The sequence below is a fragment of the Actinomadura rudentiformis genome, from assembly GCF_008923185.1.
Lineage (GTDB): Bacteria > Actinomycetota > Actinomycetes > Streptosporangiales > Streptosporangiaceae > Spirillospora > Spirillospora rudentiformis.
Map to the genome: position 1 here is coordinate 230687 of NZ_WBMT01000007.1, position 57671 is coordinate 288357.

The 57671-nt window shown below is 68.2% G+C and carries 52 protein-coding genes and 1 tRNA gene (2 of these 53 running past the window's edge); 28 read left to right on the forward strand and 25 right to left on the reverse strand.

Going from position 1 to position 57671, the window contains the following annotated elements:
• The 5 genes from F8566_RS16715 to F8566_RS16735 form a co-directional block, all read right to left on the reverse strand.
• On the reverse strand, nt 1-214 hold the start of the coding sequence (locus F8566_RS16715) for a sensor histidine kinase (protein ID WP_151561156.1). It extends 1244 nt beyond the left edge of the window; the window shows 214 of its 1458 coding nt (coding positions 1-214); the start codon lies at nt 212-214; its stop codon lies beyond the left edge, outside the window.
• Nucleotides 211-915 carry a response regulator transcription factor gene (locus tag F8566_RS16720; protein WP_151561157.1) on the reverse strand — a complete coding sequence of 235 codons (705 nt, stop codon included), beginning with the start codon at nt 913-915 and terminating at the stop codon, nt 211-213. The genes F8566_RS16715 and F8566_RS16720 overlap by 4 nt, the downstream gene beginning before the upstream one ends.
• A gap of 129 nt (nt 916-1044) precedes the next feature.
• Complete coding sequence (locus tag F8566_RS16725; protein ID WP_151561158.1) at nt 1045-1533, reverse strand: DUF5666 domain-containing protein; 489 nt, start codon at nt 1531-1533, stop codon at nt 1045-1047.
• A 107-nt stretch (nt 1534-1640) separates the two neighbouring features.
• The gene (locus F8566_RS16730; RefSeq protein WP_151561159.1) at nt 1641-2150 is read right to left on the reverse strand and encodes a protein-tyrosine phosphatase family protein; all 510 of its coding nucleotides are present in this window, start codon (nt 2148-2150) and stop codon (nt 1641-1643) included.
• 189 nt (nt 2151-2339) lie between these two features.
• A complete protein-coding gene (locus F8566_RS16735; RefSeq protein WP_151561160.1) occupies nt 2340-3278 on the reverse strand; it encodes an EamA family transporter in 939 nt (312 codons plus the stop codon).
• Between the two features lie 107 nt (nt 3279-3385).
• Here F8566_RS16735 and F8566_RS16740 point away from each other — a divergent pair, with 107 nt between their 5' ends.
• Nucleotides 3386-3886, forward strand: coding sequence for a MarR family winged helix-turn-helix transcriptional regulator (locus tag F8566_RS16740; protein ID WP_151561161.1), 501 nt, complete (start codon nt 3386-3388; stop codon nt 3884-3886).
• A gap of 117 nt (nt 3887-4003) precedes the next feature.
• Here the strand turns inward: F8566_RS16740 and F8566_RS16745 are convergent, their stop codons facing one another.
• Nucleotides 4004-4882 carry a DUF3455 domain-containing protein gene (locus tag F8566_RS16745; RefSeq protein WP_151561162.1) on the reverse strand — a complete coding sequence of 293 codons (879 nt, stop codon included), beginning with the start codon at nt 4880-4882 and terminating at the stop codon, nt 4004-4006.
• Between the two features lie 250 nt (nt 4883-5132).
• Here F8566_RS16745 and F8566_RS16750 point away from each other — a divergent pair, with 250 nt between their 5' ends.
• The 4 genes from F8566_RS16750 to F8566_RS16765 all read left to right on the forward strand — a co-directional run bounded on the left by F8566_RS16750 (nt 5133) and on the right by F8566_RS16765 (nt 9890).
• Complete coding sequence (locus F8566_RS16750; protein ID WP_151561163.1) at nt 5133-5537, forward strand: DUF4259 domain-containing protein; 405 nt, start codon at nt 5133-5135, stop codon at nt 5535-5537.
• Between the two features lie 157 nt (nt 5538-5694).
• Nucleotides 5695-6051: a hypothetical protein gene (locus F8566_RS16755; protein ID WP_225993250.1), complete on the forward strand. Its 357-nt coding sequence runs from the start codon at nt 5695-5697 to the stop codon at nt 6049-6051.
• A 564-nt stretch (nt 6052-6615) separates the two neighbouring features.
• Complete coding sequence (locus F8566_RS16760; RefSeq protein WP_225993251.1) at nt 6616-7995, forward strand: DUF2201 family putative metallopeptidase; 1380 nt, start codon at nt 6616-6618, stop codon at nt 7993-7995.
• 17 nt (nt 7996-8012) lie between these two features.
• Nucleotides 8013-9890, forward strand: a complete 1878-nt coding sequence (locus F8566_RS16765; RefSeq protein WP_225993252.1) for an ATP-binding protein — start codon at nt 8013-8015, stop codon at nt 9888-9890.
• Here the strand turns inward: F8566_RS16765 and F8566_RS16770 are convergent.
• The 3 genes from F8566_RS16770 to F8566_RS16780 form a co-directional block, all read right to left on the reverse strand.
• Nucleotides 9887-11878 (reverse strand): hypothetical protein, encoded by a 1992-nt coding sequence (locus tag F8566_RS16770; protein WP_151561165.1) that lies wholly within the window; start codon nt 11876-11878, stop codon nt 9887-9889. The genes F8566_RS16765 and F8566_RS16770 overlap by 4 nt on opposite strands.
• Complete coding sequence (locus tag F8566_RS16775) at nt 11875-12837, reverse strand: hypothetical protein (protein WP_192809701.1); 963 nt, start codon at nt 12835-12837, stop codon at nt 11875-11877. Before F8566_RS16775 ends, F8566_RS16770 begins: the two co-directional genes overlap by 4 nt.
• A gap of 162 nt (nt 12838-12999) precedes the next feature.
• Nucleotides 13000-13980, reverse strand: coding sequence for a LacI family DNA-binding transcriptional regulator (locus tag F8566_RS16780; protein WP_151561167.1), 981 nt, complete (start codon nt 13978-13980; stop codon nt 13000-13002).
• 274 nt (nt 13981-14254) lie between these two features.
• Here F8566_RS16780 and F8566_RS16785 point away from each other — a divergent pair, with 274 nt between their 5' ends.
• Nucleotides 14255-15622 carry a glycoside hydrolase family 16 protein gene (locus F8566_RS16785; protein ID WP_151561168.1) on the forward strand — a complete coding sequence of 456 codons (1368 nt, stop codon included), beginning with the start codon at nt 14255-14257 and terminating at the stop codon, nt 15620-15622.
• A gap of 73 nt (nt 15623-15695) precedes the next feature.
• On the opposite strand, the gene F8566_RS16790 is transcribed toward F8566_RS16785, so the two are convergent.
• From F8566_RS16790 to F8566_RS16805, 4 genes are all read right to left on the reverse strand, one after another.
• Nucleotides 15696-17303, reverse strand: coding sequence for a HEAT repeat domain-containing protein (locus F8566_RS16790; RefSeq protein WP_151561169.1), 1608 nt, complete (start codon nt 17301-17303; stop codon nt 15696-15698).
• 83 nt (nt 17304-17386) lie between these two features.
• Nucleotides 17387-18598 carry a hypothetical protein gene (locus tag F8566_RS16795; RefSeq protein ID WP_151561170.1) on the reverse strand — a complete coding sequence of 404 codons (1212 nt, stop codon included), beginning with the start codon at nt 18596-18598 and terminating at the stop codon, nt 17387-17389.
• 827 nt (nt 18599-19425) lie between these two features.
• Nucleotides 19426-19641, reverse strand: coding sequence for a DUF7660 family protein (locus F8566_RS16800; protein WP_151561171.1), 216 nt, complete (start codon nt 19639-19641; stop codon nt 19426-19428).
• A 63-nt stretch (nt 19642-19704) separates the two neighbouring features.
• Entirely contained in the window at nt 19705-20025 is a 321-nt protein-coding gene (locus tag F8566_RS16805) for a DUF695 domain-containing protein (protein WP_151561172.1), read from the reverse strand.
• A gap of 222 nt (nt 20026-20247) precedes the next feature.
• Here F8566_RS16805 and F8566_RS16810 point away from each other — a divergent pair, with 222 nt between their 5' ends.
• Entirely contained in the window at nt 20248-20727 is a 480-nt protein-coding gene (locus F8566_RS16810) for a hypothetical protein (protein ID WP_151561173.1), read from the forward strand.
• A gap of 325 nt (nt 20728-21052) precedes the next feature.
• Here the strand turns inward: F8566_RS16810 and F8566_RS16815 are convergent, their stop codons facing one another.
• Nucleotides 21053-22282: a cytochrome P450 gene (locus F8566_RS16815; protein WP_151561174.1), complete on the reverse strand. Its 1230-nt coding sequence runs from the start codon at nt 22280-22282 to the stop codon at nt 21053-21055.
• A 190-nt stretch (nt 22283-22472) separates the two neighbouring features.
• A complete protein-coding gene (locus tag F8566_RS16820; protein WP_151561175.1) occupies nt 22473-22691 on the reverse strand; it encodes a hypothetical protein in 219 nt (72 codons plus the stop codon).
• Nucleotides 22692-22838: 147 nt separating this feature from the next.
• Here F8566_RS16820 and F8566_RS16825 point away from each other — a divergent pair, with 147 nt between their 5' ends.
• The 5 genes from F8566_RS16825 to F8566_RS16845 all read left to right on the forward strand — a co-directional run bounded on the left by F8566_RS16825 (nt 22839) and on the right by F8566_RS16845 (nt 27752).
• Nucleotides 22839-23492, forward strand: a complete 654-nt coding sequence (locus tag F8566_RS16825; RefSeq protein ID WP_151561176.1) for a DUF1326 domain-containing protein — start codon at nt 22839-22841, stop codon at nt 23490-23492.
• Between the two features lie 404 nt (nt 23493-23896).
• The gene (locus F8566_RS16830) at nt 23897-24448 is read left to right on the forward strand and encodes an alpha/beta fold hydrolase (protein ID WP_151561177.1); all 552 of its coding nucleotides are present in this window, start codon (nt 23897-23899) and stop codon (nt 24446-24448) included.
• A gap of 936 nt (nt 24449-25384) precedes the next feature.
• Nucleotides 25385-26194 (forward strand): alpha/beta fold hydrolase, encoded by an 810-nt coding sequence (locus tag F8566_RS16835; protein ID WP_151561178.1) that lies wholly within the window; start codon nt 25385-25387, stop codon nt 26192-26194.
• A gap of 33 nt (nt 26195-26227) precedes the next feature.
• Nucleotides 26228-27112 carry a helix-turn-helix domain-containing protein gene (locus tag F8566_RS16840; protein WP_225993253.1) on the forward strand — a complete coding sequence of 295 codons (885 nt, stop codon included), beginning with the start codon at nt 26228-26230 and terminating at the stop codon, nt 27110-27112.
• Nucleotides 27113-27452: 340 nt separating this feature from the next.
• A complete protein-coding gene (locus tag F8566_RS16845) occupies nt 27453-27752 on the forward strand; it encodes a DUF2637 domain-containing protein (RefSeq protein ID WP_192809719.1) in 300 nt (99 codons plus the stop codon).
• Here F8566_RS16845 and F8566_RS16850 read toward each other — a convergent pair.
• From F8566_RS16850 to F8566_RS16860, 3 genes are all read right to left on the reverse strand, one after another.
• Entirely contained in the window at nt 27737-30082 is a 2346-nt protein-coding gene (locus F8566_RS16850) for a hypothetical protein (RefSeq protein ID WP_151561180.1), read from the reverse strand. The genes F8566_RS16845 and F8566_RS16850 overlap by 16 nt on opposite strands.
• Nucleotides 30083-30414: 332 nt before the next feature.
• On the reverse strand, nt 30415-30837 hold the full coding sequence (locus F8566_RS16855; protein ID WP_151561181.1) for a hypothetical protein: 423 nt from the start codon (nt 30835-30837) through the stop codon (nt 30415-30417).
• Between the two features lie 95 nt (nt 30838-30932).
• A complete protein-coding gene (locus F8566_RS16860; protein WP_192809702.1) occupies nt 30933-31478 on the reverse strand; it encodes a DNA translocase FtsK in 546 nt (181 codons plus the stop codon).
• Nucleotides 31479-31747: 269 nt separating this feature from the next.
• Between F8566_RS16860 and F8566_RS16865 the strand changes: the two genes are divergently transcribed.
• The 4 genes from F8566_RS16865 to F8566_RS16880 are packed head-to-tail and all read left to right on the forward strand — an operon-like array spanning nt 31748 to nt 36179.
• Nucleotides 31748-33262 (forward strand): FAD-dependent monooxygenase, encoded by a 1515-nt coding sequence (locus F8566_RS16865; RefSeq protein WP_151561183.1) that lies wholly within the window; start codon nt 31748-31750, stop codon nt 33260-33262.
• On the forward strand, nt 33259-34128 hold the full coding sequence (locus tag F8566_RS16870; RefSeq protein WP_151561184.1) for an SAM-dependent methyltransferase: 870 nt from the start codon (nt 33259-33261) through the stop codon (nt 34126-34128). Before F8566_RS16865 ends, F8566_RS16870 begins: the two co-directional genes overlap by 4 nt.
• Nucleotides 34125-34883, forward strand: coding sequence for a hypothetical protein (locus F8566_RS16875; RefSeq protein ID WP_151561185.1), 759 nt, complete (start codon nt 34125-34127; stop codon nt 34881-34883). Before F8566_RS16870 ends, F8566_RS16875 begins: the two co-directional genes overlap by 4 nt.
• Before the next feature lie 6 nt (nt 34884-34889).
• Entirely contained in the window at nt 34890-36179 is a 1290-nt protein-coding gene (locus F8566_RS16880) for a glycosyltransferase (protein WP_151561186.1), read from the forward strand.
• Between the two features lie 98 nt (nt 36180-36277).
• Here F8566_RS16880 and F8566_RS16885 read toward each other — a convergent pair whose 3' ends face one another.
• On the reverse strand, nt 36278-36928 hold the full coding sequence (locus F8566_RS16885; RefSeq protein ID WP_151561187.1) for a TetR/AcrR family transcriptional regulator: 651 nt from the start codon (nt 36926-36928) through the stop codon (nt 36278-36280).
• Nucleotides 36929-37259: 331 nt separating this feature from the next.
• Between F8566_RS16885 and F8566_RS16890 the strand changes: the two genes are divergently transcribed.
• A complete protein-coding gene (locus F8566_RS16890) occupies nt 37260-41615 on the forward strand; it encodes an nSTAND1 domain-containing NTPase (protein ID WP_151561188.1) in 4356 nt (1451 codons plus the stop codon).
• Nucleotides 41616-41753: 138 nt separating this feature from the next.
• Here F8566_RS16890 and F8566_RS16895 read toward each other — a convergent pair whose 3' ends face one another.
• Entirely contained in the window at nt 41754-42026 is a 273-nt protein-coding gene (locus F8566_RS16895; protein ID WP_151561189.1) for a hypothetical protein, read from the reverse strand.
• A 150-nt stretch (nt 42027-42176) separates the two neighbouring features.
• On the reverse strand, nt 42177-42326 hold the full coding sequence (locus F8566_RS49855) for a hypothetical protein (protein WP_192809703.1): 150 nt from the start codon (nt 42324-42326) through the stop codon (nt 42177-42179).
• Between the two features lie 480 nt (nt 42327-42806).
• Between F8566_RS49855 and F8566_RS16900 the strand changes: the two genes are divergently transcribed.
• From F8566_RS16900 to F8566_RS16910, 3 genes are all read left to right on the forward strand, one after another.
• Entirely contained in the window at nt 42807-42998 is a 192-nt protein-coding gene (locus tag F8566_RS16900) for a hypothetical protein (protein WP_151561190.1), read from the forward strand.
• An 11-nt stretch (nt 42999-43009) separates the two neighbouring features.
• Nucleotides 43010-43411 carry a type II toxin-antitoxin system VapC family toxin gene (locus tag F8566_RS16905; protein ID WP_151561191.1) on the forward strand — a complete coding sequence of 134 codons (402 nt, stop codon included), beginning with the start codon at nt 43010-43012 and terminating at the stop codon, nt 43409-43411.
• Nucleotides 43412-43749: 338 nt separating this feature from the next.
• A complete protein-coding gene (locus F8566_RS16910; RefSeq protein ID WP_225993254.1) occupies nt 43750-44340 on the forward strand; it encodes a tyrosine-type recombinase/integrase in 591 nt (196 codons plus the stop codon).
• Nucleotides 44341-44421: 81 nt separating this feature from the next.
• Here F8566_RS16910 and F8566_RS16915 read toward each other — a convergent pair.
• Nucleotides 44422-44495: transfer RNA gene (locus F8566_RS16915), tRNA-Gly, on the reverse strand.
• 109 nt (nt 44496-44604) lie between these two features.
• Here F8566_RS16915 and dcd point away from each other — a divergent pair.
• The 6 genes from dcd to F8566_RS16945 all read left to right on the forward strand — a co-directional run bounded on the left by dcd (nt 44605) and on the right by F8566_RS16945 (nt 51363).
• A complete protein-coding gene (gene dcd, locus F8566_RS16920) occupies nt 44605-45180 on the forward strand; it encodes a dCTP deaminase (RefSeq protein WP_151561193.1) in 576 nt (191 codons plus the stop codon).
• 53 nt (nt 45181-45233) lie between these two features.
• Complete coding sequence (locus F8566_RS16925; RefSeq protein ID WP_151561194.1) at nt 45234-45683, forward strand: hypothetical protein; 450 nt, start codon at nt 45234-45236, stop codon at nt 45681-45683.
• Between the two features lie 176 nt (nt 45684-45859).
• A complete protein-coding gene (locus F8566_RS16930) occupies nt 45860-47050 on the forward strand; it encodes a quaternary amine ABC transporter ATP-binding protein (protein WP_404800309.1) in 1191 nt (396 codons plus the stop codon).
• Nucleotides 47043-48809, forward strand: a complete 1767-nt coding sequence (locus tag F8566_RS52950) for an ABC transporter permease/substrate binding protein (protein ID WP_151561196.1) — start codon at nt 47043-47045, stop codon at nt 48807-48809. The genes F8566_RS16930 and F8566_RS52950 overlap by 8 nt, the downstream gene beginning before the upstream one ends.
• A 215-nt stretch (nt 48810-49024) precedes the next feature.
• Nucleotides 49025-50173 carry a glycoside hydrolase family 5 protein gene (locus F8566_RS16940; protein WP_151561197.1) on the forward strand — a complete coding sequence of 383 codons (1149 nt, stop codon included), beginning with the start codon at nt 49025-49027 and terminating at the stop codon, nt 50171-50173.
• A gap of 17 nt (nt 50174-50190) precedes the next feature.
• Complete coding sequence (locus tag F8566_RS16945) at nt 50191-51363, forward strand: glycoside hydrolase family 5 protein (protein ID WP_192809704.1); 1173 nt, start codon at nt 50191-50193, stop codon at nt 51361-51363.
• Between the two features lie 85 nt (nt 51364-51448).
• Here F8566_RS16945 and F8566_RS16950 read toward each other — a convergent pair whose 3' ends face one another.
• From F8566_RS16950 to F8566_RS16960, 3 genes are all read right to left on the reverse strand, one after another.
• Complete coding sequence (locus tag F8566_RS16950) at nt 51449-53599, reverse strand: (Fe-S)-binding protein (RefSeq protein ID WP_151561199.1); 2151 nt, start codon at nt 53597-53599, stop codon at nt 51449-51451.
• 349 nt (nt 53600-53948) lie between these two features.
• Entirely contained in the window at nt 53949-55151 is a 1203-nt protein-coding gene (locus F8566_RS16955) for a CU044_5270 family protein (RefSeq protein ID WP_151561200.1), read from the reverse strand.
• Complete coding sequence (locus tag F8566_RS16960; RefSeq protein ID WP_151561201.1) at nt 55148-55711, reverse strand: RNA polymerase sigma factor; 564 nt, start codon at nt 55709-55711, stop codon at nt 55148-55150. Before F8566_RS16960 ends, F8566_RS16955 begins: the two co-directional genes overlap by 4 nt.
• A 166-nt stretch (nt 55712-55877) precedes the next feature.
• Between F8566_RS16960 and F8566_RS16965 the strand changes: the two genes are divergently transcribed.
• On the forward strand, nt 55878-56606 hold the full coding sequence (locus tag F8566_RS16965) for a class II aldolase/adducin family protein (protein WP_225993255.1): 729 nt from the start codon (nt 55878-55880) through the stop codon (nt 56604-56606).
• A gap of 29 nt (nt 56607-56635) precedes the next feature.
• On the forward strand, nt 56636-57671 hold the 5' portion of the coding sequence (locus tag F8566_RS16970) for a Rieske 2Fe-2S domain-containing protein (protein ID WP_151561203.1). It continues 326 nt past the right edge of the window; 1036 of the gene's 1362 nt are visible here — the first part of the coding sequence; it begins with the start codon at nt 56636-56638; its stop codon lies off the right edge, out of view.

Below are 57671 nucleotides of genomic sequence, written 5' to 3' on the forward strand. Positions count from 1 at the left end.
ACAGCACGATGAAGGGAGCCGGCGCGACCCCCTCGCCGGGCAGCCCGGGCCGGACCAGCCGGGCCACCGTCCTGTCACGCGCGGACCGCAGCTGGTCGTCCACCCGGTCCATGAGGTAGCCGTGCAGGAAGAACGCGCTGACGAAGCACGTGATCAACAGCCCGGCCAGCGTCACCGCGAGCAGCCCGGCCGTGAGCCGCGCGTTCAACGTCATGGCCGGAGCACGTACCCCACCCCGCGCCGGGTGTGGATGAGCGGCGGGCCGAGCGGATCGAGCTTGCGCCGCAGATAGCTGACGTAGGTCTCCACGACCTGGCCGTTGCCGTGGTGCTCCCAGCCCCAGACGGCCTCCAGGAGCTGGGCGCGGGTCAGCACCCGGCCCACGTTGTGCATCAGGTGCGCGAGCAGCCGGAACTCGGTGGGCGACAGCTCCACCTCCACGCCCGCCCGCCGCACGGTCCAGCGCACCTCGTCGAGCTCCAGGTCACCGACGCGCAGCACCCCGTCCGCGACCGGCGCGCCGTCGGGGACCGGTTTGGGCGCCGCCCGGCGCAGGACGGCGCGCACCCGGGCCACCAGGGCGTCGATGGAGAACGGCTTGGTCACGTAGTCGTCGCCGCCCAGCGTGAGGCCGGTGACGGTGTCCGAGGGGGTGTCCCGCGCGGTCAGGAAGATCACCGGCACCTCGTCGCCCTCGGCCCGGAGCCTCCGGCAGACCTCGAAGCCGTCGAGGTCCGGCAACATCACGTCCAGCAGGATCAAATCCGGCGGCCGGTCACGGACCTCGCGCAGCGCGGCCGCGCCGCTGCCCGCGGTCGTCGGCTGGAAGCCGTGGAAGCGCAGCGCCACCTCGATCAGGTCGCGGATGTTGGCCTCGTCGTCCACGACGAGAACACGCTGCCGGTCCTCGCTCATGGGCTCCCCCGCCGCATCCTTCCGCTGAATCCTCCCGCCCCCGACGCCGACGTTACTGCAGCCGGCCAACGAGAAGAACCCTCCACCCGCAGGCCCCGGCACCCCCGCCAAGACCGGCAGTCCCGTCGGTCAGCTCGGGGTTGTTCGTGGCCGGTCCTTCCTGTCCGGCACCCGGATGAGCTTGGCGGTACGGGTCGTTCCGTTCTGGTCGCCCCACACCATCACCCGGTCTCCGTTGGCCAGGTCGCCGAGGGCGGCCTTGGCCCGGTTCTTGCGCACCTTGGTGTCGGCGGTGGTGTTCCACGTCCAGCTCACGCCGTCCTCGCTGCGAACGGTCAGGCTCGTTCCGGTGCGTGCCGTGACCTGGCCCCGCTGCCAGGCCATCTCCACGAACTTGCCGTCCCGGCGCACCGTCATCTCACCGTGGACGCCGCGTGCGCCGCGTGCGGCGTGCAGGCGCGGATGCTTGTGCTTGTGGCGGTCCGGGGCTGCCGAGGACGATGCCGTGGGTGAGGGCGACGGCTTTGCCGCGGCCGCTGGAACGGCGAAGTACAAGCCCAGACCGAGCAGTCCCGCTGCGCCGATCGCCGTCACGCCTGTCTTCCTGTCGATTCCCATGGCGTCAGCAAAGCGGTCGTTGCTGCAAAACCTCCTGGAGTTACCTGGGAAAACCCTGGGAAGACGGAGTCGGGGTCACCCGAGTCCGGACGGCACCGGAGTCGGGGTCACCCGTCCAACGCGCCCAGTCCGGTGAGGAGCCGCGCGACGTCGAGGCCGGAGGTGAGGTAGTCGACGAAGAGCGGATTGTTCAGCGCCCATTTGGACCGCCGGTAGCGAACGAGGAAGATCGCGTCTTCGGTCGTGTAGCCGAGGTTGATCAGGCTCTGCACGACGACGAGTCCCGAGCGGTTGTATCCCGAGTGGCAGCGCACCAGCACCCGGCGTCCGTCGCGTACGTCCGCGGCGGCGATGTCGGCCATCCCGCAGACCGCCTCGATCTGCTCTGGGACCAGTGGCCCGTCCGGGACCTCGACACAGTGGTGCTCGACCCCGGCGCCGGGTCCGTGCCCGTCCAGCCGGTAGAGGCTGAGCACGGTGTCGAACTCCACCCCGACCACGGCGCGCATCCGCACGCCGGCGGCGTCGCGGTACACGTGGCCGCCCATCCACAGACCGGGAACGATCTCATGCCATGGCGCGTCCGCGTCGGGCGTGCCCTTGCCCTTGATCCGCATGCCATCGTCCCCTGCGGCGAGAACCAACGTAGATCAACCGGGCTTCACCGTAGTCGGTGCGCGAACCTTTTGGACAATATTCGAATAAGAAGACCCCCGGACCGGGTTCACCCCGGTCCGGGGGCGTGCCGCGCAGCGCTGCGTGCCGTAGATCCGGCGCGTCAGCTCTGGCGCGTGAGCTTTCGCGCGTCAGCTCTGGCGCGTCAGGCTTGGCGCGTCGGCCTGGCGCGGCAGGCTTGGCGCGTCGGCCTGGCGGCGAGCCTGGCCGGCGACGAGGGCGCCGAGGGCGATCGCGAGGCCGAGGGTCTGCCACGGGGTGAGGGTCTGGCTGAGGAAGGCGATCCCGGCCACGGTGGCGACGAGCGGGTTGACCAGGCCGAGGAGGGAGACGGAGGTGGGGGCCAGGTTGCCGATGCCGCGGTTCCAGAAGGCGTAGGCGATGGCCGTGCCGATCACACCGAGGTAGGTGAAGCCGACGACGTTCTCGGCGGTGATCGTGCTGGGCAGCCCCTCGCTGAGAAGGGTGAACGGCGCGATCATGAGGCCGCCGAACGTGAGCTGCCAGCCGGTGACGGCCAGGAGCGGGGCGTCGGGCCGCCCCCAGTGCTTGGTGAGGACGACGGCGAGCCCCATCAGCGAGGTCGCGACGAGCATGACCCCGATGCCGAGCGGATCGATCCGGGCCTCGGAGGTCAGGGTCAGCAACGCGACGCCGCCCGTTCCGACAAGCGCCGAGATCAGGACCCTGCGCGTCGGCTGGAGACGCAGGATCGCCAGCGAGAGCAGCGCGACGATCAGAGGCTGCACCGACCCGATGGTGGCGGCGACGCCGCCGGGCAGGCGATAGGCCGCGAAGAAGAGCAGCGGGAAGAACGCACCGAAGTTGAGCAGGCCCAGGACCGCCGACTTCCACCACCAGGAGCCGAACGGGAGGCGCCGGGTCACCGCCAGCAGGATCAGCCCGGCGGGAAGGGCCCTCAGCGTCGCGGCCAGAAGCGGCCGGTCAGGAGGCAACATCGTGGTCGTGACCACATATGTGGTGCCCCAGGTCGCGGGCGCGTAGGCGGTGAGCGCGAGGTCCTTGACGTGGGGGAAGGACGCGGCGCGCGGGGCGGCGATGCTGGCCATGTGGATCACTCCTCATTGATAATCTCAACGTTGAGATAACATCACGACAGCTACCTCAACGTCAAGTAGATGAACGTTGAGATTATTTCCGTTGAGAGGAGCGCGCCATGTCCGACGCGGTGGACGAGATCCGTGCGCAGTGGGGCCGGGAGCGTCCTGACCTGGACACCTGGCCGATGGGCATCGTCGGCCGGATCAGCCGGCTGTCACGCCTGCTGGACCGCGAGCTGAAGGAGTTCTTCGCGGGTTACGGCTTGGAGTTCTGGGAGTTCGACGTGCTCGCCACCCTCCGCCGGGCCGGTGGGACGAACGGCCTCACGGCGGGCGACCTCAACAAGGCCGCGATGGTGACCTCCGGCGCCATCACCAACCGCATCGACCGCCTCGCCTCCAAGGGGCTGGTCGAACGTGTCCCCGACCCCCAGGATCGCCGGTCCATCCGTGTCCGCCTCACCGACCAGGGCCGCACCATGGTCGACGAGATCGTCGGACCCCACGTGGAGAACGAGGCGCGCCTGCTCGCGAGCCTCGGCTCTGAAGAGCGCACCCAGCTGGAGGCCACTCTCCGGAGCGTCCTTGAATCGCTGGGGGACAAGTCCCTGGAGTAGCCGTCCCGCAGAGGCCGCCAACCGGCCGTACCGCCGTATCCAATCGCCGTCCGGCTGTATCCAGACGCAGACAGGCGGTGCGCACGCAAGGACGCACCGCCTGGCCGCTCGGCATCATCAACTCGCGGCGTCGATGAAGAGATAGTCGGCGCGATACGGAACCTCTGCCTTGCTGCCCGGCTCACAGGACCCGGCTGGAGCGACCCCGCCCACTGTGTTGAGCCGCAGGATCTCGTTGATCCCGGACAGCAGTCCCTTGGGCGCGCCCACCTGGGTCGCGGCCAGGTCGAGCTCCGCGATGTTGCCGTCCCCGTTCGGCCTCCGGGAGATCACACTGCCGGTCACCGCGGACCCGTCCCTGGCCTGCCACTTCGGCGGGCCGGCCGGTCCGGGGTTGACGAAGAAGTGCGAGATCTTCCGTTGCAGCGACGCACGGACGTTGTCCTGGGTGAACGCGAACGTGCCGTTGGCCTGCTGCGTGCAGGCGTAGATCTGAACGCCCTCGCGCACCGCCGCCTTGAAGTTCTGCCGGAGTGCGCGCTTCATGTCGATGGCATTGGTCAGCTTGTGGACCTGCCCTCGAACCGCGCCACCAGCGAACTGCCTGTTGTGCAGATCGATGTAGAAGCTCCCCGGATCGTTCCGGAGCTGATCCAGGAGCTGCTGGTCGGAGACCCGCACGGAACCGCTCACCGACCCCGGTCCCCGCGGCCGCGTGAAGAACGAAATCTTCTTGTCCCCGTTGCTGCCCTTCGCGCCCTGGTGAAGCTCGCCGCTCGTCGGAACGCCGATCCCGCGGAACTCGATGGCGAACGACACCCGATCGCCCTTGACCCCCAGGTACGCGACCGCGCTCCCGTCCTTGTCACCCCCCGGCACGACATTGGCCCCGTTGAGACTGGTGGCGAAGAACGCGCCCGTGTCACCGGCGGCCGGCGTCGCCATGCAGGCCAGGCCGGCGACCGCTACTGCCGTGATGGTGATGCTGCGATTCATGGAGAACCCTCTCCTCGAAGGCCCGAAGCCCCTACGCCAGACCCTTCAGGGCGATACACGGCCGTCCCGGACACCCACGTTCAATTCCGTGGAGAGACCTGAATCACGGCCCCTGCCTTGAACGCTCCCGGCCATCCGCCCCGTACAACCTGGGTTAACCCCGAAGCGAATCGGGCGCAGATAACGGCCAGCGGGCCTTGCCACGCACCGGTATCTTGTTCGCACTCCAGGCGTGGATCGAGGGATACAGATGGGCACATGGGGCCACGGACCCTTTGAGAACGATGCCGCATACGACTATCTGGCCAGCCTCAGAGACGCCGGGACGGCAGGGATCCCTGATGCTCTGCGCCAGACCCTCACGGCGTTCTTGGCTTCTTCTCAGATGGTCAATGCCAAGAGCGCAGATCAAGCGGTCGCGGCGGCCGCCCTGATAGCGATGCGAGCAGGAGCCGGCGCCTCGGTCTCAGGCACTGTCGAAGACTTCCTGGACTCCCACCCGTTCGGTTGGGATGAAGAAATGCGAACGCTGGCGTCGAAGGCGTTCACTCATGCCCTGGAAGCCGAGAACAACGAGTGGCTCGAAGTGTGGGAAGACCAAGTCCCCAAGGTGACCGCGGCGCTGGAGCCGTTCCGCCAAGCGGTAGCCGGCTGACGTCCTGCGAGGGCGAATGCGAGTTCCGCTGAACGAGGCAGATCGGTGGCCGGTCACACCGTTCGTGAACGTGGGCCCGCTGCGGTTCGGGATGAGGCATGGCGAAGTCGTGGCAGCGCTTGGCGGCGAGTCACCGATCGTGTGGCATCCCGGTCATGTGGCTGAGTTCGATGGGGTGACGGCGTACTACGGAGACTCCGAGCAGCTGATGTGCGTAGCGGTCGACGCGCATCATGGCCCGCAGGTCACTTTGGAGGGTCTGCCGCTGGTAGGACGGGTGCCTTCTGAGCTCGGCGATCTGTTCGTCCGTTACGCCGAGTCGCGGGGAGTACAGGTCCAGTACAGCCAGGAGGGCTACGTGGGAGCCGAGGCGTTCGGCTTCGTGATGCGCACGCAGCAAGCCGACGACGCACTGCTCACCCGCCCGGTCTTCGTCGCCCGGGAGTGGGCCGACAGTGTCGCAGACGCCCAACTGGGTTTCGTGCCCCAAGCCGAGTGGATGGTCAGGCGCTGATCTCGACCAGAAGCTGACGGCGTAGCAGCCTTCGAGTGCGGCTTGTCGATGTGCCCATGGGGTGATGGGCTGGGGACAATCTACTCGGAGGTCGGCGGGATGACTGATGGGGAGCGCCTGACTGCGGGCACGTGTGTCATGTGCAAGCAGACCTTCACGTTCGATCCTCGGAGCGTTCCGACAGTTCTCATTGATCCCGAGACGGGTCTGCCGCCGGGGATGACGGTGTTGGGCTCGTTGCGTCCGGCGACGCCGGAAGCCGTTGCCAGATCGACGGACGAGCCGATCTGCCCGCGGTGTGTGAGCCGGGCGCGGCAGTTCCAGGCGGCCAGTGAGTCGACTCCCATGTGGGGCACGTGGCCGTGAGCAACGCGGCATGATCGTTTCGGCGTGCTCTGTCGTATCGAACCGATATCGTGCCTGCGGTCGGTAGGGGGCGAGTCACCGCTGGTGCTCGCGGGTTCTGGAGGCATGGGTTCGGTTGCTCCGATGAGCCTTGGTTCTATGGATCATCATCCGGTCGGGGGCGGGCACGTTCGTCCTGACAGGCGCGCCGGGGCCCCTTTGTCGGATCTGGGTCGGCTGCTGGCGGAAGAGCCGGCCGACCCGGAGGTGGTGGAGGAGGCGCGGCGGCGCAAGGAGGCCGCGCTGCTCGACTTCGGGGTCGGGCAGAGCGTGGTCGCGTCCTGGCTGTACGCCAAGTGCCACCACCACATTCCGACCACCGCGATCCCCACCGCCGCGGTGATGGCCACCGGCGACGGCAGTTGCGCCCTGCTCTACAACCCGTACTTCTTCCTGGAGTTGGACCTCGAAGGGGTCAAGTTCGTCCTGTTTCATGAGGCGCGGCATCTGATGCACCGGCACCTGTACGTGGAGGAGGAACTGCGTACCGACCCGGCGTTCACGCTGGCCGCCGAGGTGGCCATCAACCACGTCGCCCTGCAACGGCTGCGACGGTCCAGCCTGCCCACGGTTCCGGCGGGCGGCTCGCGGGAGCCGGTCGGTGTCGACCCCAGGCTGGTGCACCAGGCGTACGAGGAAGATCTGCGGCAGCAGAAGCTCACGCCGCTGCCCTATGAGGAGTTCGTCTATACCGACCTGACGGTGTACGGCGAGTTGCGCCGGATGAAGACGCTCGACCAACCCATGACGGGCTACTGCGTTCACCTGCGCGATGGGCTCGCCGAGGACGTCCCGTTGGACGCCGAGACCGTGGACCAACTGGGTGACGAGGTGCTGCGCCAAGTGATCCAGGCCGCGCTGCGGCGCAATCCGGCCGCGCGGGACGAGGTGCTCGATCTGGCCGACCGCACAGCCGACGGCGGCGAACGGCTCGACCGGCTGTGGGGCACCTTGGGTCTGGACAAGCTTCGCGGCACCACGCCGAAGACCCGCCGCGTCGACTGGTGGCAGCGCTGGCTGGTCGACGTGCTCGCCTCCAAGCTGGACGAGAGCGAACGCCTGGTCTATCCGAAGAAGCACGGCGCGATCCTGCTGGCCCTGGGCCACGACCCGATGCTGACCCGGCGCGGACCGGAGCGGAAGAAGGTGGTGCTCATCGCGTTCGACACCTCGGGATCGATGCCCGACTCCGTGGTCGACTGGCTGACCACGCTGGTCGGGCAGACCGACGGGGTGGAGAGTCACTGGCTCAGCTTCGACGGCGTCGTGATGCCGTTCGTCCCGGGAGAGCGCGTGGCGGGTGGCGGCGGCACCGACTTCCAGAACGTCGTCGACTACGCCGAGGGCCGGCTCACGGTGAACGGCAAGCGGTTCGAGGAGCACCCCGATGCGATCATCATGGTGACCGACGGCTACGCGCCCCATGTCACCCCGGCCGAGCCCGAGCGATGGATCTGGCTGATCACCGACAACGGCGATGACTGGCCCGACCGGCATCATCCCCCGATGGCCTGCCACCGCGTCACCTCCGGACGATGACCCAGGAGAGTTCACCAGTGCCCGAGACCATGCCGATGGAGCGCGGGGCCCAGCGTGCGGGACGCCGGTGGAAGGCCACCGCCACCTATCCGGACCCGCCGGAGGAGGGCCCCACCGCGAAGCTCGAGAAGTTCATCGACGCGATGATCGCCACCGGTCAGACCGGGCAGATCTTCGGCGAGCACGGCATCGGCAAGACGTCCACGTTCGTGTCGTACATCCCGAAGCGGTTTCCCGGCACGACCCTGGTGGTCGTCCCCGCCGCCAACCTCACCCCGGACGACCTGCTGGTCAACGCCCCGGTACGCGACGAGCGCAGCGGTGAGCTGGTCCTCCGCCAGCTCGTCATGCGGCAACTCGTCCCGGGCAGGCCGTTCGTCCTGCTCATCGACGACTCGTTGCAGGCCGGCAGCACGGTGCAGTCGCAGCTCATGCAGATCGCCTGCGACTGGACGCTGGGCGAGTACGACCTGCGCGAGCTGGGCTGCGTCGGAGTGTTCCTCACCGACAACGAGTCACTCGCCGAGACCAGCGTGCGCCGGTCCGACCTGGCGATCCTGGACCGGATGGTCACGATGCGGCTGACGGCGAACGACACCGCCTGGCGGCCGGCCCTCGCTGAGCGCTACCCCGATTGGAATCTGCGTGAGGTGTTCCGGCAGTGGGCCTCACTCAACCCGCAGCTGCGTCACCTGCTCTCGCCGCGCACCCTGCAGCACGTGCTCGACTGCGCCCGCGCCGGGTTCCCGTTGGCCTGGGGGCTGCCACTGCTGAACGGCAGCAGGCTGGCGCTGGTCGAGGAGAGGAAGGACGGCAAGCCGGGCCGCGACCGTACAGCCGAAGTGCTCGACGGCATCGCCGAGGCGGTCGGGGTGAGAAACCCGGCCACCGTCGCCGACCCGGTCCGCCGCATCCTCCGGGCCGCGATGACACACCGCTGGGCGATCCTGCTCCAGGGGCCGCCCGGATGCGGCAAAACGGAGATCACCAAGCAGATCGCCCGGGAGGAGACCGGCCGCGAACCCGTCTACTTCTCGCTGCCGGTGACCAACGTCGAGGACCTGTGCGTCCCCGTGCCGACCCCGGACGGGTCGCTGGAGGCCATGCTCGCCCGGTCGCTGCTCACCCCTGAGCCCAAGGTGCTGATCTGGGACGAGTACAACCGGCCCAAGGACAAGGCGACCTTCGCCAAGCTGATGGAGATCACCCAGGAGTGGACGCTCGCCGGGCGCCCGATCCCCGGTCTGCAAGCGCAGGTGGCGTTGCAGAATCCGCCGTACCACCTCGGCCGCAAGATGCTGGTCTCCAGCAACAACGTGGCCCAGGCCAGCCGGTTCACGGTCAGCTACGAGGTGCACCCCGAGGACATCCCGGCCAACGAATGGCTGATCTCGACGTACGGTGAGACGGCCGAGACGGTCCTGGAGTGGTGGAAGAACGACATCGACGACGAGGGCCGGGACTGGATCACCAAGCGCACTCTGGAACGCCTGATCAAGCTGCACCACGCGGACATACCGTTGCAGTCGGGCCTGATCTACCTCGGCGACGGCGAGTTCGCCCCGGTGCCGCTGACCGGCCTGGAGGCCCGGCTGGCCGGCCGGGACTCCATCGGACTGGGCGAAATCGCCAGAAACTGCCGTAGCTGGGAGGTCCGGCTGTCGGCCGCAGCCGAGACGGCAACGGAGGGCACTGACGACACCGACCTGGTGCACCAGGTGTTCTCCAACGCCGAGGTCTCCCAGCTGGACAAGCATCTCGACGTGGTGGCCCGGCTCCTGCCGTACCTGCCGCCGAAGTTGAGGGCCACCTACCTGGTCGGGCAGACCCCGGAACGGCAACGCTTCTGGGTGGCCGCCCTCGCCCGGATGGCCGAACTTTCCGTACGCCGCTAAGAGCCGACAACCTCGTCTTCGCGCTCGCCCTCTGCCGCCTCCTCTTCGCGCTCGTCCTCCTCCCCGTCCTCTTCATCGGCGCAGTCGCACTCGCAGTCGCAGTCGGACTCGGCGTCGCAGACGCAGTCGTCCTCCTCGCAGTCACAATCGCAGTCGCAGTAGCAACCGCAGATGCGGTCCTCCCAGTCCTCGTCGATGTCGGCGAACTCGAACTGCCGGATCTTTGGGACGGACACCGTGGACTGCTCGTGATTCACCATCCAGGTGTTCCGGAAGAAGTCGAACTTCAGGTGATAGCAGTCGGCGGTCTCGGCGAACAGGATCGGCGGGACGAGGAAGTGCGCCACGTCGACGGTGGCCGCGGTGGTGATGAGGCTCTCGGCTGAGGGGAGGGGAGGACCGCCCTGGCAGGCGGCGAAGTTCACCGGCGTCAGCGAATCCTTGCTGAGAACGTGGATACGGTTGCCCTCGACGACGAACATGTCCGGGTCAAGAAGGACATCTTCGCCAAGCATCAGAATCGGCGCCGGCATGATGCCCGCTTTCGCGGAGTCCTGGGCGCGCGTGTAGTGCTCGATGACGTCGGCGTTGCGCGTGGTGTCGAAATTGGGGTTGATCACGGACCCACTGCAGATTGCGCAAGCACAGTCGGGCAGCTCGTCGGTGTCGGCCTCCTCTGGCTCGGGAAACAGCATGGATTTGTCGAACGGCACGACGGCCGATCCGCCGCGCTTGTCCCGGAGGAAATCGGGGATCCAGCCAGTGCCTTCGGCCTCGATCACCTCCGACTCGCACAGTGAGCGGAACGCGGTGTCGCCGAGCTTGCAGTTGAAGTAGTCGAGAAGTGTGATCGCTGCGCACTCGGCGAGCGAGAGGTCGTTGTCCTTGGCGAACCAGAAGTCGTAGCCGTTCGCAACGAAATGCACACCGCGAAACTGCTTGTGGACGAACGGCTCGCGGGCGGAGCCAGGGGTGAGGCCGCTCCAATGCGCGGCGTTGACCCGGTTGTAGTAGTCGTCGGCGTGGCGGGTGAGCTCGGGAGCGAAAACGCTCTCGCCCGTCCAGTAGCAGGCCTTGCTGAACATCGCGCCGATCCCGGGATCGTGCGCGACGTCGGTGTCGGTGAAGACCAGCTCGCTGCGCAGGAAGACCTTGCGGCCATCGTTGTAGGGCGCGCCCTCGTGCTCGTACCGCTGATCGAAGATCACACAGGTGAACGGCTCGATCTCCTCAAGCGCACCGCCGTCGGTGAGGTCGAGCACGGGCGCGGCCGAGCCTCCAGTCAGGTAAAGCAGAAGCGTGTAGCGGGAGACATGATGGCGCGAAGAGTCGTAGTAGGGCGTGTCGCGGTGGCGGTGGAAGTTGGCGTCACCGGGCTCGAAACGGTTGCAGCGGAACACTGGGTTCACGTGCGAAAAGCCGTCGAGCACCGGCTGCGACATCGTCTTGGTCACCGCGCTGGTGAGCGCCTCGGCCAGCATCGCCGAATGGAAGATGAAGCGGTCGCCGCCCCGGGAGGCGGCGTTGAGCGGCGGAACGTAGAGATCCAGCGAGTCGAGCTCCTCCAAGCGGGCTCGGGCGGCCGCCGGGAGCCGAAGCGAGAACGTGTACGCGTCCTTGGCGAACTCCTCGCAGTCGGTGAGCTCAAGCTCCAGCGGAACGTCCGAGAAGAGCTGATCGAGCGGGAGGATGTTCTCGAACGTACGGAACGACAGCTCACGCGGATCGGCGAAGACGGCGGCGAGGTACGGCGCGGTCTCGATCGGCCTGGCGAACAGGTCGCGCACGTCTTCATCGATGCGTCCGGCATCGACGAAGCGCACCACCTTGAACCGCGCCGTCGGGTGCCAGGAAACCGCGAGCCCGTCGACCTCCGTGGTGGGTTCGCCGTCGGTCGCGTCGACCTCCGCGCGATACCGGTCGACCTCCTCGGCGGGGGCGTGGCCGGTCGACAAGGCGAAGAAACGATCGCGGAGTTCGGTGCTCATACACTTCTCCAGTAACTGCGCAGCGCGGGTGGGAGCTGGGGGGCACGCGCGAGCGTCCTCGCGCCGTCGTCTCCGACGTCCTCGCGGTACAGCAGCAGCCGCTTGAGCGACCCGATGAACGGTGCCGCCAGGAGAGCCTGCACCCCCTCCGCGCCGATCGCGTTGTAACGAAGGTCGAGCTCGGCCAGTCCCTCGAAACGGTGCAGCGAGGACACACCCGCCGCGGTGATCGCGTTGCTCTGCAGGCGCAGGCGGCGAATGCCGCCGAAGAACGGGGCTTCTGCGAGAGCCGCCAGCCCCGAATTGCCAATGTGGCTGTACCTCAGATCAAGCGCCTCAATTCGCTGCTGCGCGTCGCCGCTCGACCCGCCCGGAGCGCCCGACCCGGCCAGAGTCGCCAGGCTCTCGGCATCGCTGCGGAGGTACATCGACACGGCGAGGGCCTTGGCGCCGAGCGCGCCGATGCGCAGGTACGAGAGGTCGAGCTCGGTGAGCCGGGCGAGGTTGAGCGTCGCGAGGGCGCCGGCCTCGACGTTCGAGGCCGGGAGCGGTTCGCCATCGTCATCGAAGAAGCTCTCGTCCCAGTAGTCCTCCTGGGCGGGCGCCGTGACGCGCAGCGCAGTCACGAAAGGGCCCCGCAGGGCTTGTTCGATCAAGACGGGGGCACCCTCGGACCACTCGATTGCGACCTTCGTGGCGAACCCGTACCGCCGTTCCACCACGGTCGCCCCCGTCGGCAGCGCCGCGTCCCAGCCTTCCTGATGCTCCTTCACGAGTGCGGCGAACTCCCGTTCCAGAGCCTCGCGCTCCACCGCGCCAACACGCGCGCGGCGCTGTTCGAGGCGGATCAGCGCACCCCGCGCGTCTCCCCGCTCGCTGAGCCAGTCGCCATATGCACGCCACGAGGCCAGGTCACCGGGACGATCCCGCAGCCTCTGTTCAAGAGCCGCAATTTCCATCCAAGGCATCTTATGATCAAGGACCGACAGCAGCCGGGCCATCGCCCGAACCGCAGCCGGCGCCGCGATCCCGGCCTCTGGCACTCGGCCAGCGAGCGCGACGCCTCGGCCGCCACGGTTGCCCAGACCTACTGGTGGACGTTCAGGCCGGCGGTGGACGTTTCACGAGGAATCTCGGACGATCAGCTCGGCGGGCAGGACGGTCGGCTCGGCGAAGCGGTCTGGGCCCAGGAGGCGTTGAACGATCGCCTCGGCGACCGCGGCCACCGGTGTGCGCACCGAGGTCAAAGCCGGGTCGGTGTAGCGGGCCTCCTCGATGTCGTCGAAGCCGACGACCGCGACGTCGTCGGGTACGCGGCGTCCCATGCGGCGCAGGGTGTGCAGGGCGCCGATCGCCATCAGGTCGGTCGCGGCGAACACCGCGTCCAGATCCGGGCCGTCCAGCAGCAACTGGCGCATCGCGGCGGCACCCGACTCCCGGGTGAAGTCGCCCATGGCGACCAATGAACGGCGATCGGCGGCCGACAGCACGTCGCGGTAACCGGCCAGGCGATCCCGGCCGGCGGGCATGTCGGGTGGTCCTGCGATGGCGGCGATGCGCCAACGGCCCCGTTCGAGCAGATGACGTGCGGCGGCGCGAGCACCGCCGACGTTGTCACAGTCGCAGTACGGGAGGCTGACTGTGGCGACCGGACGCCCGTACGAGACCACGGGCACATGCGAGCGGGCCAGCGCGGCGGGCAGCGGGTCCGCGCCGTGCGTCGACAACAGGATCACTCCATCGACATGGCCACCCGCGACGTAGCGCTCGATCCGGGCATAGGCGGCTGATGACGACGCCAGCATGAGGACGACCTGCTTGCCGACGCGTTCCAGCTCCCGGCCCACCGCCCGTACGAGCACCGAGAAGAGCGGATCTTCGGCGGCGGGCGGCTCGGAGACCACGAGTCCGATCGAGTCGGTACGCCGGGTCACCAGGCTGCGCGCCGCCGAGTTGGGCACGTACCCGAGCTCGTCCACGGCGCGCAGCACCGCGTCGCGGATCTGGGCGTGCACCGTCTCCGAGCCGTTGACCACTCGTGACGCGGTCGCCCTGGAGACTCCGGCGCGCGCGGCCACCGCCTCCAGCGTGGGTCGTCTCATGACGGGCGCTTCCTTTGAGAGAGCGCTCTCTCCGAGACGGCCATTGTCCAGGTCGACAGCAAGAGAACGATTCTCCTGTCCGGATGTGGCCGACGCTCGATTCATCGACCGTCACTGGGCCTCGGGTTTTCGCGCTGGCCACGGTTCGCTCCGCGTCGACTGGTCTAGACAAGAGAGCGCTCTCTCACCACCTTGACACAGGGTCATCGGCGCATGACATTGACGCGCAGGCGCCTCTCGCACCACCCCTGCTCCCCTGCGGAAGGGCCCCGTCATGCCCCGTCCACCCCGTTCATGGCGGAGAGCCGCACTCGCGGTACTCGTCTCCCTCTCAATCCCGGCCGGCGGCCTGGCCGCCGCCCATGCCTCCGTTCCCCCGCCGCCTGCGGGCTGGAGCCTGGTGTGGAGCGACGACTTCGACGGCCCCGCCGGATCCCTGCCCTCCTCGTCCAACTGGCAGTTCGACACCGGTCACGGTTATCCCGGCGGCCCCGGCAACTGGGGCACCGGAGAAATCCAGCGCTACACCGCCGACCCGGCCAACCTGAGCCTCGACGGCGGCGGCAACCTGAGGATCACCCCGATCAGATCCGGATCCGGGGAATGGACCTCGGCGCGGATCGAGACCCGGCGCGCCGACTTCAAGCCGGCCGACGGACGGATCCTGCGGATCGAGGGCCGGATCCAGATGCCGAACGTCACGGGCGCGCAGGCACTCGGCTATTGGCCCGCGTTCTGGGCGCTCGGCTCCCCCTACCGCGGCAACTACTGGAACTGGCCGTCGATCGGCGAGTTCGACATCATGGAGAACGTCAACGGCATCAACTCCGTCTGGGGCGTGCTGCACTGCGGTGTCAACCCGGGCGGGCCGTGCAACGAGACTTCTGGCCTGGGCGCCAGCCGCGCCTGCCCAGGCTCCTCCTGCCAGTCGGCGATGCACACGTACCGCTTCGAATGGGACCGCAGTGTCAGTCCCAACCAGCTCCGGTGGTACGTCGACGGCCAGCAGTTCCATAGCGTCAGCCAGTCGCAGTTCGACGCCACCACGTGGAACAACATGACCGGCCACGCCGGCTACTTCCTGCTCCTCAACGTGGCCATGGGCGGCGCGTTCCCCGACGGCGTCGCGGGCCATGCGACCCCGACGGCCGCCACCGTCTCGGGTCGTCCGATGCTCGTCGACTACGTCGCGGTGTGGCAGAGCGGCAGCACCACGAATCCACCGGGCGATCGCGACGCGTACAGCACAATCCAGGCGGAGTCGTTCGACGGCCAGAGTGGACTCAACGTCGAGACCACCTCTGACAGCGGCGGCGGCCAGAACATCGGCTGGGCCGCCAACGGCGACTGGGCGCTCTACCGGGGCGTGGACTTCGGCTCGTCCGCCGCCCGGCAGTTCGTGGCGAGGGTCGCCAGCGGCGCGGGCGGCGGCGTCAGCGGGCTGGTCGAGGTACGCCTCGACTCGCGGTCGAACGCACCGGTCGGGAGCTTCGCGGTCGGCGACACTGGCGGCTGGCAAAACTGGCGCACCATACCGGCCAACATCTCCGGCGTGACCGGCGTACACGACGTCTACCTGACGTTCAGCAGCGGCCAGCCCGCCGACTTCGTGAACGTCAACTGGTTCAACTTCGGCCGCTGACGTCGCTGAACGGCCTGCACAGAAGCGTCACCAGGGTGGGCCTGCCCTGAGCAGGATCGGGGCAGGCCCGGCCCTAGCTCGCATGGCCCACGCGACCGTGGCTCGCATGACCCACGTGTGTCAGCGCCTTGGCCGTGAAGGTGCGAACGTAGTAGTCGGTGTCGTCCTGGCCGCGTTCAAGATGTGGGCGCAGTGTGTCTCGTTCGGCCGGCGTCAGCTCTCGCTTCTCGGCCACGAGCAGGAAGTTCAACGCCGCGCCCTGGCGTACGTGTGGGTGGGCGTCGTTCAGAAACCTCAGCCGGCCGGTGAAGTCCATGTCGCCGAACCGCTCGGCGAGATGGAGGGCGGTGGAACGCACCCGGCCCTCCGGATCTTCGAGCAGTGCCGGCAGCAGCGGCCGTACCTCCGGGATGTGCCAAAGAGCATTGTGGTAACTGCTTGCGTTCTCCACGTCCACGGTGAGCATGTGCGCCAATCGCTCGGCCGAACGCCGCGCCAGCTCGCGCACCGCGGGGTCGTCCGGAGGAGGTGGGACCGGCTGCCCGGGAACGCGTTCGGCCCGCCAGCGCTCCAGCCGGCCGGGCAAGTCACCGTCAAACCGCTGGAAGAACGTGCCCAGTCCGCCGACCGCACCCAAGCGCACCCGCTTGTCCGGAGCATCCAGGAGGCCGAGCAGGAGCTCAGCCTCAGCGACACCTCCAGCGGCGCCCAGCTCCCGGATGGCCGCGGCACGCATCTCGGCCCGCCGCATCCCAGCCCCACTGACGAACCGCCGCAGCAGATCAACAACCACCGAACGCGCCTCGTCCCGTCGCGGCCCGGCTCCCAATGCGAACTCCCGCAGCAGGTCAACGGCCTCGACGGTGCCGGCCCCGGCCAGCGCCGCGGCCGCGGCGGGTCCGCACTCAGGGTCGGCCAGCCAGGCGGCCGCCGGCGTCACCGCCTCGGGCACACGGTGCGCGGCCAGCGCGCGGAACAGCACGCTGCGTGCGTGGGGCTCGGTCTCGGCCTCAAGGGCGGCCAGCAGTGCCCGTACCACTCGCGGCTCGGGATCCCACAACCGGCGCCAGGCCGCCTCGCGCGCCTCGGGCGTGGCGCCGACGCCCATCCCCGGGATGCCGCCCTTCGGGCTCGCCAGCATGTCCAGGGCCCGCTGGCGCACCTCGCCCGTCGCGGTACGCACCAGATCGGCGAAGATGGCATCAGCCTCGGGCAGCAGCCGCAGCAGGGACCTTGCCCCTCCCCAGAGCCGCGGGTCAGAGTCGGCGAGCAGCGGCACCAACGACTCAGCCGGCACCGGCACCTCGTACCGCAGCAGCCAGTCGAGCACCACAGCCCGGTTGCGCAGTTCGGCGTCACCGACCCGCTGGACGAAGCTCGCGGCCACCGCTGGGCTGGTCGCACCGAGCCGGTCCAGCGCGTTGACCGCACGCCGCCGAACCTCGGCGTCGGGATCGGAGCACAACGGCACCAGCAGTTCGACCGGCACCGCCTCGCCCTGCCTGCCGAGTCCCAGGGCAGCCGCCGCACGCACCTCCGGCTCCGGATCCGCTGTCAGCCGGGCCAACTCGCTGACCTGTCCGGGAACCTTGCTCAGGCCCTTGGCGGCGGCCTCCCGGCGCGCAGGATCGGGCGAGCCGGCTTCACGCAGGAAGAAGGCGACCTGGTGATCGGCGATCATGAGCACTCCCCCCGTGATCGGTCCCTGTCCAGGAGACGATCCAGGCGAGCGCCCGGTTGACGTCTCATACGCTGATCTTTCTGTCAGGAGGTGAACGCCAGGTCGGTGATGCCGATCGAACCCTTCGGGGTGACCCCGAAGTCAAGCGACACAGCGCGTACGTCACGCAGATCCACACCCTCGAAGGCCGACAAGGGCACTCTGACCTGGTTGAGAAGGAACGGCGTTTCCTCGTCGGCGACGACCCGTGGCGGGTAGTCGAGCGCGGCCGAATGCCGCAGCGTCGCAACGGACGCGCTGCGGCCCGAGGCGTCAGTCAGCTTGATGTGCAGGTTCTGGTTGCGACGTGGATTGCGCGGGTCGGTGAAGTCCAGTGCGCCACGGAACACGACCGCCTGAAAGCGCCGGACGTCCCCGTTCCCGGCGGGTATCGCATTGGTGTACGAGCCTTTCCCCGACCATGAGACTTTCAGAATGCTCAATCCGGGGCCCCCTGCGTCCGGGGACCCCTGGTGCGGCTCGTTCGCCCGGACGCCGGTCCGGTGCAAACAGGGCAACTGCCGCGGCCCGCCGCACAACTTGACCGAGATCCCGGTCTGGGTGACTTGGCCGCCAAGGGCGTTACGCCGCAGGTGAGAAGCGTTCAACAGCCGGTTGACATCTCGCCGCTGCGGCGCCAGAGAGCTCACGAGCACCTTGGCGGGCGCAACCGATCGCGGCGTCTGCCCGCGCCACATCGGCGCCAGTACCTTCTCGCCACCGAGATAACGCCGAAAGAACCCGGCAACATACGCAATGCCGACATCACGCTGCTGCGCCGCCGTGAGCCGCGTCCGCCGGCTCGGATGGCACGCCGACTGCCGCCCTCCGCGCCAGTCGTCAGACGCCCCAGCCCACCCGCTGCCGGGCGTCCAGACACTATTGAAGTAGTTGTGGTTGGCACCCATCACCGTGACCGTGTGCTTAGCACCCCGATCTCCGCCCACCCGATACCGAGCATCGTCGTAGTACTCGACACCTGACCCATTCGCGCCGCAACGCGCCAACACAACCGCCAACGCCGTCCCAGTGGCAACCGGCCGGAAGAAGTTGCTGGGATCCAGTGGCAGAACAGCCCGCACCCCGTAACGCCCGGCATTGATCTGATAGTGCCGGACCACGCCTTCACCACCACGCGAATGGCCCATCGTGCCCACCCGTTGAAAGTCGATCGCCCCCAAGAACCTCGCGCCGAACGGCTTGCCACCCTTGGTGGCCCACGTCTTCCACAAATCAAGGTGCTTCTGAACGAGCAACCCCCGCGCAGTCATGCCCTCCGGCGAAGGCCCTCCGTGATCAGGGGCGTTAATCCCGTTAGCGCTGATGGACACCACCACGTAACCGTGACTGGCCAGCCGCCGCCCGATGTAGTCATAGCCCCGATGGCTAGGGACGGACCGGCTTCCCCGCGGACAAGGCCACCTAGTCCCAGCCGTGCGCCCCTTAGCGCAAGTGACGTGGAGCCCATGCAGAAAGACCACCATAGGAAACCGCTTGCCCCGCACCTTGCCCGGACGATGAACGACACCCGCCAGCTCGCCCCGCCGGAGACCGTCCGGCCCCTTGAACGTGAACGCCCGATCACCCAGATTGTAGGTCTCGCTCACCACCTTGTGACGCCCCCAAGCCAACGGATCCGCCGCAGCCTCCGGGACAGAAACCCCGAAACCAGACATCGAGAAGACCACAAGCAAAACAAGACGCACGACAACCCCCGGACATGACCCGCAACGCGCCCGACGCTACATCCCCGCAATCACACAACGGAAGAGCCGCACCACCGAAAAACTTCACCCTGCCATTAGCAGCGCTAATCGGGCGATGAGCTTCCTGAGCTCCGCAGCATGCCCGCAATCAGGCCGTGGCAGTAAACCGGTGATTAATGGCAACATTCCGTGGCGGCAGCCGGTGGGTAGTTGGGAGACTCCATTCGAAGCGGCCAGCATCCACACAAGGATGCCGCGCGCCATAGCTCAGACGACGACCACGCATGAGCCGCCAGCCCACGCGCATCCACACGGTCGGCCGCGACGGGACCGGCTACAAGTGCATCCAGAGCTTCTCCGGCGTGGGCTGGATTGGCTTACTCATAGATCAAGGCGGCGGACAGTGCACGGGCAACGAGCGACCACGACGGCTCAGCCTCGTCTCTGACGTCGTCCAACCAAGCCGCCAGAGCCTCCAAGAAGCGTTCTATCGTCGGGTTCTCGATCTCCTCACCCTTCGCCACGCTTTCGCAGAGACGCGTGACGTGCGTGATCAGCTCGTCACGACTGCTCACGGCAAGCGTCTCGTTCACAGTCGGGAGTGAATCCACGATTACACCTGCCCTGGCGAATCAATCGCCACCTGAGACTTCTTCTCACCGAAGAGGTATCACGTCGACGCGGCAATCCTCATCGTCGATCGAACCGAAGCGGAGTTCTGCCTGAGTCGGCGGGAAGTCGGCGGCCCGGAGCACGGGCTCAATTACGCGGAACAGTTCCTCGGCGTCAGCTCCGTAGAAAAAGATCGTCGCGCCGCCCGCGCCGAATTCGTGGCCGTCGCTCTCACCCACGTTCGCGTCCCGGAGCACCACCTCAAGCCGATCTTCGAGCGCGTAGATCGCCTCTCGCTCCTCCTCAAGCCCGAAGCCGTCGCCGCTGAGGGCGAAGTTCACGAACACTGCATGCTCGGAGGCCATAGGGGCCAGCTCCTCTGAGTCGTCGCGGGGCCCTAGAAACAATAGAGGTATCCGAGGTGGCTGCAGACCGTGCGATGGGTGGAGCTGGGCCGCCGCGCTCGCGAGGGTGGTTGAGCCCGTGCAGGACCCCTGGCGGACGGGCCGCCCCACCTTGTCGCGCTGATCAAAGCCAAAGCCCGCTTACGGCGGCCAACTGGTCGAGGGTCTGGAAGGGATGGCGGCATGACCGGCCCGCACATTGACCAAGAGCCCGCCGAGCACCGGCGTTTTGCCCGCTACCTCCAAGCCCTGGAGGCGGTCGCCGAGGCGGACGAGGCCGAGCTGGTAGCCGCCGTGCTGCGCGACCAGGACGCCACGATGGCTGACAGCGCGGTGGGCCGTCATCTGGACAGCCGGGCCGCCCACCTACTGACCAGCCAGGCATTCACCGCCTGGGCACAGACCATGGCCGAGATAATCGCCGAGCGCGACTTTCTCACGCGCCGGTTGCGCGAGTGGAGCCTGCTCAGATCGATCGTCCTGGGCGAGCCATGGGCCACCGAGGATCTCACCACGGCCACCGACTGGTTCCAGCGCACGGCCGCGACCACACAGATCGTGACCGCACCTGACGCCCTCCGGCTGCTTGCCGAACACGGACGAACCCGCCGTGTTCGCAACGCAGCGAGCCGTCGGCTGCGTCAACTCGAGCAGCCAAGCTGACTCGATCCACAGGTCTTGACGATTCTTCCGCATCGGGGCAACCAGACCGCATCATGCGAGACCGGTTTCGCACGAAGGTCTGGCTTCCTGCTCGTGAAGCCGCAAGCCCCGCCTAGGACCACGCGTCCACGTCCACGCGTCGTCACCACCGAGGAGTGCTGCACAGCCTCCCCCCACCGCCGCCGGGCTCGTCGGATGGGCCGGATCTGCCCCACCGCGCGGTGAGCTGGACAAGGTCGATGCAGCAGAACTGCCTCGTCGGTGACCAATGCCTCAAGCGCAGGCTCGTCGTGAGTGCCTCAACGTACTTCTCGCCGAGACGTGGTCATTGTCGCCCTTGCAGCCGCATCGGCAGATGGCGGATGCCGGTGTGCTTGTTGGACCTGATGTGTTCTGCCGGGCCGAGGACAACGGCGGCGTCCACCCGGTCCAGCAAAGCTTCGAACAGCACGCGCATCTCCATGCGGGCGAGCGCGGCGCCGAGGCAGAAATGTATGCCGCGCCCGAAAGCGACATGGGGGTTGGGCGTGCGATGGATGTCGAAGGTATCGGGGTCGGTGAACACCTCTGGGTCACGATTGGCCGAAGCCCACCACAGTGTCACCTTCTCGCCGCGCCGGATCTGCTGCCCGCCGAGCAGGCAGTCGGTGGTCGCGGTCCGCCGGTTGTAGGGCGTCGGTGAGGACCAGCGCAGCATCTCCTCGATGGCAGAGCCGAGGGGGCCGCGATCGGATTGCAGTTCGCGCCAGGTCTGTGGTTGCTCGGCAAGGGCGAGCATGCCGCCGGCGATCGCATTGCGCGTGGTCTCGCTGCCTGCCGCGATGAGAAGGTTGAACAACATCTGCTGCTCAAGGTCAGACAGCGGCTCACCGTCGAGTGTTCCCGTGGCCGCGATGGACATGAGGTCCTCGCCGGGAGACTCACGCTTGTGCCTGAGCAACTGGCCGCCGTAAGAGAACATCTCCACCGCGGCTTGTTCACTCAGCGCGCTGGACTGCCCCAGGTCGCGGTCGGAGTAGTCGAGGGTGGCGTTCGCCCAGCCCAAAAGCCGGTGGCGGTCTTCCTGCGGAACGCCGAGCAGTTGGGCCACCGCCTGCAATGGCAACTCCGCTGCGACGTCCACGAGGAAGTCGCACTCGGAGCGCGCGACGGCCCGCTCGACGATCGCCGCAGCCCGGTTCCGCAGGTCGGACTCGATGCGGGCCAGTGTCTGGCGTGCCACGCTGGGTTGGAGCATTTTGCGGAAGCTGGTGTGCCGTGGCTGGTCCAGCATGTTCAGCAGGATGCCGGGTGCCGCACCGTCGGGGAGATCCTCGATGAGGGTGCCGCCGCCACTGCGAACAGTTGTGCCCTGGGAGGAGAAGGTGGCCGCGTCGGTGCCCGCCGCGACGACGTCGTGATAGCGGCTCACCACCCAAAAGCCCTCACCATCAGGGGTGTTTTCGGTCGGCGGATGCCACCAGACCGGGGCCTGCCGGCGTAGCCGCTCGAACACCTCGTAGGGAAATCCGCCGGCGAATCGGTCCAGGTCGGTCAGGTCGATGTCGTGGGTCATACCGGTTCCTTGTGGACGGAGGGTGAATCCGTTGGAACGCCGCAGGAGGGATGCGGTGCCGGCAGTGCGGCCGGGTCGACGGCGGCGATGTCGGGCAGACGGCGGAACAGCTCCTGAAAGCCCACGCTGATCTCCATCCGCAGTGAGGCCCGGCCTGCTGAACCTGTGCGAGCACGGCACGGCGATCGTTTCACACGGTGTGAAGCCATCGCTCGGCAGCGCCGAGCCGGTCGGCGCTGAACGGGTCGGCGCTGAACGGGTCGAGCGTCTCGCCCGGCGCGCCGGAGCCGCGCTGGTTGGCATCGCTGCTGGTGGAGCAGCGCTCACTGCTGACGGGGCCCCAAAACAGCTGTAACAGCGAATAGATAGTGATCCACAGGGGCTTATGGCCTAACGGCTCTTCCTCCACCGGCCTGAAACCTGCACGTAGCGGTGTGCTCGCAAGGCAGGTTTACCCGCGCGGCCTGGCTGATGACCAGGCGTTTTGTGAGACTTGTGTTGCGATCATTGACATTGGGCGCCAGGAGGAATCAGGCGGGCGGCCTGAGGGGGAACCATGACCGAGACTGCGGCGACACCAGCCTGGCACGTCGCCGGCGACTGGTTCGACACGTGTAGATGCAACATTCCGTGCCCGTGCACGTTCGCGCAGGACCCTACGTACGGCGACTGCGACGGAGTGCTGGCGTGGCACATCCGCGAGGGGCGCTACGGGGATGTATCCCTGGACGACCTCAACGTACTGATGCTCGGTTCCTTTGCCGGGAACGTATGGAAGGGCACTCACTCGGAGGCATACGCCGCCGTCTTCCTGGACGACCGCGCCGACGAGGCCCAGCGCGAAGCTCTTCAAATGATCTTTGGCGGGCAGGCCGGCGGATGGCCTGGCAATTTCGTGCAGATGTTCGATCCCGAGATGAGAGGGCTCGAGTTCGCTCCCGTCAGGATCTCGATCGACGACGACCTGGCCACCTGGAGTGCGGAAGTTCCCGGCCAGGTGGAGGCGCGGGCCGAGGCCCTCACCGGCCCCACAACCCCTGAGGGTGCCCGGGTGCAGAGCACCAACCTCCCCGGCTCGGAGACCGGGCCGGGCCAGGTCGCGACGTGGGGCAGGGCGCTGTCCTACCGAGCCGACGCCTTTGGGTTCAACTTCGAGCGGGAGAATCGCTCCAGCAAGCACATCACGTTCGACTGGAGCGGCCCCGAGTAAGGCCGCGGCCGTCGGCCCAGCCACCTGCCGTGGACGGCGCTCGTCGCTGATGAGCGCCTCGGCGAAGGCTGCTCAAAGCCACTCGTTGGACGTATGCGCCCAAGATCCCATTGTGCACTGGACGCGCGGTGTCGTTGCCCTGGTTGGCATCAGACGGACGGTGTGGTCGAGTTCGGCGGGCAGAGTCGGCGTCTGACACAGCAGCATCCGGCCGCCCTTCGAATCGAGCGCGGCGGCCATCACCAAGGGGCCGATGTCGGGCGGGCCAGGGGGCGATCCCATACAGCTTCGAAAAGAGCTCCTCCGGCATGCCGTCCACCGATCGGCCCATGCACGCGAGAGAGGCAGCCACCACCGCGAGCCGGTTTCTGCGGATATCACCGTTTTGCGGGTACGGAAGCGCCGTGGACATCAATCATCCGGAGGCGCCGGACCGGTACGAGGTGACCTACCGAAATCTTCCCTGTGGCCGGATGAGGGCGCGGACGGTGGGTCGGCCGGTGCGCGGTGTGCCGGAAGTCGTCCTCGTTCAGGGGATGGCGGTATCGGACTACCTCATGCCTGCGCTGGCGCGCCTCGGTGACTGGACGCGCGCGCACCTGGTCGACCTGCCCGGGCTGGCAGGGAGCGGCGACCCCCCGCATGAACTGAACGTCCCGCAGTACGGCGAGGCGGTGGCTGCGTGGCTGGACGCCGCCGCCCTCGGTCGTGTGTTCGTGGCCGGACACAGCAGCGGAGCCCAGGTCGCGGCACACGCCACCGCGCTGCGTCCACGGGACGGCACGTTCACCGGCGTCGACGTCCGCGCGTACCCCCGGGACCTTGCGTGTTTTGTACGGATGCACCGGGACCTCGCGCGGGTGCGGCCCGTCCACCCGATGCCGGGACCGCTGGACCCCGAGACCGCCTTCGCCTTCCTCGATCGCCACCCGAACGTTCGGCTGGCTCCCCAATGATCGCCTGCCGGGACCGTGCACACTTCACGAAGCCGTCTGAACGATGACAGCCGCGATCCGCCGGCGCCCAATCCAACCACTCCTGCGCTTGTGGCGAGGCCTGCCGTATCCGAGTGCTGAATAAGCAACAAAGGATTGCTGTTGCACCTTGAGCACCGTACCTAATTGCACGTTAATTGCACGACAGCGTGCTGCTGGCCTGCGCGGCTTCCCGTCCGAGCGACGTAAGCCGACCACGCTTCCACTCCAACCCCCGATGACCGCTGTGCGCAGGCTGAGCTTCCCAAAGCCAGAGGCCCCCGCCGGTGGCGTTGTCATGTGATGCGCGGCCGATCCTGTCGGGCTTTCTCTGGCCCCTCAACTGAGCCTGGCCGCAGATTAGGTCCTTGCTCTCCGGCAAGGCCGCCCTCGTGCAGACCAGGGAGACTGGGCGCTCTACAGTGCTGGATTCCCCGAGATCGGCCGCGCGCTTGGAAGGTATTGAATGCCTCGGACATTCGGCGGGGCGGCCCTCGTAACTGCTGTTCGCCGGCGGGACTGGCTGACGCCTAGCGATGCGCGGTCCGGCGCGGCCGTCCGGCCCACGCCGCACGCTCCGGACGGCCAGCGCGGAGCCGCGCAGCGACCTGAGCGCCGCCGCCCGGGCCGCGCAGCGACATGAGCGCCGCAGCCCCTTGATCCAGCCGCATACCGGATGTGGCGCTGTCTGAGGAGGGCCCGGCGCAAATCATCGCTGCCATCGCCAAGGAGTACGCCCAGTCCCATGGAGGTTCCGCATGGCGCCCCACAGGTGATCTGGTGCAAGGCCAGCCGATCGAGCGCCACGGGCAACGACCGCGTAGAGATCGCGCCAGTTCACCACGTCGCCTGTGCGTGGTGACTCCGCGGGAACATTTGTCCAAGACTGATAGTCGACCGCCCGTGCATAGTCTCCGCATGAGTAAGCACGACATTGAGCACTCGCATGGGATGCACGTGATCCATGACGGCCCGCGGCAGGCGCCGCCGTTGTTGCTCATCCACGGATCGGGCGCCTCGGGCAGCTTCTGGAGCCCGGTGGTCCCGGCCCTGGCCGGCCACCATCACGTCATCCGGGTCGACCTCCCGGGCTGCGGCCAGTCCCTGCCCGCGCCGTCGTACGACGTGCCTGCGCAGGCGGGTCAGGTCGCGGCACTGCTGGACGACCTCGACCTTCGTCACGTCGCCGCGGTCGGGCACTCCAGCGGCGGCTACGTCGCCACCGCGCTTGCCGAACAACGCCCCGACCTCGTGGGTTCGCTTGCGCTGATCAGTAGCGGCCCGAGTCTGGATGCGCTCCTTCCGCAGCCGTTCATCCTCCGGGTCCTGTTGGCCCCGCCATTGGGCCCGCTCCTGTGGTCGAGGCGTTCGGATGCGATGATCCGCAGGGGGATCAGCACGACGACCGCTCGCCCGGTGGACCTCCCGGACGACATGGTCGCCGACATACGGGGCATCACCTACCGCGTGATGAGGACGGTGCTGCGCCGGAACACCGCGTACATCGCCGAGCAGATCGTGCCCGAGCGTCTTGCCGCCCTCGAGATCCCCGTGCTGGTCATCTTCGGCGCTGCCGACCCCCGCTGGAAGCCGTCGTCGGCGCACCAGTACGACGCGGTGCCGAACGCACGGGTCGAGCTGCTGTCCGGCGTCGGGCATCTACCCATGTTGGAAGCGCCCGAGACGACCAGCAAACTGCTGCTGGGCTTCACGGCGACAGGCCGCTGACAACCCATGATCTCTGAGGCCTAGACTCGTCATGTGTTGTCGGCCGGGACGCCCCCTGACTGGGCGTGGGTGGACGTCGCAGTCCCACGCCTGCCGGTTCGCCTGCCGGGGGTCAGCATGGCCGGGTTCCGCCATCGTGCCCCGGCCTTTGTGGACATTGCGATGGTCGCGCACCCGTCCATCACCCTGCTCGTGGATCTGAGCGAGGGAGAAGGCGTCGTCTACGAAACCCATGGCCGGCACGAGCGCGGCAGTGTCGTCGCCGGGCTCCTCCCCCGCGATCTTCGGGTAACCGGCTGGGGAGCCGGCGAGTGCCTCCAGATCCGGCTGGAGCCGGTCGCGGCGGCTGCGCTGTTCGGCGCATCGCCCGAGCTCAGCGGAACGGTGGTAGCTCTTGAGGATGTCTGGGGCCGCGACGCCGGGCGAGCCGAGGACAGGCTGCGCGCCGCCGCGTCGTGGGACGAACGGTTCTCGATCGCAGTGGACATCCTCGGCCGAAGGCTGGGCGCCCACCCACCGGTCGATCCGCAGGTCGCCTACATCTGGCGGCGGACACTCACCAGCCGGGGGCGGGTGCGGGTCGACGGCCTGGCGGGCGAGGTCGGCTGGAGCCGCAAGCGCCTGTGGTCCCGCTTCCGATCCCAGCTCGGCATCACACCCAAACGCGCCGCCCGACTGGTGCGCTTCGACCACGCCGCCCACCTTCTCGCGGCGGGTCACGCCGCCGTCCGCGTTGCCACCGAGAGCGGCTACGCCGACCAGTCCCATCTCCACCGCGAGGTCACGACGTTGGCCGGGCTCACGCCCACGGCCTTGGCCGCCGCGCCGTGGCTCGCGATCGACGACGTTGCGTGGCCGGCTTCATCGCCAACCCAGCGCCCTGCAAAGGGTGGCGAACGCATCCCCGGCCTTCGTTGAACAGCTTGCCCACGACATGCACCGCCCCCGCCGGTCTACTGGCCGTGGAGTCCACAGCCGGAGCCCACGCCCCGGGGTGCCGGGACGCTAGGGCACACATCGGCACACACGCGGCCTAACTATCTGACGGCCAATCACGACGTTGGCTCCTCTCCCTGCCGTCCCGGGCCCGGCGCTGAGCTCATGTTGACGAGCGCGGCGCCGCGACCCTCGTTCTCCGGCAGATGAGAGAGGACCACCGAAAGTCATGTCTTCTTCCCTCACCCCGGCTTAGCACAGAACCCGGTCGGCGGGCGACGTACAACGAGATCCACCCCGCATCGTCACCGCAACGCTCGCGCTGATCACGGTGTTCACCTTCGCCTTCAGCTCCACCAACCTCTGGGCACTCGGGAACCATCTCGGCGTCGCGCCCTGGGCGGCGCCGCTGGTGGCCCCGGCCGTGGACCTGTCGATCGCCGGGCTCCTGCTGGCGGTGCACCATCTCAGCGTCCACGACGCCACCGCGGCCCTCGTGCGTAGGTTGCGTACCTGCCGGTCGTCCAGGCCGAGCGCGTCCGCGGTCTCGACCCGCCTTTCACGCAGGTCGAGCGTAGGGCCCGTGCTCGACCTGCGTGTATGCGGTCAGCCGATGGTGTAGGCGCGCAAGATCGTCTGCTTGACGGTGTTGCCGTTGGCGTCCTTGGCAATGGCCTGGAGCGAGACGTGGCCCTCGGAGGGGTTGGGGACGCGGGCGATCCAGGTGCCGCCCACCTCGCGGAGCGGCACGGCCCGCCAGTGGCTGCCGTCGTCGAACGACGCTCGTACGGTCAGCTTGGTCACGGGAGCACTGCCCGCCTGGTGCTCGACGCGGACCGGAATCGAGAAGCCGCCCGCGGGCGCCTGGTTGAGGCGGTCGAGGGTCGGTGTGTAGCGGACGGCCATGAGCGGAAGCGGTGTCGCGTCCTTCGTGTGTGCGGAGCGGAATGTCCACGACACGCGGACCACCGTGGTGGCCTGCCACTCGGGCCGTCCGGCGGTCGCCTCGACGTCCAGCCGGTATGAGCCCTCTTCAACGGGAGCCGTGATGGACGCCTGAGGCTGCTCGGCTTCCCCCACGAGGTGCCCGTCCCGGTAGAGCCGGATGAAGCCGGAGTCGGTGAGGCCGTACTCGCCGGGGCCTGTGCCGCTGAAGAGGGGGACGGCCATGTCGAGCGTGTCGCCCTGCCGGTAGGCCCACGCCGGGCGGATCTTGCCCTTGATCAGTTCCGGTGGGGTGGCGAAGGAGGGGCCCAGTGCTCCCTTGAAGACCGTCTCGGTGACGTGCTCGCCGGGCCGGAAGCTACGCGCGGCGATATGCCCGAGGGGCGTGGCTTCCCCGGTGAACACGCGCCGGAAGCGCACTCCGGGTGAGGCGGTGAAGTACTCCGTACGCGTGGCGGGGAGCGGGATCTCATTCCCGACAAGGCTGAACTCGCCCCCGTCCCACACGGCCGCGGAACCCGCCGTAACGCCGGCCGGGCCACCGGGACCCCGGTAGTGCACCCTGGCCACGCCCAGATCGCGGTCGGCGACCCGGTAGGCGGGTCGGTCGGGCACCCGCCCGGCGCTCGGGTAGAAGAGGCTGTACTGGTACGGGCTGTAGCGGATGCCTCTGGTCGTCACCCGTACCCTGCCCGCCTCGGCGAGGGCGCGCAGCCGGGCTCCTTCGGGCTGGTAGGTGTACAGCACCGGGATCTTGGGGGCCTCAGCGAAGAACGGCGGCTTGTCGGTGGTTCCGACCACCAGTACGGCGGCACCTCCCTCGGACGCGACAGCGGAGATGCGACCGGCGAGTTCCTCGTCGCCCTCCGTGCGGTCGAGGATGACCAGCGTGCCCTTCGTCCCGCTGTCGTTGACGGCGTCGAGCGTGTGCGTGCCGAGGTATTCGGGTGACGGGTAGGCGTAGGTGACGTCAACCGGGAAGGGCTGGTCGCCCGCCTTGTGGAGCTGGATGCGTGGTTCGAGCCGGGTGGCGCGCAGGGCGAACAGAAAACCCGGTGAGGGGGCTGTTGTGGCGGCATAGGCGGGCACTCGATTCGGCAGGATCATCACCGAGCGATTGCGGACGAAGCCTGCGCCGGGAGGGGCCTTGGTGGACATTTCCATGACCACGGCGCCGTCCTGGGCGGTGGCCCGTTCGACGGCGACTTCGACGCGGCGGCCTTGGCGGGCGTCCAGCGTGAGCGTGACGTCCCCGTCGACCCGTATCTCGGGATTCATGATCTGGGTGTAGGAGGGGTCGGGTCTCCCAGGCACCGCCGTCTGAATGGTGGAGACAAGGGCATACCGGCCTGGGGGAACGCCCAGCTCGTCCCCCGGGCCGATCCACCACAGCCCGAACGACGGATCGTCCAGGCTCCAGAGCGATCCGAAGGCGTGGGCAGGCCGGCCGTCCCGGTCGAGGAAGACGGCCTTCAGCGTGTGCTCCGCCGGCGGCGGCGCGTCCGCGGAACGCGACCTGCCGGTGAATTTGACCGAGGCACTGGCAGGAAGCTCGTGCCAGAAACGCGCCGCGCGCGTCTTCGGCACCGCCCGCCGGTCGTCCGCGCCGGGTCCCTCGACCGTCACCGGGAGCGTGGCGGTGCGGGCGTCGCCGTATCCGGCCTCTAGCAGCCGTCCCACCTCGAACAGCCGCTCATCGACCCGGCCCTGGGCGACCGGCGACACGGCGTCCAGCGGCAGCACCCGCAGGTGCAGTCCCTCGCCGATCTGCTGGAACCCGACGTCCTCACGGCCTGGAGAGGCTTGGACCGACACGGTCCCGTCGCCGCCCACCCGCACCCGGTCACCGGTGACCAGCGTGATCGTCCCGGTGACCGGGTGGGTGGCCTGGCCGGCGGCCTGTGTGGCCGCCGACGAGAGCTTCCACTCGCCGGGGATCGCCACGGCGGTGTACGCCGCCAGCGGCACCACCGCCGCCATGGCGAGGAACTTCCAGTTGGTTCGCACGTATGTCTCCTCAGGCACAACCTGAACTTGGGGAAGTCGTACGAAACGCATATGTCCGATCACGGGCCCGGGTTCCCTGCTCGTGCTCGACCACGTGGCGGCTCGTAGCCGTCTGTGGCCGTAGTCCCGGGCTTTTTAGCCTGAGATTGAGGTCGGGTCAGTGTTCGCCCGCCGTCGTCAGGGAGGCCTTTGGTGTTCCACCAAGCCCCCAGGCCGGTGGACGCCGCACTGGGGAGGGCAGCGTTAGAACCGAGTGGCGGTGCTGGTCATGGCCGCCTCGCGCACCTGCTCAGCTGAGATGCCGCGGGCACCACGCAGGTCCGCAGCAGTCGTCAGGTCCGGGGCCAGCCAGCTTCGCGTGGGTCAGGTGATGAGGGCCCTGGTGCTGACGCGCTCATGTCGCGGGGCTGGTCATACGGCAGGTTCCAGGTGATGACCACGATGTCGCCGGGCTCACGGTGCTGTTCGGTCAGCGCGGCATGGGCCAGGGCGGCGAGCTTGTCCAGACGTGCATTCACCAGGTCGCCATGGCATCGCCGTACTGTGTCGATGGCCTCGTACGCCTTGGTGCGGCTGATGCCGAGCTGACGTGCCAGCTCGGCTGGAGTGAGCCGACCGTCCTCGGTGGCCTCGGCCATGGCTGCGCCGCGTTCGTGGGCCAGTACGCCCTTGGCCGCCTCGATCAGTCCGGGGATGCGGCGGGCCCGCTCACCGGAGGCAGGTCGTCCAGTGGGGCGAGTGAGGCGGTCGCCCAACGCGGCGAATGAGGCGGTCGCCCAGCGGGGCGAATGAGGTGATCAGCTCTGCCAGCAAGCCGGGCCGGTCCTCCCATGTGGGCTGACCGGTCGGCTCAGGCATCGTCGTGACCGCCCTCAACGACCGCGCGGAGCCGCTCCAACTCCGCATTCCGACGGTCCTTGGGCACCAGCACCTGCCGCTGCCCGGACCTGGTCGCCGGCACAGGACCGATCACGCCGTGCTCCTCCAGCAGCGTCAGAAGCCGGCCCGCCGTGGCAAACCCGACCTGGACGTGCCGTTGGATCCAGTTCTGGTCGACCCGCTGCTCATTGATGACCTGGCGGGCAGCCTCCAAAAGGAGCTGTCCATCTCCGCCGGCTTCGGCTTCCCGCGCCCGCTCCGCCCTGGACTCCATGCAGACCTCCATGTGGCGGGCCAAAGGCTTCAGTTGCCGTCGAAGCTCAGCGATCAGATCCTCCGAACGCTGCATCTCGGTGGCATGTTCGGCCCGCATCTCTGCGAGCTTGCGCTCAGCACGTTCTTCGACAGCGGCGATGCGCGCGGCGGCGATCTCGGTTGCTTTCGCCTCGATGTAGGCGTCGAGGTTCGCGGTGACGTCTGCGAGCCGAGCCGCCACATCCAGGTCGGGATCAGTCATCGGCCAGTTCCTCCTTTGTCCAAGGCAGGTGGAGACCATCGCCGGTGCGGCCGAGCACAGCATGCCAGTGCAGGTGATAGACGGTTTGTTCGGAGGCGTGGTGTTCCGTTGGGGCGTCCCCTTACACAACACCATTCTCAGCACCAACGGCTGTCCACAGGCTCCCCTCGGCCGGTGCGGTCTGCCCCTCTATTCACTTGACAGCGTGTTCGGCGAACCTTCATAGTCAATTTCACCGTACTCATTGTCTTCCGAAAAGGGTCACCGACATGACTCACCGCACTACGCGGTCGCACCACCACGAGGTCGTGGTCATCGGCGCTGGACCGGCCGGCCTGGTCGCTGCCACGCAGCTGGCCCACCACGGTCTCGATGTGCTCGTGCTCGACAAACGGGCCGAGGTGTCCGCGCTTCCCCGCGCCGTGGGGGTGACTGTCCGACAGATGGAGATCTTCCGCGGCTGGGGGCTGGAGGAGGAACTGCGGGCCGGGGCCGACGAAGTCGATCTCGCCCTTCTTCAGACCCGCACCGTCGCCGAGGCCCGCGATGGCATTCGGGTGCCGATCAACGTGCCCGACCTGGCGCAGAGTTCCGTGGTCAGCCCGACGGCCGCTGCCCGGGTGCCGCAGGACCACCTCGAGCAGGTGCTCGCCGACCACTTCGCCCGATTGACTGGCCGCCCGGTCCGCCGGGGCGCGGAGGTCGTCGGGGTCAGCCAAGACGAGGGGGGCGTGCGGCTCTCGGTCCGGGGCGCCGGCGGCCATGGCAGCAAAGCGGTCGAACAGATCAGCGCGGCGTACGTCGTCGCGGCGGACGGCGCCCACAGCCCGACCCGCGAGCACCTGGGCATCGCGTCCGCGGGGGTGGAAGGGCTGATGCGCGGGATCAGCGTCGAGTTCCGTGCGCCGCTGTGGCCGGTCCTCGGTCCGCACCGCTACGCGCTCTACTCGATCAGCCACCCGGACGGCGCGGGCGTGCTCATCCCCTCCGGCGGCGGCACCCGGTGGCAGTTCGGCGTGGTCCTCAGGCCCGACGACGACGTGGAGGCGCTCGCGCATCCCGAAGCGCTCGCGGAACGGATCCGGCTCGCTTCCGGGGTGCCCGATCTGCCCGTCCACCTGGTGCGCCAGAGCGCATTCACAGCCGACGTCAAGCTGTCGACGGCCTTTTCGTCCGGCCGGGTGTTCCTGGCCGGGGATGCCGCACACCGGGTCACGCCGCGGGGTGGCAACGGCCTGGCCATGGCCGTGCGCGGCGGGCTCGCGATCGGGTGGCGCCTTGCCTGGGTCCTGCGGGGCTGGGCGCCGGCTCACTTCCTCGACACCTACGAGGCGGAGGTGCGGCCGCTGATGGCCGACGACGTCGCCCGGGCCGCCGACCCGCAGGGTCATTGCCACGCCGTCCTCACCGAGCTCCTCCGCGACCTCGGTGGTCGCCTGCAGCACGCCTGGGTCGGGCCGGGTGCGCCCGGCCTTTCGCCGGTCTCGACGCTGGACCTGGTGGGCGACGGGCTCACCCTCTTCGTCGGCGACGACGACACCGCCTGGCGGGCGGCCGTCGCCCGCGTCGATCGCGGAGTTCCGGTGGACGTCGTGACGCTGCCCCGTGCCCCCGCTCATGCGCTCGGCCTCCACGCCGGCGGCGGGCTGCTGGTGCGGCCAGACGCGGTCCCGGTGGCTAGGTGGTATCGGGTGAGCGACGTGCCTGGGACCGTGGCCGAGCTCGAGCGCGCGGTCGACGAGGTCCTCGACCACCGGGTTACGACCATGACGGGTGCGGCATGACGCCCCATCCCGGCTCGCTCGACTCGCGCCGGTTCCCGCGCTCGTCCCGCTACCACCCTGATTGGGTGCGGTCGAGCATCAGCGGCGGAGCCCACTCGCTCTGGCTCACCGAATGGCTGTCCGAAGTCATCGACCTGCGGCCTGGAATGCGGGTGCTCGACCTCGGCTGCGGGCGAGGCGCGTCTTCGGTGTTCCTGCACCGGGAGTTCGGCGTCCAGGTGTGGTCGACCGACCTGTGGTTCAGCGTCGACGAGCGCGCCCAGCGGATCCGGGACGCCGGTGTTGAGGACGGCGTCTTCCCGATCCACGCCGACGCGCGCGCCCTGCCGTTCGCCCGCGACTTCTTCGATGTCGTCGTCAGCGTCGACTCCTACGTCTACTACGGCACGGACGACCTCTATCTCGGCTACCTGGCGCGCCTGGTGAAGCCCGGTGGGCAGATCGGGATCGCCGGCGCCGGCGTGGTGCAGGAGACCCCGGTCGACCCGCCCTCGCATCTGCGGCACTGGTGGGAGCCGAGCCTCGCCTGCCTGCACGCACCCGAGTGGTGGCACCGGCACTGGTCGCGCAGCGGCATCGTCGATGTCGAGCGGGCCGACGCCATGGACGAGGGTTGGCGGCTCTGGCTGCAGTGGCAACGCGCGGTTGCCCCCGACAACAAGCCGGAGATCCAGGCGCTCGAGGCCGACCGGGGGCGCTACCTCGGCTACGTCCGCGCCGTTGCCCGGCGGCGCCACGACGTCGAACTCGACGACCCGATCACCTCCGTCCCGGTCGCCTACCGGCAGCAGCCGTTGCTGGTAGGCGACTCCTCAACGGCCCGACGTCCCGACGCGCCCGTACCGACTCCCCAGGAGAGAGCATGAGCACCACCACCACGAGCACCACCCCGTCGCCGGGTCTCGAGCTGGACGAGGTACCTCGCCGCGGTGCCCGCAGCCAGCTGGTGACCACCGGCCTGGCCGGCGTCGCGATGCTGGCCCTGCAGTTCACCGGCCAGGCGCTGATCTCAACGGAGGCGGCCGAGCCCGCGTTCGACGCTCCGGCCAGCGAGATCCACACGTTCTTCGCGGCCAACGATCCGAGCCTCATGGCGGCCGGCAGCTACCTGTCGGCGCTCAGCGTCCTGGCCGCGCTGTTCTTCGCAGGCGGGCTGGCCTCGCTACTGCGCCGCGACTGGCGCGCGCCGCTCGTACTCGCCTGCGGACTGGGGTACGCCCTGGCTGTCGGCGTGGGCTGGGAGCTGGCCGCGACCCGCGTGGAGGAGGGGCTCAACCCCGATCTGGCGCGGCTCGCCTTCGACCTTGGCAACCTGTCGTTCGCCACGGCCTGGGTGGCCCTCGGTGGGTTCACCGTCGTGACCGGCTGCGCGCTGCGGACCCACCGGCTGGCGCCCGCCTGGGTCGCCTGGATGGGCGCCGTCGCGGGAATCTGCGCGGTCGCGGCTCGGGCCGTCTGGACCAGCCCCTTCTGGCTGGTCGGCTATTCCCTGTTCCTGGTCTGGACGCTCGCCATCTGTGCCGTCCTGCTGGCGCGGGCCTTCCGCGCCGACACATCCGATCCTGACCGTCACCACGGTTTCGAGCCCAGCGGTGCGCTCGCCCGCCGAGAAGAGAGCTGATCACCCATGAGCAACACCTACCTGTTCGCCCTCACGGACGGAGGCAGCGGCACCGTCGCGCCCGAGCTGGGCGTGGCCCGGCGCCTCGTGGAGCGCGGCCACCGTGTGACCGTCCTCGGTGAGGACTCGATGGCCGCGGCCGCGGCCGACACCGGAGCCACGTTCCTCCGCTGGGAGCACGGGCTCAACCGCCCCGACCACCGACCCGAGCACGCGCCGTACCGTGAGTGGGAGTTGACCAGTCCACCGGCCCTGGTCCGGGCGATGGTCGCCCACCTCGTCTCCGGTCCGGCGGAGGGCTACGCGCACGACGTGACGCGGGCGATCAGCGCCGACCGCCCCGACCTGGTGCTCACCTCGTTCTTCGCGTTCGGCGCCATGATCGCCGCAGAGGCCGCCGGGACGCCGTTCGACGTGTTGATGCCCAACATCTACCCGCTGCCGGTTGCGGGCCTGCCGCCGTTCGGGCCCGGGTTCGCCCCCGCGCGGGGTGCCTGGGGACGCCTGCGCGACCGCGTCGTCGCCGCCCTGTCGCAGCGGACCTGGGACCGCGCCGCCCTGCCCGGCCTCAACGCAGTGCGCAGCAGCCACGGTCTCGGGCCGATCGCGCATTACCAGGACCAGGTGCACGCGGCGCGACGTCAACTCCTGCTCACCAGTGCGGCCTTCGACTTCCCGGCCCAGTTGCCGCCGTCGGCACGCTACGTGGGCCCGGTCCTCGACGACCCGGCCTGGGCGATTGGTCCGGACACGGCACCACCCGGCGACGCACCGCTCGTACTGGTGTCGATGTCGACCACGTTCCAGAGCCAGACGGAGACCCTGCAGCGGGTCGTGAACGCCCTTGCGGAACTCCCGGTGCGGGCTCTGGTCACCACCGGGCCGGTCATCGACCCAGGCACGATCATGGCGCCGCCGAACGTCGCGGTCGTGGCGGCCGCACCACACACGCGCGTGCTCCGCGACGCCGCGCTCGCCGTGACTCACGGCGGCCACGGCACACTCGTGAAGTCGTTCGTCACGGGCGTGCCCGTCGTGGTCCTGCCACACGGCCGGGACCAGGCGGATAACGCGGCGCGCGTGGTCCACCGCGGCGCCGGACTGTCGGTGCCGCGCGCCGCGTCACCGGCGCGGATAGCCCACGCCGTCCGCACGGTCCTCGAAGACCGCTCGTTCGCCGCCGGCGCGGCCCGGCTCGGCGCCGCCCTGCGCGCCGACGCCGCCAGCGGCCGCCTCCTCGCCGAACTCGAGGCGGACCTGGCCCACCAAGCCTTGGGGACACACCCGCACGGCTGAGCGCCGACCATCAAGACGCACGCCCCGGACAGTGACAACATCCCGGCCTGCTGCTGTTCAGCCTCGTGGTGGTCTTGTGAGGCCAGCCCGACTCGACGTCAGGCGCCCCGGCTGCGTGCAGCCGGGGTGTCCGGCGTCCGGCACACGGCTCGCTCGGCCATGTCCACCAGGATGTCAATCGCCTCGTCGACCGTGTGGCTGCGGCCGGTCACCAGCAGGTCCAGGCTCTCAAAGCTCGTCAGCACCCACAGCGCGTCGACCGCCTCCTCGACAGTGAGCCCCTCACGCAGCTCACCCTCCCGTTCCAGGTGCTCAGCCAGGCTCTGCATGCCCGCCCGCCGGTCAATCTCCATATGGCGCACGGCACCGCCGGCCGACTCAGGATCCAGCCGATCCATGGCATGCAGCACGCGATAGACCGCCAACTCCTGACCCTTCATCCGGCTGGCCGCCCGGATGCCCTCACGCAGGTGATCACGCGCGTCAGCGGCGTCCACCGCCCGGCCGAGCTCACCCAGACCGGTGCGCTCCCAAAGATCGGCCACGAAAGCGTCGAACAGACCCGACCGCGAACCGAAATCAGCGTAGATCGTCGACCGCGACACCTTGGCCAGCTCAGCCACCCGACCCAGGCTCGGCTGCTCGGTCGGCACCTCGCGCAGACACCGGCCGACCGCCTCCAGAATCCGACGCCTGGTCTGCTCCGCGGCCTCAGCGCGCAGCACCTGCTGATACTTCCGGGATGCCATGCCCCCATACTGACACATTCACCCGACAGACAGTCTGCTCAACTCGCGTCTCACGTAACGGCACCCCTAGCCGTCAGACTTGCGGCAGGTACTGGGAATGCCAGACCAGCCGGCCAGATAGCCGCGCAGGCAGCACGCGACCGAACAGGGTTGTGCGCGCGAAAGGGAACGTCTTCACCTGGAGACCCCCGCGTCCACACCAACTGATTGCACTTGGCCAGGCGGCCCCGTGCGGGACCCATGTGATGACCTTCCTGTGGAGTAGTTCCGAAGGTGGCCAAGTGTTAGATGCCCCATTACGTGATGCTTCCGGCGGGGGATAGTTGCGGATGTGAGCGATGCGGATCTTGCGCGTGAGGGCGTCGCCCGATCGGTGCGCTCAGCTGGGGTGAAGGTGCGTTCGTGGACGCCGCCTGCGTTGCTGGCGGTGTTGTCGGCGGCGGCGTTCGCGCCCTTGCTTGTCTCGGGTTTGGGCGTCTCCGCGCTGGTCAGTGCTGGTGTCGGTGCCGCTACGGCGGTCGGTGGGAATGTGCTGACCGACGTGGTGAGGGGCGCTGTCGACAGCCTGCGTGGCCGTGAGCCGACGCGTGAGGAAGCTCAGGAGGAGCTCGAGCGCCGGTTCCGGGAGGTGCTGGCTGCCGGTGACGCGACCGCGGAGCGGCTGCGCGCCGAGCTTGCGGGTGTGCTCCGCGAGTTGGGGTTGGTCGGGACTGCGATCGAGGCGGCCGTCCAGAGCGGTGACCGCGAGCTCCAGGTGGCGCTGGAAGAGGGCTTGGCCGGGCTCGGTACAGAGTTCGCTGAGTTCTCCTTCGTTTTGACCGATCTGGCGAGCCAGTTGATGCGCATCCGCGAAGGCATCGACCAGCAGCGGGCCGAACTCCAGACGGCGGTCGGGCTGCAGTACCGGCAGGCGACCGACACCCGGCTCCTGCTCGACCGGCTTGCGCTGATCGAACGCCGGATCCCGGCTGGCGACGCGTCCGACGGCGCACGGTGGAGGGGCGGAAGCCCTTACAAGGGTCTGGCGACCTACAGCGAGGCCGACGCCGATGTGTTCGTCGGACGCGAGGAGATGACTGCGCAACTGGTCAGCACACTGTCGCAGCGCCTGACCCGACCGGGCCTCCTCATCGTCACCGGCGCGTCCGGAGCAGGAAAGTCGTCGCTGCTGCGCGCCGGGCTCTCCCCTGCGATCGCGCGCGGCGGCCTGTCTGAGCCCGCACGCCTGTGGCCGCGCCATGTCATGGACCAGCCCACCCGCGCGCCGTTGACCAACCTCGCCGGCCTGCTCGCGGGCCTGGCCGGACTCGATGCCAGGACCGTTCTGGACAGGTTGGAAGGCGATCCGGCCGACGCCTCCCTGCTTGTGCGGCAGGCGGTCGACCACGACGCGCGCCGACGCGAGCTTCCCGCCGGGGGCCGCCTGATCCTCGTGGTGGACCAGTTCGAAGAGGTCTTCGCAACAGGCGGCGAGGACGCGGCTGCCCAGCGCACCGCGTTCGTCGCGGCTCTGCACGCCGCCGCGACCGCGGACCCTCCCGCCGCACTCGTGATCATCGCGGTACGCGGCGACGTCATCGACCGATGCGCCGACCACCCCGAGCTGGTCGAAGCCTTGCGCCAGGGCCCGTTCATCCTCGGCCCGATGAGCGAGCCCGAGCTGCGCTCGGCCATCACAGTGCCTGCGGAGACGGCCGGGCTGGAGATCGAATCCGGCCTTGTCGACACCATTCTGGGGGAGTTGCGCACACCCACCGGTTTCGACGCGGGAGCCTTGCCACTGCTGTCCCAGACGATGCTCACCGTCTGGGAACACCGCGAAGGAAACCGCCTCACCAACCGCGGCTACGCCATCACTGGCGGCGTCACTCGCGCCGTGGCATCGAGCGCCGAGGCTGCCTACGCCGAACTCGACGACGAGCGCAAGAACCTGGCCCGCCGACTGTTCCAGCAGCTGACCGCGGTCTCACCGGACGGCAGGCTGACCCGCCGGACCATGCCGCGTACGGCTCTGGCGGAGATTGGAGAGCTGGAGGAGGTCCTGGAGGTTTTCGCCCGGCGCCGGCTGATCGTCGTCGACAGCGACGCGGTCCAGATCTCCCACGACTCCCTCCTGACCAACTGGCCCGCCCTGCGCGAATGGATGGAGCCGGACGTGACCGGCCAGGCAATCCGCAGCCGGTTGATCGACGAAGCCGAACGGTGGAACCGCGAAGAACGCGCCACGTCCTACTTGTACCGAGGCGTCGAGCTGGCCGCCGCGCGTCAGGCCGAACCACGCTGGCGGGACACGCCCCTGACCGGCACCGCGCGGGAGTTCCTGGATGAGAGCGTGCGCGCAGAGGCCCGAGGCACACGTCGGCGTCGTCTGACCCTGGCCACGCTCTCGGGCCTCATCGCGGCGGCCCTCGTCCTGGCGGGCCTGGCCGTTCTCCAAAGTCAAACGGCGCGGCAGCAGGAGAAGATCGCCACTGCGCGGGAACTCGTCGCCAAAGCCGAAGCCGCCTTGGAGACCGATCCCCAGACCGCTCTGCGCCTCAACGTGGCCGCCCAACGCATCAACCCCGACCCTGAAACCAACGCCTACCTGCAAAGGGCCATCACCACCACGCCGTACGCCGGTCAGCTCACAGGGGTGAGCACCTCGGTCAGCTCCATCGCCTACTCTCCGAGCGAGCGCTACCTCGCGGCCGGATACGTCAACGGGCAGGTCATGCTCTGGGACCTCCGCGATCCCCTGCGCCCGCGTACTCTGGGCCGGCCCTTCGCCGCATTCGACTCGCCGGTCAACACAATCGGCTTCTCCTCGGGCGACCGCCGGCTCGTCACCGCCGGCAATGCCGGCTTCATCGCCGTCTGGGACCTGACCGACCCGTCCCGGCCACGCCCGGCAGGCAATCCGGTCAAAGGCAAGAAGTACCGGACGAGCACGGTAGCGATATCGCGGGACGGAAGTGCCCTGGCCATGACGACCGAGAAGAACCGCGAGCTTCAGCTATGGGACCTCACCGATCCCACCCGCGTCCGCCCGTCCGGGCCCGCATTCGCGTCCCAGTCCAAAGGCTTGATCCTCGTCGCCTTCTCCTCAGACGGCGGCAGAATCGCCGTCGCCCCCAGCGACTACAGGGATCCGGTGACCCTTTGGGATATCCGACAGCGCTCAGAGCCACGGCTGCTCGGGCGTTTTGAACCGCGGCTCGCAGCAGGCGGTCTCTCATTCTCTGGCGACGGCAGGATGCTCGCCATCCATGGAGGCTTCAAAGGCACCACGCTCTGGGACGTAAGCGATCCGAGGAACATTCGACCCGCGAGCGAGCCCGTAGGGCCCGCATTCACCTCCCAGGTGAGCTTCGCTCCCAAGGGCACCATCCTCGCAGTGACCGGCGATCGCGATTCGGGCGTCGTGCTGTGGGACTTCCGAAATCCTGACTCCCCGGACCAGGTCGACAGCCTGATCGCCGGCGAATACGACACAGCCATGGCGTTCTCTCCAGACGGCAGAATGGCCGTCAGCGGTGCGTCGGATACCGGCCGTATCACTCTTTGGAACCTGGCCCGCCTCGGGCGCCCGCAATCGTATGGCCCGCCGTTCGTCGGCCACCACGGGAAGCATCTCGACGTCTACGCCTTGGACATGTCGCGGGACGGCACGATGCTTGCGACCGGCGGCCGAGACAACACCGTCGGGTTGTGGAACATCGCCGACCGTGCCCGTCCCCGCCGCCTCGGCACGCTGAAGGGCCACACCGGCGATGGAGTTGAGGGCCTCGCTTTCTCACCGGATGGGAAACTGTTGTCCTCTGGCGATACCGAAGGGACCGTCATCCTCTGGGATCTCACCGATCCAAGCCATCCGCGCCCGTTGGGCTCCCCAATCCCCACTCCCATCGACACCGTGCGAGCGCTCTCGTTCTCCGCTGACGGAAAAACGCTGATCGCGGGCGGCGACAGCGGAACGATCTCCTGGGACCTGCGGGAGCCCGCTCGCCCACGCAGCTCAGCACGGTTGCTCTACGAGGGGGGCGTACTGGAGATCTGGCGGCCCTCGGACGGCCGAGTGCTCGCACTCCTCAAAGGTACGCGATCACCTCGCGCCCGCGACGCCAACCCGGCCCCTCAAGGCTCTCGCCTGTGGGATATCTCGGACCTCGATAAACCGAAACAGCTAGGCCCGGCCCTCACCGGACACACCGACAGCGTACAGAGCGCCGCCCTGTCCCCCTCCGGCGACGTGCTCGCCATCGGCGACAAGCGTGGAACAGTCCTCCTCTGGGATCTGCGCGAGCCGTCCCGTCCCCGAAGACTCGGCGACGCCTTGCGCCCCCACGGCGACAGCATCAAGGTGGCCCTGGCGTTCGCGCCGAAGACCGATCTCATGGTGACCTCCGGGAGCAGCGGCGATGTCTACCTATGGGACCTCGGCAACCGCATTCTGCCCAGGCGATTGAGCACGTCGCTGAACGACAACCTGGACGCCGTCTTCCATCTGGCGTTCTCCTCTGACGGCGGCACACTGGCGACCGCCGGGTCCGACGGCGACGTCGTCCTCTGGGACATGCGTCCGACCTACGATCTGCGCCGCCACCTGAAAGAAACCTCCTGCCTGGTCACTCGCGGTGGCCTCGACCGCGAACAATGGAACCGCTACCTGCCCGACCTCGACTACCTGGACACCTGCGCTCGCTGACACCGAACGCATCGTGACCGTGGAGACGGGCAAGGTGGGGCAGGAGACGATTTCGCGATCATCGGTGCCCCCCTGGCCGCCGCCATCAGCACGGCGATCGTGCTGGCCTGCATCAACGGCTTTCACCGCCCCTCTTCATCACCAGGGACAGCTCCTGCCGAGGCCACGCTCGGTGGCGCCTGCAGGGAAGGCAGCCAGCGCCGGTTGTAGAAGTTGGAGTGCCGCCACCAGGCGCCACGAGCGGCGGGATTTGGCCGAGCGCAGCGGCGGGTCGGCCTCGATCGCGTCCTGGAAGATCGAATACAGCAGGCCGTGCAGGTTCCAGATGGTCTTGGGCTTGTGTGGACGGCGCAGCCACCTGGGCAGAATGCGCAGGATCGGGCACGCCCCACCTGCAGTTCGTTGACCCATCGCCGGATCAGATGCCGGTCGATCCCGTGGCCGTCCCGGATATCGAGATCTCCGAACCTGGACAGCATGTAGTTACGGAGGTCACGCTCATAGTCGTATCGCGTCCGTTCCGCCACGCTGGACAGCGTCCGCGCGTAACGCCGCGCATAGTCACTCGACTGCCAGCCTGAACGCCAGGGCAGACCCCGAGTCGTGAAAGGTCTCCGATTGAGGAGCGCCTTGCCCTGTCCCGCCGAGCCGCCACTTGACCCGGTAACTCGTCCGCTTGTCCTTGCGCCGCCGGCATTCGATGTTCGCCATGACCGCAAGCTAGAACCCCGCCGCGGACGCGCAAAGGGAATCGGTGATCGTCCATACACCCACGAAACGTGAAAGCCCCAACCGGGCGGCGTTCCATCGCAGGTCAGGGCCTTGATCACAGTGGAGCGAGTGACGGGAATCGAACCCGCGCTACCAGCTTGGGAAGCCGCATCCACTGATCACTGCCCACCAGCCAACCCGCTGACCTGCACCAACGCAACCATCTCCCCGCTGACGACCGTACGCGCCCGCAGATCCCCGCTCCAACGGGCACGCAACGGGCACGTGGGCGGCGCGTGCGCCGGCCACTCCTCGGGCTTCCCATAGATGCCAGAGGGTGATCATGCCTTGATCACCTGTGCTTACCTGTCGCTACCTGTCGCTACCTATCCCTAGCTGTGGTTAGCTGTCGCTAGTTGTAGCTCGATGTAGCAAGCTGAAGGAAGTTATAGGCGGCTGGATCAAGACGGGAGGTGCAGGATGACTGCTGGCAGCGCTCACTACGCGGCGGAACCGCCGAAGGGCTCCACCTCACTAGATGACCTTGCGCGCCAGAAGAACGTCCAGGTCGTCACATCCGCCGATGATCTCGCGCAGGATGGCGTGTTCGACTCCGATGAAGAGCTAGACGCCTTTCTGGAACACGTCACTGAGGCTCGGCACGCTGACTAACGTGGGCGTCTATGGATCGTGTGGTCCTCGATACGGACGTAGCCTCCCTCAGCTTGAAGCGTCGCGTCCCACCGCCCGTCATGACCCGCTTGATCGGTAAGCAGCCCTGCATCGCATTCGTCACCCTTGGCGAGTTGGCCCAGTGGGCAGAGCTGCGACAGTGGGGGCGGCGCAATCGCGAGGCACTCGGCCACTGGCTGAATGGCGTGATCGTGCTGCCCTACACGGACGACGTGGCGATCACATGGGGCCAACTCTCCGCCGCCGCCATCCGGCGCGGCCGACCTCGTCCGGCCAACGACTCCTGGATCGCAGCTTGCGCCCTTACCTATGGCCTCCCTCTGGCGACCCTCAACGTAAAGGACTTCGAGGATTTCGCCGAGCACGAGGGTCTCGGCCTCATCACGACCTAAGCAGACGCTCCCGCCGTGCCGGAGGCTGATTCGCGCGAGCGGCGAGACGGTGTGACAGAGCTTGGCACGCGAATGAGGGCTCCGGTCTCCAGGAGGGGTCTGGGGAACCACGGGGTTCCCCAGTCGCAGACGCTCACTTTGGGACATGCCCGTGGCCAACGTGAGAGCGGGCTGCCTTCGACGCCGTAGGCACCAGTAGGCGAGCTTGCTCGTTGCCGACGGCGTGACCGAATCCGCGGTGACATCCGGCGGCGGCGCGACCTAGTGACTTGCCGCAAGCCGGGGGGCAGGGCGGCAGCGTCGCTGATGCGCGGCCGGGCGCGCGCCGCCGGAGACCGGTGCCCACGCCGCATGCTCCGGCGGCGCTGGCGGCGGGCCGCGCCAACGGCGCGAGCGCCGCCGCTCTTGACCTGGACGGCCAGACCGTTCGAATCGACGAGACCGTATACGAGCTGGGGCCGCTGGTGAAGGGGACTCCTAGGTCCGAAGCGAGCAAGCGCCGGGTGGTGCTTCCGGGGCTGATCATCCCGGAGCTGCGAGCGCACGTGCAGGAGTACTCCGCGCCGGGTCCTGCCGGTTTCGTGTTCGTCGGGGTTAAGGGCGGTCAGCTCCGGCGCAGCAACTTCTCCAAGCATTGGGCCAGGGCGTTGGACAAGGCTGGGCTGCCAATCGGAGAGATCCACGTGCATGACCTTCGGCACACGGGCAACACGTACGCGGCGGAGTCCGGCGCCTCGCTGGGCGAGTTGATGAACCGGATGGGGCACTCGTCAACCCGGGCCGCCCAGGTCTATCTGCACGCGCGGCGCGAGCGTGACAAGGAGATCGCCTCGACGCTGGACAAGATGGCCAAGCGGGAGCTGAAGCGGAGCAAGAAGAAGGGCGCCAGGAAGAAGCCCAAGGGCACGGCTGAGGCATCGGGCACGTAGCGGGCACGGCGGCGGTGAGGTGGCCTCTTACGAAGAAAGCCCCGGGCTTGGGATCATGTCCCTGGCCTGGGCCTTCGTGTGTGGAGCGAGTGACGGGAATCGAACCCGCGCTACCAGCTTGGGAAGCTGGAGTTCTGCCATTGAACTACACTCGCGCGGGCCGTCGGTGGGACGGCCGCTTGGTCATGGTACCGGAATCCGGGCGGTTGGGGAGACGGGGTGTGGTGGGCGCGCGTGGGGGCTCGGCACGGTAGCTTTTCTGGCGTGCTGCTCTCCGATCGCGATATCAGGTCCGAGCTCGAGTCCGGGCGGGTCAAGATCGACCCGTACGAGCCGGGCATGGTTCAGCCGTCCAGCGTTGATGTGCGGTTGGATCGGTACTTCAGGGTCTTCGAGAATCACAAGTACCCGCACATCGACCCGGCCATCGAGCAGAGCGATCTGACTCGGTTGGTGGAGGTGGAGTCGGACGAGGCGTTCGTGCTCCATCCGGGAGAGTTCGTGCTCGCCTCTACGTATGAGGTCTTCGGGTTGCCGGAGGATCTGGCTGCGAGGCTGGAGGGGAAGTCGAGTCTGGGGCGGCTGGGGTTGCTGACGCACTCGACGGCGGGGTGGATCGATCCTGGGTTCAGCGGGCATGTGACATTGGAGCTTTCGAATGTCGCGACGTTGCCGATCAAGCTGTGGCCGGGGATGAAGATCGGACAGATGTGCCTGTTCCGGACCAGCTCGCCGGCTGAGTTCCCTTACGGGTCGGAGCGGTACGGGTCGCGGTACCAGGACCAGCGGGGGCCGACGCCGTCGCGGAGCTTCCTCAACTTTCACCGTACGAAGGTGTGAAATCGCTGCTGAGGCGCTACGACCCCGGGGTCAGGTGGCGACCTTGGGGGTGGGTGCTCACTAACGGGGCCGTCGTGCGCTGGGACGGCTCTGTGAAGGGTGACGAGCTGCTTCAGCGGGGGTTGGACCATCACCTGCGGGGGGTGGTCGAGGACGATCTTGAAGATCTGCTGCGGGTTTTCTTGGCGGGTGTCTTGCTTCCGGCGGAGCTCGCATTGGCGCTCGACCTGCCCGGGGTGGTGATCCGGGAGGACCGGGGGCTGGGGCTCTTCTGGTTCGACAATGATGATCCGGATCTGACCGTCACGGCGCAGGCGGCGACGGAAGTGCCGCTCGCGGTGGCGTTGCGGCCGCCCATATATGTCGTCGGGATCGACGATGCCAGGGGCGCTTCGGAGGAGTCGGCGACGAGGGCGTTCGAGCTGGCCAGGGGGCTGGGTGGAACGATCGTGGACCGGTATGGATTTCTGGTCACCGAGGTGAGCCAGGTCACCAAAAGATGAAACATCTGCTGAACGCAGGTAGTTTCGGTTGCCGCAAAGCGTTGGCATCCGGTTGACGCTCCCATTACTTCGTCGGATGCCTCCCGGGAACGGCTTGTTTCCGCGTGCCAGGTGGTGTGTTCGCGGAGACCCGAAAGGAGACCGTGTCCATACTGCGCGCGGAAAACGTAACCAAGTTGTTCGGCCGGAGGACGGCTGAGGCGGCCCGGAAGATCGGATCGGGGGCCGACATTGGCGATCTCGGTGTCACGGCCGCTGTGGTGGAGGTCTCGTTCGAGGTCCATCAGGGTGAGATCTTCGTGGTCATGGGACTGTCCGGGTCCGGGAAGTCCACCCTGATCAGGATGCTCAACGGCCTGCTGGAGCCTACGTCGGGCAAGATTCTGATCGACGGCACTGATCTTACGTCGTTGCCACCGAAGCCCCTTAGGGAGTTGAGGCAAAAGAAGGTCAGCATGGTCTTCCAGCACTTCGCCCTGTTCCCCCACAGGACGGTGCTGGAGAACGCGGCGTACGCCCTGGAAGTGCAGAACGTGCCCAAGCGGGAACGGCTGGAAAAAGCCACGGAGTATCTGCGTCTGGTCGGGCTTGAGGGCTGGGGCGATCGGTTCCCGGACGAGCTGTCGGGCGGCATGCAGCAGCGGGTGGGCATCGCCCGCGCCTTGACCGCGGGCACTGAGATCCTGCTCATGGACGAGGCGTTCAGCGCCCTCGACCCGCTCATCCGGCGGGAGATGCAGGAGCTCTTGCTGGAGCTGCAGAGCGAGCTCGGCAAGACGATCGTGTTCATCACGCATGACCTGAACGAGGCGATGCGGCTGGGCGACCGGATCGCGATGCTCCGGGACGGGCGCGTCATGCAGATCGGGACCGCCGAGGAGATCCTTACCGATCCGGCGAACGACTATGTCGCCCAGTTCGTGGCGGACGTGGACCGTACGCGGGTGCTCACGGCGAGCTCGGTGATGGAGAAGCCGCTGTCGATCGTCGATCCTGGGAACGGTCCAAGGGCCGCGGTCCGGGCCATGAGAGAGAACCAGACCGCCGGCGCGTTCGTCGTCGGACGGGACCGCAGGCTGATCGGGGCTGTGTACGCCGAGCAGGCCGCGCAGGCGGTTCGGGACGGTGCCGGCTCGCTGGACGGGCTGGTCGAACAGCTGGAGGTGGTCAGCCCCGACACCCCGTTGGCGGAGCTGTTCAGCCGGAGTGCGGAGAGCGCGCTGCCGGTGCCCGTCACGGACGGGGCCGGGCGGCTGCTCGGCGTCATCCCTCGGGTCACGCTCCTGGCCGCGCTCGGCAATCTGAACGGTTCGACCGGCGAGCTGCCCGAGCTCGACACCGACGAGGAGGTGATGACCAGTGCGTAAGATCCCTCTCGGCGACTGGGTGAACGACGCCATCGGCTACCTGACCGACCACGGCCGGCCGGTGTTCGACGCGATCAGTGACGCGGTCAGCGGCTTGGTCGGCGGGCTGGAGTCGGTGCTCGCCGGCCCGCCCGCGCTGGCCATGGCCGGCATCGTCGCGGTGCTGGGGTGGTGGCTGCGCGGCCCGCTGTTCGCGGTGCTGAGCTTCCTCGGCCTGGCGCTCATCGACAACCTCGGCGAGTGGGAATCGGCGATGTCGACACTGGCGTTGGTGCTGGTGGCGAGCATCGCGGCACTGGTCATCGGGGTGCCGCTCGGCATCCTGGCGGCGCGCAGGCCGGGTGTGGCGACGGTGGTCCAGCCGGTGCTGGACTTCATGCAGACGATGCCCGCCTTCGTCTACCTGATCCCGGCGATCTTCTTCTTCGGGGTCGGCGAGGTGCCCGGCGTCATCGCGACCGTGATCTTCGCGCTTCCTCCGGGAGTGCGCCTCACGCAGCTGGGCATCGGCCAAGTCGACAAGGAGATGGTGGAGGCCGCCGACGCGTTCGGCACCCCGCCCGGCCGCACCCTGACCCGGGTGCAGCTCCCGCTGGCGCTGGGCACCATCATGACCGGCGTCAACCAGGTGATCATGCTGTCGCTGTCCATGGTCGTCATCGCCGGCATGGTCGGCGCGGGCGGTCTGGGCGGCGAGGTGTTCGGCGCGATCACGCAGCTGGACGTCGGCCGCGGCTTCGAGGCGGGGCTCTCGGTGGTCATCCTGGCCATCACCCTGGACCGGCTGACCGGCGCGCTCGGCGTCAGGCTGAGCCCAGTGACGCGTGCCCGCTCCGCGGCGGCGACCACCACTCGCGGCTGGCAGGGGGCACTGCACTACCGGCCACGGCCCGCGTTCGCGCTGGCGGGCGTTCTTGTGCTGGCGCTGGTCTCGGCCGGGTTCGGCCTGACCGGCGGCGACCAGGGGCAGGACGGCAAGAAGCAGCTGACCATCGGCTACATCCCGTGGGACGAGGACATCGCCGTCAGCTATCTCTGGAAGGGCGAACTGGAGAAGCGCGGCTACTCCGTCAAGCTCCAGCAGGTCGACGCGGGGCCTCTCTACTCGGGCCTCGCCGCCGGTCAGATCGACCTCTTCCTCGACGCCTGGCTCCCTGCCACCCACGCCGACTACTACGCCAAGTACAAGAGCAAGATGGAGGACCTCGGCACCTGGTACGACAACGCCAGCATGCAACTCGCCGTCCCCAAGGACGACCCGGCCAACAGCGTCGCCGACCTGGCCGCCGACCCCGGGCGCTACAAGGGCCGGATCATCGGCATCGAGCCCAGCGCGGGCGAGATGAAGATCGTCAAGGACAAGGTCATGCCCGGGTACGGCCTGGACGGCAAGTTCAAGCTCATCCAGGGCAGCACTCCCGCGATGCTGGCCGAGCTCACCCGTGCGACGAGCGCCAAGCAGCCGATCGTGGTGACGTTGTGGAAGCCGCACTGGGCGTACTCCAAGTTCCCGATCAAGCCGCTGGCCGACCCGAAGGGCACCTTCGGCTCCACCGAGAAGCTCCACATGCTCGCCCGGCAGGGCTTCAGCAAGGACTTCCCGGAGCTGACCGGCTGGTTGAAAAAGTTCCAGATGGCCGACCAGCAGCTGTTCCCGCTGGAAGACCTGATCATGAACAAGTACAAGGGTCAGGAGGCCAAAGCCGTGGAGGAGTGGACCAAGGCCAATCCCGACTTCATGAAGAAGATCACCGGCTGATCGGCCCCCGGCGTACGCGCTGAAGGCCGACTTCCGGCATACGTGCTGAAGGCCGCTCGGACCCCCCGGTCCGGGCGGCCTTCAGCCATTCCCAGCCGGGCAACGGAACGGTAACGATCTTCTCGACCCGCCCTCCGCGCCACGTGATCATCGCAGTAGCGTCCGTTCCCGCAAACGATCTTGATCTTCGACGCCCCCGAAGGGAACCGCCGCCCATGCGTCGACTCACCGCCACCTTCACCGCCACCCTCGCGTTCGCCGCCGTCACCGCCTGCTCCGCCGCGACTCCCAGCCAGGAAGGCTCGCTCGCCGGCGCCCGATCAAGCACAGGCACCCGATCAGGAACAGGCGGCAAGGCCACGGCGCTCGCGGGCAAGCTGCGCACCACCGCCAAGCAGGCGTTCGTCGGCGCCCGCGGCCCCGAGCAGCTGAACGGCCCCAATCTGCAGCCGATCTGGGGCGCGGACGACCCCGGCACCTGGGGCCAGGACACCTACGACCAGATCAAGGCCAAGGGCTTCACCGCGGTCCGGATGGTGCTCTTCTGGGACGACTTCGAGCCGAGCAAGGGCCGCTGGAACGAGACCGCGTTCAGCACTCTCTCCACCGCCCTCAACCGCGCCAAGGCCGCCGGCCTCTATGTGGTCTTTGACTGCGTGCACCTCGTCGGCACGCCCGAGGGCCAGTCGCGCGTACCCGCGTGGGCCCAGACCGCCGACGGCATGGGCGCGGTCGCGGCCAACGGCCTGGGTTTCCTCCAGCAACTGGCCACCCGCTTCGGCGCCAACGAGGCGCTCGCCGCCTACGACCCGGTGAACGAGCCGTACCGCTGGCCGGTTGACCACAAGAGCGTCCTCGCCGACTACACCAAGATCATTAACGCCATCCGCGCCAAGGACACCAGGACCAGCATCATGATCGAGCCGACCTACGGCGACGCCAAGGTGCCGGACGCCGACCTCGCCGGGCTCACCCCGGCGAACCGCACCAATCTGATCTGGTCGTTCCACGACTACTACGTCGGCGGCAAGGGCGAGGGCTACAACTCCAACGGCATCGGCGTCACCCCCAACGCCTCCGACGGCGACACCGGTTACGACCCCGCTCACAAGGCCGACCTCGCCGCCCACCTCCAGGTGCAGATCAACACGGCGACCAAGGCCGGCATGCCGGTGTGGATCGGCGAGTTCGGGATCGGCGCCGGCACGTCCGGCCACGACCAGTTCATCAAGGACAAGGTCGCCCTCTACAAGTCCAAAGGCATTGGCTACTCCTGGTGGGAGTACAAGGACAACGCGGGCGCCTTCAGCATGATCAATCACGAGGACGATTCCTGGAAGCCCTGGGTCGGCCTTCTCTTCTGACCAATGAACGGATGCTCATGCACCGCATAGTCATATCCCTTGCAGGCACTGCGGCCCTCGCGGTCACGGCAACCGCCTGCTCAGGCACCGAACGCTCGACCGGCCTCACCGCCGCCGAGGCCGGTCCAGCCACCCACGCCACCCAGGTCACCCGTGAGGCGCCAGCGGCTCAGGCAGCCCCGGCGGCTCAGGCGCTCAGCAAACTGCACGCCACCGCCAAGGATGCCTTCGTCCTCCCCAACGGCAAGGCCGTACGGCTGAACGGCCCGAACCTGCAGCCGATCTGGGACAAGAACTCCTCCGACACCTGGAAGCAGGCCACCTACAACGCCATCAAGGCCAAGGGCTTCAAGGGCGTACGGATGGTCCTCTTCTGGGACGACTTCGAGCCGCGCAAGGGCGTCTGGAACGAGAAGGCCTTCAAGACGCTCTCCACGGCCCTCGCCCGCGCCAAGGCCGCGGGCCTCTACGTCGTGCTCGACTGCGTCCATCTGTACGGCAAGCCCGAGGGCCAGTCCCGCGTGCCCACCTGGGCCCGCAAGGCCGACGGCATGGGTGCGGTCGCGGCGAACGGCCTGCGTTTCCTCCAGCAGCTCGCGACCCGCTACGGCAAGAACCCGGCGCTCGCAGCCTACGATCCGGTGAACGAGCCGTACCGCTGGCCGGTTGACCACAAGAGCGTCCTCGCCGACTACACCAAGATCGTCAACGCCATCCGCGCCAAGGACTCCAAGACCACCATCGTCCTGGAGCCGACCTACGGCGACGCGAAGGTCCCGGTCTCCGCGTTCACCTCGTTCAAGCCCGCCAAACGCACGAATCTCGTCTGGTCGATCCACGACTACTACGTGGGGAACGCGGGTGCGGGCTACGACCGTAACGGCATCGGCACCTCGCCGAACGCCTCGGACGGAAAGACCGGCTACAAGCCCGCCAACAAGGCCAATCTGGCCAAGCACCTGAACGTCCAGATCGCCATGGCCAAGTCGGTCAAGCTGCCGATCTGGATCGGCGAGTTCGGCATCGGCGCGCGCGCAGCAGGCCACGACCAGTTCATCAAGGACAAGGTCGCCCTCTACAAGTCCAAGGGCATCGGCTACTCCTGGTGGGAGTACCAGGACGGCAGCGGCGCGTTCAGCATGATCAACGCTAACGGCTCCTGGAAGCCCTGGGCCACCTGGGTCCGCTGACGGAAGCCGAAAACGCCCCGGCGATCCACCAGGATCACCGGGGCGTCACCCATTCAGGCCGAAGACCGAAGGCCCTACTCGGCTGCTACTCGGCTCCGACCGGCTCCTTCTCGGTCGGGGCGGCACCCTCGCCCTTGATGGAGCGGATGAGGAGCTGGGAGACGTCGACGACTTCCAGCGACTCCTTGGCGGCGCCCTCGTTCTTCTTCTCGTTGATGGCGTCGCCCAGCATCACCAGGCAGAACGGGCAGGCCGTGGAGACGGTGTCCGGGTTGGTCTCCAGCGCCTCGTCCACGCGCTCGGTGTTGATGCGCTTGCCGATGCGCTCTTCCATCCACATCCGCGCACCACCGGCGCCACAGCAGAAGCCGCGGTCCTTGTGCCGGTGCATCTCCTGCGTCTTGACGCCCGGCACCTTGGCCATGATGTCGCGCGGCTGCTTGTAGACCTTGTTGTGGCGGCCCAGGAAGCAGGGGTCGTGGTAGGTGATGCTCTCCTCGATCGGGGTGACCGGGGTGAGCTTGCCCTCGTCGACCAGGTGCGCGAGCAGCTGGGTGTGGTGCACGACCTCGTACTGGCCGCCGATCTGCGGGTACTCGTTGGCCAGCGTGTTGAAGCAGTGCGGGCAGGTGGCGACGATCTTTTTGACGCCCGCCTCGTTCAGTGTCTCGACGTTCTGCTGGCCGAGCATCTGGAAGACGAACTCCATGCCCAGGCGCCGCGCCGGGTCACCGGTGCAGGCCTCCATCGGGCCGAGCACGCCGAACTTGACGCCCGCGATGTGCAGCAGCTCCGCGACCGCCTTGGTCGTCTTCTTGGCCCGGTCCTCCAGGGCCCCGGCGCAGCCGACCCAGAACAGGTACTCGACGTCCTCGGGCATCTTCTCGTCGATGACCTCGACCTCGAAGTCCAGCTCCTCGATCCACTCGAGCCGCTTCATCTCGGACATGCCCCACGGGTTGCCCTTGTTCTCGAGGTTCTTCAGCATGACGCCGGCCTCGCTCGGGAACGAGGACTCGATCATCACCTGGAAGCGGCGCATGTCGAGGATGTGGTCGATGTGCTCGATGTCGACAGGGCACTGCTCGACGCACGCACCGCAGTTGGTGCAGGACCAGAGGACATCCGGGTGGATGACGCCGTCCTCGCCGACGAGCTCCTTGTCGACCTCCATGGCGAGCTTCTGCTCGTCGGTGAACTTCTCCCGCTCCTCCTCGGAGGCGAGCATGTACGGAGCCTTGTGGAACGCGTGGTCGCGCAGGTCCAGGATCACCATCTTGGGCGACAGCGGCTTGCCGGTGTTCCAGGCTGGGCACTGCGACTGGCAACGCCCGCACTCGGTGCAGGTGGCCATGTCGAGGAGGCCCTTCCAGGTGAAGTCCTCGATCTTGCCGCGGCCGAAGGTGTCCTCGTCCGGGTCGGCCTCCTCGAAGTCGAGCGGCTTGCCGTTCGACATCATCGGCTGCACGGGGCCCAGGCCGTCGGGGCGGCGCTTGAACATGACGTTCAGCGGCGCGATGAAGATGTGCAGGTGCTTGGAGTTGACGACGATGACGAGGAAGACCAGCGCCACGCCGATGTGGAGCAGCAGGCCGACCGACTCCAGCACTTCGAGGGTGTCGTGGCTCATGCCCTCGAAGAGCTTGCCGGTGAGGTAGGAGAAGTACGCGCCCTTGCCGTACGCGAGGTTGCCGCTGGCCGACGCGACGCCCCGGAAGAAGAACATCGTCCAGATGACGTTGAAGATCATGAAGAGGATGACCCAGGCGCCGCCCAGGTGCGATCCGCTGAAGCGGGACTTGCGGCCCAGCTTCTTCGGGGCGTTCTTGAACCGGATGATCGCGAACGTGACCAGACCGGCTACGCACAGGAGCGCGATGGTGTCCTGGACGAACCCGATCGGGCCCCAGCTCTGCAGGAAAGGGATGTGCTTGTCGAGCCCGAAGAGCAGCGCGACGCCCGCCTCCAGGTAGACGGTGACGAGCAGGATGAAGGCCCACATGACCGCGGCGTGCGCGAGACCCGCGACGGTCCACTTGAGCAGCTTCTTCTGCCCCATGACCTCGACGACCTGGCCCTCGACATCGGCCTTGGGGTCACGCTTGACCTGCAGGACGCGGTCGGGGTCGGGCTGGCCGCTCTTGAACAGTTTCCACAGGAACAGCACCCGCCGACCGGCGAGCGCCAACGCGACCGCCGTGCCGGCGAGCCCAATGATCAATGTGAGCCAGAACACTTCCGTCCTCCTGAGGTACGGGCGATGGCTGTCAGCGTAGGGCTCGCGACAGACTGCACTTCATCCGGGGCCCGAATACTACTCGGCAGTAGCTTATGCGTCATAGCCGTCCCGGCCCCGCCCACGCCCCGACCGCGGATCCACGATCTTTCGACCGCTTATATACGCGTACCGATGCCCACCGCAATGCCCTTGCAACCCCGGAGTACTCGCCAACGCCGAACGGGGCGCCCCCTCGCCCAACGGCAAGGAGAGCGCCCCGAATCCGGCCCTGCGGTCGGCCTGCCTCCGGATCCGACCTCGCGATCGGCCTGCCTCCGGATCCGACTCCGCGATCAACCTCCTGCGATCAGCCTCCCGCGGCGTCGGCCTTGGTCGGCGCCACGTTGGTCCAGCCGGCCTCGTCGATGGTCGACGAGGACAGCAGCGAACCGGCGGGCATCGCGTCGGCCCCGCTCGGCTTCAGGCTGACGATGTCGTAGCCCAGCGCCCGGCCGCGCGCCTCATCGATGATCAGCCGGTGCTCCAGCGTGCCGTAGTTCTTCGTGCGCTCGAGGAGGACCAGGGCGGTCCCGGTACGGCCCGCGCCGTCCTGCACCGGCCCGACGGCCTTGATCGACTTGAGCTGCGCGAGCATCCGGAAGGCGCCCGCCCGCACCTGCGGCGTGACCGGCATGTCGGTGATCAGGCCCTTGGTCACCGCCCAGAGCCAGTCGTCGGCCTTCATCGGCTCGCTCGTCGTCTCGGTGCTGTGCCCGCCGTACCATCTGAGCAGCGAGGCCTTCAGCCGCTTGGGATCGGCGGGCAGGTCCCGCAGGTCCTTCATGGTGACGTTGCGCCCCAGCCAGAAGACCTTGTCGTCGTTCACCAGCTTCGAGCTGCTGGTCCGGGCCTTGCCCGGCGCGACCTCGTAGTTCGCCGGCTTCACGGTCCCGCCCCTGGTGGAAAAGTCGATCTTGAACGAGCTCGGCGAGCCCGCGCGCTGCCAGGCGGCGACGTCCTTCGCGGTCAGCGGCTTGGCACCCAGGTACTGCTGCCGCCCCCAGGCCTTGCCGCCGGGCTTGTTCGGCGTCCAGCCCTCGTCGGTGTCCGTGGTGACGATCATGTAGCGGTTCTCGCCCTTGCCCACCTGGTGGTGGGCCCGGTTAGTCCTCAGGACGTGCCAGTAGGCACCCGTCGTGAGGGCCTCCTTGTCTGCGCCGGCCGCGGCGGACAGCAGCACCGTCTGCGCGTTCATGGTCACCGGGGTCCGGGCCTCCCCCTTCGGTGTGCCACCGGTCTTCGGGCCCGCCACCGTGCCCGGATCCCCGGGGCCGGTGGCGGTCGTGGCCACCACGAGCGCGGCCGCGGCGGCCGCTCCGACCAGGCCCAGCCCCCACATCGGACGTACGCGGCGCCGCGCCGGGGCCACCGCCTCCACACGGGTCGAACGAGGCGGCGCCGTCATCGCCCGCGTCAGTTCGGCCCTCCGCGTGCCCTCGTCGACCGGCGCCTCCGGGTCGAGTTCCTGCGGCCGGGCCTCCGCCAGCATGCGCAGCACGTCTCGCGTCATGACAACTCCTCACTGGTGATCCCGACACGGGCACGGACGGCGGGGGCCGCTCCGGGTCCCGGCTCCTCGACCGCGCGCAGCAGCCGCTTGCGCGCCCGGTGCAGCCGTACGCGCAGCGCAGCGGGCGAGCACCGCACGACACGGGCCGCGTCGCGCGGCGACAGTCCCTCCCAGGCGACCAGGATCAAGATCTCCCGGTCGTCCTCCGAGAGCGTGGCCATGGCCCGCAGCACCGCGAGCCGTTCCGCCACCCCCTCGGCGAGGTCCCCTTCGGCCGGTCGGCTCCACCTCCGCAGTTCGGCTTTGAACGCCTCCCGCCGGGCCTCGGCCCGGTAGTTGTCGCGCAGCACATTGCGAGCGACGCCGAGCAGCCAGGGCAATGCAGGCTCGGGCACATCCTTGAGCCGCCGCCACGCCACCGCGAAGGTCTCGCTCACGACCTCGTCGGCGGCATGGTGCCCGGCACGGCTGGCCGCATAGGCCCACACGCGCTGACGGCAGGCGTCATAGATCACCGTGAAGCGCTGCGCGCTCTCGGTATCACCGGCCTCATCGGCCATCGCCCGCACCTCCGTCCATCCGTCCCGTGTTCTCCATCACCAGGAAGTGGAACGAAGGCGCCCATCGTTACCGATGAATCGCCATCAGGTGTAAATCGTGGTCACCCCGGCGTCATTGCAGAAGAGATTTCTGTAAGACAGACTTTCAATGATGGAGCTGGCCGGGGTGCGACGCGACATCGCCCTCGCCTGCCGGGTGCTCGCGTTCCACGGCCTGGCCGCCGACGTCCTCGGACACGTCAGCGTCCGCGCGGGCACCGGGCGGATGCTGATCCGGTGCCGCGGCCCTCGGGAGTCCGGCCTGCTCTTCACCACGCCGGAAGACGTGCACCTGGTCGACCTCGACGGCCCGTACGACGCCCTGCCCGGCGGATACGCGGTGCCCAGCGAGCTGCCCATCCACGCCGAGACCCTGCGCCACCGCCCCGACGTCACGGCCGTGGTCCACGCGCACCCGCCGGCCGTCGTCGCAGCCGACCTGGCAGGTCTGCGCCTTCGCCCCATCGTCGGCGCGTTCAACATCCCGGCGATGCGGCTGGCGGCCGGCGGCATCCCGGTCTACCCGCGCGGGGTGCTGATCCGGCGCACCGACCTGGCGAAGGAAATGCTCAGCGCGATGGGGCCGGCGCCCGTGTGCGTGCTTCGCGGGCACGGCGTCACGACGACGGGCGCCACGATCGCGCAAGCCGTCGTGCGCGCCCTCAACCTCGAAGCGCTCGCGCGCATCACCCTCGACGCCGCGCAGGCAGGCGCCGCCCAGGCGGGCGGCGCCGTCCCGCCCGACATGCCCGCCGCGGACATCGCCGAACTCCCCGACCTGGGCTCGACCCTCAACGAAGAGTCCGTATGGCGTCATCACCTGGCGAGGCTGGCCCACGCCGGCCTCTCCCTCTGACGGAAGGTCAATTGAAAGAAGGTCGACCAGTGCTCGATGTTGCGGCCGTCGTCGCCGACGTCCGGCGCGGCATGATCCCCGCGCACGTCTACAACGATCCTGAGATCTTCGCGCTGGAACGTGACCGGCTGTTCTCCCGCGCCTGGGTCTTCCTCGCCCACGAGTCGGAGATCCCCGAGCCCGGCGACTACGTCGTGCGGCGCGTTCTCGCGGACTCGTTCATCGTCGCCCGGGACGAGGACGGCACGGTGCGGGCCATGTTCAACATGTGCCTGCATCGCGGCATGCAGGTGTGCCGGGCAGAGATGGGCAACGCCTCGCACTTCCGGTGCCCGTACCACGCGTGGACGTACCGCAACGACGGACGGCTGGTCGGCCTGCCGTTCCACGTGGACGCGTACGGCGGCGAGGACGGGTTCGCCAAGGAGGGGCAGAGCCTGCTTCCGGCCCCGGCCCTGGACGTCCACCAGGGGTTGATCTTCATCAGCCTCGACCCGGATGCGCCGCCGCTGCGCGACCACCTCGGTGACTTCGCGTTCTACCTGGACCTCTACGCGCGGCAGAGCCCGGCGGGCCTGGAGCTCCGCGGCCCGCAGCGCTGGCGCATCAAGGCCAACTGGAAGATCGGCGCGGAGAACTTCGCCGGCGACAGTTACCACACGCCCCACACCCACGCGAGCGTCGTCGACATCGGGCTCTTCCGCGAGCCCAAGGCGAACAAACGCAAGGAGGGCGCCCTCTACACCGCGGGACCCGGCGCGGGCACCACGTACAAGCTCCCGCCGGGCGATCTCACCACCAGGCTCCGCCATGTCGGTTATCCCGACGAGATGATCACGCGTATGCGGGGGGCGTGGACGCGGGCCCAGCGCGGGCTGGTCGAGAACGACGGCTTCATGATCTCCGCGGCGACGCTCTTCCCCAACCTCAGCCTCGTGCACAACTGGCCGAAGATCGACGACAGCGGCACCGTCGTGCCGTTCATCTCGCTGCGCCAGTGGCAGCCCGTCTCGGCGAACGAGACGGAGGTGCTCTCGTGGTTCGCCGTGGACGCCGCCGCGCCCG

Coding starts and splice junctions, on each gene's coding strand:
- F8566_RS16720 (WP_151561157.1), bottom strand. CDS start 915: ATGAGCGAGGACCGGCAGCGTGTTCTCGTCGTGGACGACGAGGCCAAC.
- F8566_RS16725 (WP_151561158.1), bottom strand. CDS start 1,533: ATGGGAATCGACAGGAAGACAGGCGTGACGGCGATCGGCGCAGCGGGA.
- F8566_RS16730 (WP_151561159.1), bottom strand. CDS start 2,150: ATGCGGATCAAGGGCAAGGGCACGCCCGACGCGGACGCGCCATGGCAT.
- F8566_RS16735 (WP_151561160.1), bottom strand. CDS start 3,278: ATGGCCAGCATCGCCGCCCCGCGCGCCGCGTCCTTCCCCCACGTCAAG.
- F8566_RS16740 (WP_151561161.1), top strand. CDS start 3,386: ATGTCCGACGCGGTGGACGAGATCCGTGCGCAGTGGGGCCGGGAGCGT.
- F8566_RS16745 (WP_151561162.1), bottom strand. CDS start 4,882: ATGAATCGCAGCATCACCATCACGGCAGTAGCGGTCGCCGGCCTGGCC.
- F8566_RS16750 (WP_151561163.1), top strand. CDS start 5,133: ATGGGCACATGGGGCCACGGACCCTTTGAGAACGATGCCGCATACGAC.
- F8566_RS16770 (WP_151561165.1), bottom strand. CDS start 11,878: ATGAGCACCGAACTCCGCGATCGTTTCTTCGCCTTGTCGACCGGCCAC.
- F8566_RS16775 (WP_192809701.1), bottom strand. CDS start 12,837: ATGGAAATTGCGGCTCTTGAACAGAGGCTGCGGGATCGTCCCGGTGAC.
- F8566_RS16780 (WP_151561167.1), bottom strand. CDS start 13,980: ATGAGACGACCCACGCTGGAGGCGGTGGCCGCGCGCGCCGGAGTCTCC.
- F8566_RS16785 (WP_151561168.1), top strand. CDS start 14,255: ATGCCCCGTCCACCCCGTTCATGGCGGAGAGCCGCACTCGCGGTACTC.
- F8566_RS16790 (WP_151561169.1), bottom strand. CDS start 17,303: ATGATCGCCGATCACCAGGTCGCCTTCTTCCTGCGTGAAGCCGGCTCG.
- F8566_RS16805 (WP_151561172.1), bottom strand. CDS start 20,025: ATGGCCTCCGAGCATGCAGTGTTCGTGAACTTCGCCCTCAGCGGCGAC.
- F8566_RS16810 (WP_151561173.1), top strand. CDS start 20,248: ATGACCGGCCCGCACATTGACCAAGAGCCCGCCGAGCACCGGCGTTTT.
- F8566_RS16815 (WP_151561174.1), bottom strand. CDS start 22,282: ATGACCCACGACATCGACCTGACCGACCTGGACCGATTCGCCGGCGGA.
- F8566_RS16825 (WP_151561176.1), top strand. CDS start 22,839: ATGACCGAGACTGCGGCGACACCAGCCTGGCACGTCGCCGGCGACTGG.
- F8566_RS16835 (WP_151561178.1), top strand. CDS start 25,385: ATGAGTAAGCACGACATTGAGCACTCGCATGGGATGCACGTGATCCAT.
- F8566_RS16860 (WP_192809702.1), bottom strand. CDS start 31,478: ATGACTGATCCCGACCTGGATGTGGCGGCTCGGCTCGCAGACGTCACC.
- F8566_RS16865 (WP_151561183.1), top strand. CDS start 31,748: ATGACTCACCGCACTACGCGGTCGCACCACCACGAGGTCGTGGTCATC.
- F8566_RS16870 (WP_151561184.1), top strand. CDS start 33,259: ATGACGCCCCATCCCGGCTCGCTCGACTCGCGCCGGTTCCCGCGCTCG.
- F8566_RS16875 (WP_151561185.1), top strand. CDS start 34,125: ATGAGCACCACCACCACGAGCACCACCCCGTCGCCGGGTCTCGAGCTG.
- F8566_RS16880 (WP_151561186.1), top strand. CDS start 34,890: ATGAGCAACACCTACCTGTTCGCCCTCACGGACGGAGGCAGCGGCACC.
- F8566_RS16885 (WP_151561187.1), bottom strand. CDS start 36,928: ATGGCATCCCGGAAGTATCAGCAGGTGCTGCGCGCTGAGGCCGCGGAG.
- F8566_RS16895 (WP_151561189.1), bottom strand. CDS start 42,026: ATGGGTCAACGAACTGCAGGTGGGGCGTGCCCGATCCTGCGCATTCTG.
- F8566_RS49855 (WP_192809703.1), bottom strand. CDS start 42,326: ATGGCGAACATCGAATGCCGGCGGCGCAAGGACAAGCGGACGAGTTAC.
- F8566_RS16900 (WP_151561190.1), top strand. CDS start 42,807: ATGACTGCTGGCAGCGCTCACTACGCGGCGGAACCGCCGAAGGGCTCC.
- F8566_RS16905 (WP_151561191.1), top strand. CDS start 43,010: ATGGATCGTGTGGTCCTCGATACGGACGTAGCCTCCCTCAGCTTGAAG.
- F8566_RS16940 (WP_151561197.1), top strand. CDS start 49,025: ATGCGTCGACTCACCGCCACCTTCACCGCCACCCTCGCGTTCGCCGCC.
- F8566_RS16945 (WP_192809704.1), top strand. CDS start 50,191: ATGCACCGCATAGTCATATCCCTTGCAGGCACTGCGGCCCTCGCGGTC.
- F8566_RS16955 (WP_151561200.1), bottom strand. CDS start 55,151: ATGACGCGAGACGTGCTGCGCATGCTGGCGGAGGCCCGGCCGCAGGAA.
- F8566_RS16960 (WP_151561201.1), bottom strand. CDS start 55,711: ATGGCCGATGAGGCCGGTGATACCGAGAGCGCGCAGCGCTTCACGGTG.